The sequence below is a fragment of the Bacillus sp. FSL W8-0848 genome, from assembly GCF_038007805.1.
Lineage (GTDB): Bacteria > Bacillota > Bacilli > Bacillales > Bacillaceae > Bacillus > Bacillus glycinifermentans.
In genome coordinates this window covers 283,756-341,426 of the sequence record NZ_JBBOYB010000001.1, presented here as the reverse complement: position 1 = coordinate 341,426, position 57,671 = coordinate 283,756, and the positions used below count along the sequence as shown (strand labels likewise).

56 protein-coding genes, 2 pseudogenes and 1 other annotated feature (2 of these 59 only partly in view) are annotated in these 57,671 nt (G+C 47.2%); of the genes and pseudogenes, 15 read left to right on the top strand and 43 right to left on the bottom strand.

What is annotated here, in order from left to right; all coding sequences use genetic code 11:
* On the bottom strand, positions 1 to 718 hold the 5' portion of the coding sequence (locus tag NSQ39_RS01925; RefSeq protein WP_046130867.1) for a C40 family peptidase. Its footprint begins 635 nt before the window's first position; only the first 718 of its 1,353 coding nucleotides appear in the window; its start codon is at positions 716 to 718; its stop codon lies beyond the left edge, outside the window.
* Between the two features lie 323 nt (positions 719 to 1,041).
* Between NSQ39_RS01925 and NSQ39_RS01920 the strand changes: the two genes are divergently transcribed.
* Positions 1,042 to 2,037: an LLM class flavin-dependent oxidoreductase gene (locus NSQ39_RS01920; protein ID WP_048354449.1), complete on the top strand. Its 996-nt coding sequence runs from the start codon at positions 1,042 to 1,044 to the stop codon at positions 2,035 to 2,037.
* A gap of 48 nt (positions 2,038 to 2,085) precedes the next feature.
* Here the strand turns inward: NSQ39_RS01920 and NSQ39_RS01915 are convergent, their stop codons facing one another.
* Positions 2,086 to 2,514, bottom strand: a complete 429-nt coding sequence (locus NSQ39_RS01915; protein WP_046130865.1) for a cell wall hydrolase — start codon at positions 2,512 to 2,514, stop codon at positions 2,086 to 2,088.
* Between the two features lie 158 nt (positions 2,515 to 2,672).
* Between NSQ39_RS01915 and NSQ39_RS01910 the strand changes: the two genes are divergently transcribed.
* Together NSQ39_RS01910 and NSQ39_RS01905 are read left to right on the top strand one after the other, a co-directional pair.
* Entirely contained in the window at positions 2,673 to 3,515 is an 843-nt protein-coding gene (locus NSQ39_RS01910) for a sulfurtransferase (protein WP_175075255.1), read from the top strand.
* Positions 3,516 to 3,526: 11 nt separating this feature from the next.
* Positions 3,527 to 4,246, top strand: coding sequence for a hypothetical protein (locus NSQ39_RS01905; protein WP_231947419.1), 720 nt, complete (start codon positions 3,527 to 3,529; stop codon positions 4,244 to 4,246).
* A gap of 72 nt (positions 4,247 to 4,318) precedes the next feature.
* Here the strand turns inward: NSQ39_RS01905 and NSQ39_RS01900 are convergent, their stop codons facing one another.
* The 3 genes from NSQ39_RS01900 to NSQ39_RS01890 form a co-directional block, all read right to left on the bottom strand.
* Positions 4,319 to 5,716 (bottom strand): YcdB/YcdC domain-containing protein, encoded by a 1,398-nt coding sequence (locus tag NSQ39_RS01900; protein WP_175075256.1) that lies wholly within the window; start codon positions 5,714 to 5,716, stop codon positions 4,319 to 4,321.
* A gap of 87 nt (positions 5,717 to 5,803) precedes the next feature.
* Positions 5,804 to 6,814, bottom strand: coding sequence for a DUF1835 domain-containing protein (locus tag NSQ39_RS01895; protein WP_175075257.1), 1,011 nt, complete (start codon positions 6,812 to 6,814; stop codon positions 5,804 to 5,806).
* A 93-nt stretch (positions 6,815 to 6,907) separates the two neighbouring features.
* Entirely contained in the window at positions 6,908 to 7,681 is a 774-nt protein-coding gene (locus tag NSQ39_RS01890) for a glucose 1-dehydrogenase (protein ID WP_175075258.1), read from the bottom strand.
* Between the two features lie 169 nt (positions 7,682 to 7,850).
* On the opposite strand from NSQ39_RS01890, the gene NSQ39_RS01885 reads away from it, so the two are divergent.
* From NSQ39_RS01885 to NSQ39_RS01875, 3 genes are all read left to right on the top strand, one after another.
* Positions 7,851 to 8,795, top strand: a complete 945-nt coding sequence (locus tag NSQ39_RS01885) for a trypsin-like serine peptidase (protein WP_373687997.1) — start codon at positions 7,851 to 7,853, stop codon at positions 8,793 to 8,795.
* 117 nt (positions 8,796 to 8,912) lie between these two features.
* Entirely contained in the window at positions 8,913 to 10,325 is a 1,413-nt protein-coding gene (gene glcD / locus NSQ39_RS01880; RefSeq protein ID WP_046130861.1) for a glycolate oxidase subunit GlcD, read from the top strand.
* On the top strand, positions 10,322 to 11,650 hold the full coding sequence (locus tag NSQ39_RS01875; RefSeq protein ID WP_216898844.1) for a (Fe-S)-binding protein: 1,329 nt from the start codon (positions 10,322 to 10,324) through the stop codon (positions 11,648 to 11,650). Before glcD ends, NSQ39_RS01875 begins: the two co-directional genes overlap by 4 nt.
* 46 nt (positions 11,651 to 11,696) lie before the next feature.
* Here NSQ39_RS01875 and NSQ39_RS01870 read toward each other — a convergent pair whose 3' ends face one another.
* Positions 11,697 to 11,966, bottom strand: a complete 270-nt coding sequence (locus NSQ39_RS01870; RefSeq protein WP_236809513.1) for a hypothetical protein — start codon at positions 11,964 to 11,966, stop codon at positions 11,697 to 11,699.
* 15 nt (positions 11,967 to 11,981) lie between these two features.
* Entirely contained in the window at positions 11,982 to 13,412 is a 1,431-nt protein-coding gene (locus NSQ39_RS01865) for a serine hydrolase (RefSeq protein WP_236809516.1), read from the bottom strand.
* 197 nt (positions 13,413 to 13,609) lie between these two features.
* Between NSQ39_RS01865 and NSQ39_RS01860 the strand changes: the two genes are divergently transcribed.
* Both NSQ39_RS01860 and pepF read left to right on the top strand, forming a co-directional pair.
* Positions 13,610 to 13,879, top strand: coding sequence for a GlsB/YeaQ/YmgE family stress response membrane protein (locus tag NSQ39_RS01860; RefSeq protein WP_046130858.1), 270 nt, complete (start codon positions 13,610 to 13,612; stop codon positions 13,877 to 13,879).
* 114 nt (positions 13,880 to 13,993) lie between these two features.
* On the top strand, positions 13,994 to 15,814 hold the full coding sequence (gene pepF / locus NSQ39_RS01855) for an oligoendopeptidase F (RefSeq protein ID WP_175075261.1): 1,821 nt from the start codon (positions 13,994 to 13,996) through the stop codon (positions 15,812 to 15,814).
* Between the two features lie 36 nt (positions 15,815 to 15,850).
* Here pepF and NSQ39_RS01850 read toward each other — a convergent pair whose 3' ends face one another.
* Positions 15,851 to 17,344, bottom strand: a complete 1,494-nt coding sequence (locus NSQ39_RS01850) for an amidase (protein WP_046130856.1) — start codon at positions 17,342 to 17,344, stop codon at positions 15,851 to 15,853.
* Between the two features lie 102 nt (positions 17,345 to 17,446).
* Here NSQ39_RS01850 and NSQ39_RS01845 point away from each other — a divergent pair, with 102 nt between their 5' ends.
* Positions 17,447 to 17,899: a GNAT family N-acetyltransferase gene (locus tag NSQ39_RS01845; RefSeq protein ID WP_046130855.1), complete on the top strand. Its 453-nt coding sequence runs from the start codon at positions 17,447 to 17,449 to the stop codon at positions 17,897 to 17,899.
* 31 nt (positions 17,900 to 17,930) lie between these two features.
* On the opposite strand, the gene NSQ39_RS01840 is transcribed toward NSQ39_RS01845, so the two are convergent.
* From NSQ39_RS01840 to NSQ39_RS01830, 3 genes are all read right to left on the bottom strand, one after another.
* Positions 17,931 to 19,055, bottom strand: a complete 1,125-nt coding sequence (locus NSQ39_RS01840; protein ID WP_175075262.1) for a type II asparaginase — start codon at positions 19,053 to 19,055, stop codon at positions 17,931 to 17,933.
* A 167-nt stretch (positions 19,056 to 19,222) separates the two neighbouring features.
* Positions 19,223 to 20,392 carry a M20 family metallopeptidase gene (locus NSQ39_RS01835; protein WP_175075263.1) on the bottom strand — a complete coding sequence of 390 codons (1,170 nt, stop codon included), beginning with the start codon at positions 20,390 to 20,392 and terminating at the stop codon, positions 19,223 to 19,225.
* A gap of 383 nt (positions 20,393 to 20,775) precedes the next feature.
* A complete protein-coding gene (locus NSQ39_RS01830) occupies positions 20,776 to 20,943 on the bottom strand; it encodes a hypothetical protein (RefSeq protein ID WP_175075264.1) in 168 nt (55 codons plus the stop codon).
* 500 nt (positions 20,944 to 21,443) lie between these two features.
* Between NSQ39_RS01830 and NSQ39_RS01825 the strand changes: the two genes are divergently transcribed.
* Positions 21,444 to 22,517, top strand: coding sequence for a DUF5105 domain-containing protein (locus NSQ39_RS01825; RefSeq protein WP_046129020.1), 1,074 nt, complete (start codon positions 21,444 to 21,446; stop codon positions 22,515 to 22,517).
* Between the two features lie 35 nt (positions 22,518 to 22,552).
* On the opposite strand, the gene NSQ39_RS01820 is transcribed toward NSQ39_RS01825, so the two are convergent.
* The 3 genes from NSQ39_RS01820 to NSQ39_RS01810 all read right to left on the bottom strand — a co-directional run bounded on the left by NSQ39_RS01820 (position 22,553) and on the right by NSQ39_RS01810 (position 25,855).
* Entirely contained in the window at positions 22,553 to 24,631 is a 2,079-nt protein-coding gene (locus tag NSQ39_RS01820; RefSeq protein WP_175075265.1) for a class I SAM-dependent methyltransferase, read from the bottom strand.
* Positions 24,632 to 24,711: 80 nt separating this feature from the next.
* Positions 24,712 to 25,452, bottom strand: coding sequence for an SDR family NAD(P)-dependent oxidoreductase (locus tag NSQ39_RS01815; protein WP_175075266.1), 741 nt, complete (start codon positions 25,450 to 25,452; stop codon positions 24,712 to 24,714).
* Positions 25,436 to 25,855 (bottom strand): tautomerase family protein, encoded by a 420-nt coding sequence (locus tag NSQ39_RS01810; protein ID WP_175075267.1) that lies wholly within the window; start codon positions 25,853 to 25,855, stop codon positions 25,436 to 25,438. The genes NSQ39_RS01815 and NSQ39_RS01810 overlap by 17 nt, the downstream gene beginning before the upstream one ends.
* Positions 25,856 to 25,973: 118 nt before the next feature.
* Here NSQ39_RS01810 and NSQ39_RS01805 point away from each other — a divergent pair, with 118 nt between their 5' ends.
* Positions 25,974 to 26,876, top strand: a complete 903-nt coding sequence (locus NSQ39_RS01805) for a LysR family transcriptional regulator (protein ID WP_175075268.1) — start codon at positions 25,974 to 25,976, stop codon at positions 26,874 to 26,876.
* 27 nt (positions 26,877 to 26,903) lie between these two features.
* Here NSQ39_RS01805 and NSQ39_RS01800 read toward each other — a convergent pair whose 3' ends face one another.
* The 18 genes and pseudogenes from NSQ39_RS01800 to NSQ39_RS01715 all read right to left on the bottom strand — a co-directional run bounded on the left by NSQ39_RS01800 (position 26,904) and on the right by NSQ39_RS01715 (position 39,998).
* The gene (locus NSQ39_RS01800; protein ID WP_175075269.1) at positions 26,904 to 28,277 is read right to left on the bottom strand and encodes a sensor histidine kinase; all 1,374 of its coding nucleotides are present in this window, start codon (positions 28,275 to 28,277) and stop codon (positions 26,904 to 26,906) included.
* Complete coding sequence (locus NSQ39_RS01795; RefSeq protein WP_046129025.1) at positions 28,268 to 28,930, bottom strand: response regulator transcription factor; 663 nt, start codon at positions 28,928 to 28,930, stop codon at positions 28,268 to 28,270. The genes NSQ39_RS01800 and NSQ39_RS01795 overlap by 10 nt, the downstream gene beginning before the upstream one ends.
* A 21-nt stretch (positions 28,931 to 28,951) precedes the next feature.
* The gene (locus NSQ39_RS01790) at positions 28,952 to 29,722 is read right to left on the bottom strand and encodes a lantibiotic immunity ABC transporter MutG family permease subunit (RefSeq protein ID WP_175075270.1); all 771 of its coding nucleotides are present in this window, start codon (positions 29,720 to 29,722) and stop codon (positions 28,952 to 28,954) included.
* Positions 29,719 to 30,459, bottom strand: coding sequence for a lantibiotic immunity ABC transporter MutE/EpiE family permease subunit (locus tag NSQ39_RS01785; RefSeq protein WP_175075271.1), 741 nt, complete (start codon positions 30,457 to 30,459; stop codon positions 29,719 to 29,721). Before NSQ39_RS01785 ends, NSQ39_RS01790 begins: the two co-directional genes overlap by 4 nt.
* Positions 30,456 to 31,172 (bottom strand): lantibiotic protection ABC transporter ATP-binding protein, encoded by a 717-nt coding sequence (locus NSQ39_RS01780; protein WP_175075272.1) that lies wholly within the window; start codon positions 31,170 to 31,172, stop codon positions 30,456 to 30,458. Before NSQ39_RS01780 ends, NSQ39_RS01785 begins: the two co-directional genes overlap by 4 nt.
* Before the next feature lie 147 nt (positions 31,173 to 31,319).
* The gene (locus tag NSQ39_RS01775; RefSeq protein ID WP_175075273.1) at positions 31,320 to 32,384 is read right to left on the bottom strand and encodes an SEC-C metal-binding domain-containing protein; all 1,065 of its coding nucleotides are present in this window, start codon (positions 32,382 to 32,384) and stop codon (positions 31,320 to 31,322) included.
* Between the two features lie 150 nt (positions 32,385 to 32,534).
* Positions 32,535 to 33,473, bottom strand: a pseudogene (locus tag NSQ39_RS01770) (DMT family transporter).
* Between the two features lie 16 nt (positions 33,474 to 33,489).
* A complete protein-coding gene (locus NSQ39_RS01765) occupies positions 33,490 to 33,651 on the bottom strand; it encodes a tryptophan RNA-binding attenuation protein (protein ID WP_175075274.1) in 162 nt (53 codons plus the stop codon).
* Positions 33,652 to 33,747: 96 nt separating this feature from the next.
* Positions 33,748 to 34,006, bottom strand: a binding site (T-box leader).
* A 49-nt stretch (positions 34,007 to 34,055) separates the two neighbouring features.
* Positions 34,056 to 34,571: a DUF2812 domain-containing protein gene (locus NSQ39_RS01760; RefSeq protein ID WP_236809518.1), complete on the bottom strand. Its 516-nt coding sequence runs from the start codon at positions 34,569 to 34,571 to the stop codon at positions 34,056 to 34,058.
* Positions 34,571 to 34,915, bottom strand: a complete 345-nt coding sequence (locus NSQ39_RS01755) for a PadR family transcriptional regulator (protein ID WP_046129032.1) — start codon at positions 34,913 to 34,915, stop codon at positions 34,571 to 34,573. The genes NSQ39_RS01760 and NSQ39_RS01755 overlap by 1 nt, the downstream gene beginning before the upstream one ends.
* Positions 34,916 to 34,917: 2 nt before the next feature.
* On the bottom strand, positions 34,918 to 35,109 hold the full coding sequence (locus NSQ39_RS01750) for a hypothetical protein (protein ID WP_175075276.1): 192 nt from the start codon (positions 35,107 to 35,109) through the stop codon (positions 34,918 to 34,920).
* Positions 35,110 to 35,516: 407 nt separating this feature from the next.
* Positions 35,517 to 35,594 (bottom strand): putative holin-like toxin, encoded by a 78-nt coding sequence (locus tag NSQ39_RS01745; protein WP_128748380.1) that lies wholly within the window; start codon positions 35,592 to 35,594, stop codon positions 35,517 to 35,519.
* A gap of 232 nt (positions 35,595 to 35,826) precedes the next feature.
* Positions 35,827 to 36,585, bottom strand: a complete 759-nt coding sequence (locus NSQ39_RS01740) for a MerR family transcriptional regulator (protein WP_175075277.1) — start codon at positions 36,583 to 36,585, stop codon at positions 35,827 to 35,829.
* Between the two features lie 94 nt (positions 36,586 to 36,679).
* Positions 36,680 to 36,979 carry a hypothetical protein gene (locus NSQ39_RS01735; RefSeq protein ID WP_175075278.1) on the bottom strand — a complete coding sequence of 100 codons (300 nt, stop codon included), beginning with the start codon at positions 36,977 to 36,979 and terminating at the stop codon, positions 36,680 to 36,682.
* Positions 36,972 to 37,496, bottom strand: a complete 525-nt coding sequence (locus NSQ39_RS01730; protein WP_236809520.1) for a DUF4885 domain-containing protein — start codon at positions 37,494 to 37,496, stop codon at positions 36,972 to 36,974. The genes NSQ39_RS01735 and NSQ39_RS01730 overlap by 8 nt, the downstream gene beginning before the upstream one ends.
* Positions 37,456 to 37,791 carry a hypothetical protein gene (locus tag NSQ39_RS01725; RefSeq protein WP_236809521.1) on the bottom strand — a complete coding sequence of 112 codons (336 nt, stop codon included), beginning with the start codon at positions 37,789 to 37,791 and terminating at the stop codon, positions 37,456 to 37,458. Before NSQ39_RS01725 ends, NSQ39_RS01730 begins: the two co-directional genes overlap by 41 nt.
* 27 nt (positions 37,792 to 37,818) lie before the next feature.
* Positions 37,819 to 38,646 carry a PPC domain-containing protein gene (locus NSQ39_RS01720; RefSeq protein WP_175075279.1) on the bottom strand — a complete coding sequence of 276 codons (828 nt, stop codon included), beginning with the start codon at positions 38,644 to 38,646 and terminating at the stop codon, positions 37,819 to 37,821.
* A 137-nt stretch (positions 38,647 to 38,783) separates the two neighbouring features.
* Positions 38,784 to 39,998, bottom strand: coding sequence for an MFS transporter (locus NSQ39_RS01715; RefSeq protein ID WP_175075280.1), 1,215 nt, complete (start codon positions 39,996 to 39,998; stop codon positions 38,784 to 38,786).
* Positions 39,999 to 40,201: 203 nt separating this feature from the next.
* Between NSQ39_RS01715 and NSQ39_RS01710 the strand changes: the two genes are divergently transcribed.
* Genes NSQ39_RS01710 through NSQ39_RS01700 form a run of 3 tightly spaced genes read left to right on the top strand, consistent with a single transcriptional unit; the run spans position 40,202 to position 43,438 of the window.
* A complete protein-coding gene (locus NSQ39_RS01710; RefSeq protein WP_175075281.1) occupies positions 40,202 to 41,470 on the top strand; it encodes an aspartate aminotransferase family protein in 1,269 nt (422 codons plus the stop codon).
* Positions 41,467 to 42,420, top strand: coding sequence for an inositol monophosphatase family protein (locus NSQ39_RS01705; RefSeq protein WP_175075282.1), 954 nt, complete (start codon positions 41,467 to 41,469; stop codon positions 42,418 to 42,420). The genes NSQ39_RS01710 and NSQ39_RS01705 overlap by 4 nt, the downstream gene beginning before the upstream one ends.
* Entirely contained in the window at positions 42,392 to 43,438 is a 1,047-nt protein-coding gene (locus NSQ39_RS01700; protein WP_175075283.1) for a zinc-dependent alcohol dehydrogenase, read from the top strand. Before NSQ39_RS01705 ends, NSQ39_RS01700 begins: the two co-directional genes overlap by 29 nt.
* A gap of 53 nt (positions 43,439 to 43,491) precedes the next feature.
* Here the strand turns inward: NSQ39_RS01700 and NSQ39_RS01695 are convergent, their stop codons facing one another.
* Positions 43,492 to 45,003: a class I adenylate-forming enzyme family protein gene (locus NSQ39_RS01695; RefSeq protein WP_046129043.1), complete on the bottom strand. Its 1,512-nt coding sequence runs from the start codon at positions 45,001 to 45,003 to the stop codon at positions 43,492 to 43,494.
* Positions 45,004 to 45,269: 266 nt separating this feature from the next.
* Between NSQ39_RS01695 and NSQ39_RS01690 the strand changes: the two genes are divergently transcribed.
* Positions 45,270 to 45,689 carry a MarR family winged helix-turn-helix transcriptional regulator gene (locus NSQ39_RS01690; RefSeq protein ID WP_046129044.1) on the top strand — a complete coding sequence of 140 codons (420 nt, stop codon included), beginning with the start codon at positions 45,270 to 45,272 and terminating at the stop codon, positions 45,687 to 45,689.
* 50 nt (positions 45,690 to 45,739) lie between these two features.
* Here the strand turns inward: NSQ39_RS01690 and NSQ39_RS01685 are convergent, their stop codons facing one another.
* From NSQ39_RS01685 to NSQ39_RS01640, 10 genes and pseudogenes are all read right to left on the bottom strand, one after another.
* The gene (locus tag NSQ39_RS01685; RefSeq protein ID WP_175075381.1) at positions 45,740 to 46,627 is read right to left on the bottom strand and encodes a macrolide 2'-phosphotransferase; all 888 of its coding nucleotides are present in this window, start codon (positions 46,625 to 46,627) and stop codon (positions 45,740 to 45,742) included.
* A gap of 301 nt (positions 46,628 to 46,928) precedes the next feature.
* A pseudogene (locus tag NSQ39_RS01680) lies at positions 46,929 to 48,087 on the bottom strand (DUF4885 family protein).
* A 129-nt stretch (positions 48,088 to 48,216) separates the two neighbouring features.
* The gene (locus NSQ39_RS01675) at positions 48,217 to 49,290 is read right to left on the bottom strand and encodes a DUF3900 domain-containing protein (RefSeq protein ID WP_341014039.1); all 1,074 of its coding nucleotides are present in this window, start codon (positions 49,288 to 49,290) and stop codon (positions 48,217 to 48,219) included.
* Positions 49,291 to 49,408: 118 nt separating this feature from the next.
* Positions 49,409 to 49,759 carry a hypothetical protein gene (locus NSQ39_RS01670; RefSeq protein WP_048354509.1) on the bottom strand — a complete coding sequence of 117 codons (351 nt, stop codon included), beginning with the start codon at positions 49,757 to 49,759 and terminating at the stop codon, positions 49,409 to 49,411.
* Positions 49,760 to 49,774: 15 nt separating this feature from the next.
* Positions 49,775 to 51,667, bottom strand: a complete 1,893-nt coding sequence (locus NSQ39_RS01665; RefSeq protein WP_341014032.1) for a DUF6792 domain-containing protein — start codon at positions 51,665 to 51,667, stop codon at positions 49,775 to 49,777.
* Positions 51,657 to 52,352: a lipoprotein YvcA gene (locus NSQ39_RS01660; RefSeq protein WP_341014030.1), complete on the bottom strand. Its 696-nt coding sequence runs from the start codon at positions 52,350 to 52,352 to the stop codon at positions 51,657 to 51,659. Before NSQ39_RS01660 ends, NSQ39_RS01665 begins: the two co-directional genes overlap by 11 nt.
* A 503-nt stretch (positions 52,353 to 52,855) precedes the next feature.
* Positions 52,856 to 54,391 (bottom strand): galactarate dehydratase, encoded by a 1,536-nt coding sequence (garD, locus tag NSQ39_RS01655; protein WP_341014028.1) that lies wholly within the window; start codon positions 54,389 to 54,391, stop codon positions 52,856 to 52,858.
* Positions 54,392 to 54,467: 76 nt separating this feature from the next.
* Positions 54,468 to 55,181 (bottom strand): FadR/GntR family transcriptional regulator, encoded by a 714-nt coding sequence (locus NSQ39_RS01650; RefSeq protein WP_202049197.1) that lies wholly within the window; start codon positions 55,179 to 55,181, stop codon positions 54,468 to 54,470.
* 107 nt (positions 55,182 to 55,288) lie between these two features.
* Positions 55,289 to 56,653: a glucarate dehydratase gene (gudD, locus tag NSQ39_RS01645; protein ID WP_341014026.1), complete on the bottom strand. Its 1,365-nt coding sequence runs from the start codon at positions 56,651 to 56,653 to the stop codon at positions 55,289 to 55,291.
* A gap of 31 nt (positions 56,654 to 56,684) precedes the next feature.
* Positions 56,685 to 57,671, bottom strand: partial view of an MFS transporter gene (locus tag NSQ39_RS01640; RefSeq protein WP_175075290.1) — the 3' portion only. The gene runs 372 nt beyond the window's last position; the window shows 987 of its 1,359 coding nt (coding positions 373–1,359); the start codon falls outside the window, past its right edge; its stop codon occupies positions 56,685 to 56,687.

Below are 57,671 nucleotides of genomic sequence, written 5' to 3'. Positions count from 1 at the left end.
AGCCTGATTCTTTTTTCAGGTCGTTCAGTTCTGATTCGGCTTTATCTTTCTTGGCTTGCAGCTGTTTGGAGAGGTTGTCCTGCTCCTTCAGCTGTGCATCAAGGTCTTTTTTAAGGTTTTTCAGATCCGCAAGCGTTTTTTGGATCTCGTCCAGTTTCGTATTCAAATCAGACATTGCTTTTTCAAGCTTGTTTTTATCTTTTTCCTGTTCATCAAGAAGGTCTTTGTCCGCATCTACGATCGTTGAAACAGCAGTCGCACGGCTGATGAAATCGCCAAAGCTTTGCGCGCCGAGAAGAACGTTGATGTAGCTTTGCGATCCGCCGCTTTCCTGCAGGCTGCGCACGCGCTTTTTAATGACCTTTGAGCGCTCTTCAATTCTTTTTTCCGTTTCTTTGATTTCTTTTTTCAGTGCGGCCACTTCTTCTTTCAATTTTTTGTTTTCAGCTTCTTTGTCTTCGATTTTGTTGCTTGTAGCAAGCGCTTTTTCATCAAGCTCTTTCATCTTTTGTTCAAGCTTTTGCTGTTCCTCTTGAAGCTTTGCAATTTCCCGTCTTTTGCTGTCGATGCTTGAATCAACTTCAGAACGCTTTTTTTGTACTTCCTGTTTTTGCTCTGATGCGCTTTTCGCAGACGCATTGTCGTTCATAAAGGGGGTAAATAGACCGGCGGTGCCAAGGACCGACGCTAAACCAAAAGCATAAACTTTTTTCTTCACTTTCTACTCCTCTTTCCTTTATGTATTTTTGTTTTTTCATTATGTAAATTCGAGAAAATATTAAAATGTTAAATAATAAATCTTCCAGACTTACGTCCTATGATAAAAATCTTCCAAACTGATGTACAGACGTTATTATAACATCTATTTTCGACAATAGGTGCCAAGTTATATTACATTTATATTTCGTTTTTATTTCAAGGCTGTCATGTTTTGACTGATTCTGTTAACAGCTCGTTTGTTTGACCTTGCAGCGATAATTTTCTATGCTGGTTTTACACGATTTGGACGTTCAATTTACAGGAAAGGAAGTCCGAAGACTCATGCTACATCTCAGCATTTTAGACCAGGTTCCGGTGTCAAAAGGATCTGATCCGAATACGGCGCTGAAACAGTCAGCCGAGCTGGCCGGATTGGCTGATGAATGGGGGTACAGAAGATACTGGTTTGCCGAGCATCACAGTACAAGGGGGCTTGCAAGCACTGCCCCCGAGATCTTAATCGCCCATATTGCAGCAAAGACCTCGAACATTCGCGTCGGTTCCGGCGGCGTCCTGCTCCCGCAGTACAGCCCGTTTAAAGTAGCCGAAACCTTCCGCCAGCTCGAAGCGCTGTATCCCGGCCGGATCGACCTCGGGCTGGGCCGCTCGCCCGGGGGAACCGCAAAAACGCGTCTCGCGCTGACAGACGGAGTAAAGAAGAGCCTGCACGATTTTCCGAGGCAGCTTCGGGATTTGATCTACTATCTGACAGATGACATCCCTTCTGATCATGAGTACGCCGGGATAAAGGCCGCTCCCCTTACGGCTTCATCTCCAGGTCCATGGCTGCTCGGGCTCGGGGAAAACAGCGCGGAACTGGCGGCCGGCATGGGCGCGGGATATGTATTCGGCCATTTCATCAATCCGGAAAGAGGCGAAGGCGCCTTTAAAACTTATCACGAACGCTTTCAGCCGTCCCCTTTCTTTGACAGACCCCATTCTCTCGCCGCCGTCTTTGTCGTCTGCGCCGAAACCGATGAAAAAGCGGAAGAGCTCTGTTTAAGCCAGGATCTTTGGCTGCTTCGGGTGGAAAAAGGGCTGGACAGCCGCGTTCCAAGCATAGAAGAGGCAAAATCGGCCTCCTATACGGCCGCCGATAAGGCGAGGCTTGAGAAAAACCGAGGGCGCATGGTGATCGGCTCGCCCAAAACCGTCAAGCAGAAGCTGCTGGAGCTCTCAGAGCGCTACCAAACGGAAGAGATGATGGTGTTGACGAACGTTTACCGTTTTGAAGATAAAAAGCAGTCTTTTGAAAGACTGGCGGAGCTGTTTTTATAAAAAAGCAAAAATCCCTTTTCAAATGGCTTGAAAAGGGATTTTCAGATTTTAAAACATCCGGTAAACATTTTCGCACTCTTCTGCTCTCGGCTCATAAAAACAGTGCGATTTATAGCGTCCGACATGCGGCTGGTTATACCACTGAGCCGGGCATGCACCCGCCGGCTTGAAGTACCACAAACTATATTTTGCGGGCCAGTACCTTTCCCCGTTTATAGACCTTCTGGCCAAGCGCCTTTCTTTGTCCCTCGCCCTTTGATAAAAATATCCGTGTATTACCGCCTCAAAGGCGTGGGGCTGAAAAATCATCTGCCGAATGGTTCGCAACCCCTTAAAATCCGAACAATTCGCTCTGATGCGGTTGATTCCGACGTTTCCGACAAGAAGCATTCCCCGAACCCCCTCGCCTTCAGCTTCAGCTCTCAAAAGCCTTGCCAAAAGGGTAACGTCTTTAGATGAAGCCTGAACCACTGCCATTTTGCCACCCCCATTTTACTGTCATCTTTATCATATTCTTTTTGATTTAGGTGATGACCATTAAAATCGTTTCACGGCTTATTTTTGACATCCTGTGCGGAATCAGGATATTCTTCTGTTAATCAGAATTGTAAAAAATTGAAATCGGGGTGGTGCACGTGTCAGCAATCGTAAGCCCGGATTGGGTCATAAAGCGGCTGAAGGAAGATCCGGACCGAATGGTTATCGTCGATGTAAGCTTTCACTTATCAAAGCCTGAAGAGGGCCGAAAAGCGTATTTGAAAGGGCACCTTCCGGGAGCCGTTTACGTTGATCTGGAGCGGGATTTATCGGGAGATACCGGAACACACGGAGGAAGGCATCCCCTGCCGGCGCCTGAAACGATAGCGAAAATGCTTGGCGATATCGGCATCGATCACAAGACGGCCGTTGTCGTCTATGATGACAACGGCGGCATGTTCGCCGCGCGCTTCTGGTGGCAGCTCCGCTATCTCGGCCACACAAGCGTCTATGTATTGGACGGCGGCTTGTCGAACTGGGTAAAAGAAGGGCATGACATCACATCAGAGGTGCCGAAGCCCGTTCCGCGCAAATTTGTTCCAAAACCTCAGGAAGATGAACTCCTTGATGCAAAACAGGTGAGAGAACGGATCGGCCGCCCGGGTTCGACCTTGATCGACGCACGAGAAAAAGCGAGATATGCGGGGGAAACCGAGCCGCTTGATCATAAGGCCGGCCACATTCCCGGAGCCAAAAACTACTTTTGGAAAGGCAATTTGCGCGAAGACGGCAAATGGAAGAGCCATGAAAAGCTTAAAGAGCACTATGCATCATTAAATCCGAAAAGCGAAATCGTCGTCTATTGCGGATCAGGCGTCTCAGCCTGTCCGAATGTGCTCGGATTAAAGGAAGCGGGCTTTAAGAATGTAAAGCTGTATGCCGGGAGCTGGAGCGACTGGATCAGTTACGCTGATAACCCGGTGGCGACCGGGGAGGAGTAACCGGAGGCTTTTTGCAGATTAGAAGAATTTTACCGGGGAGAATGATGGAAGTGAACGAAGACATCGTAACTTTTAAATGTCCAGCATGCAACCAGTTGCCTGAGAAACCGAAAATGGAAAGCAGCCAATTTGAAATGGTTGCTTTTGAGGAAGGGATTGAATGGTCCGATTTCACCGGCAATGTGCCTTCTTTGGAGGAGGGGATATGGGCTAGATCCGATCAAGCCCCGGTTGCCGGGGAGGAAAGGATTATACAAGCATCCCATCCGTTTCACTTGGCTATTGGCGAAACGTCCTGGACGTTGTTCATGCCCGCACGCTCCAGTCTAAACGGATGGGACAGCTATCCCTCCGAAATTGATCGGTCCGCATTTGTCCAATTCAGTCTGGAGCATGTCATTGACTGCAATGAAGAAAAGGCATGGGTGAAAATCAACATACACCATGCCGTTTATCTGAAAAACATCAGCTCCATCCTCCCCGCCCGCGATGGTTCGGGGGCTTTGAATTTTTTTCATTCGTTCGATCCTCCTCATGTTTATACCTACGGCGACTGGATCCTGCTGGATGCAAACGCACAAAGCAATTTGGGAGTATGGGCGCTGATACATAAAACAGCCGAACGCAGCCATCTGGCGGCATATGGCGAGTGGGGATTTCATTCCTATTTGGTCTATGGCGGAAATCTGATCATACCTGAGAAGGAATTGGCGGCTTTTCTAAATGCATGAATCTAGCGTTTGCATTCGCCCTGGCTTTTGCGCCGGGCGCAGTTGTCGATGCAATCAATTATCATCCGTTTCTTAAATCATTTTCCCTATAAAAACTTCTCCGTTATGAGCATCGATGAATACGGGCGATATCGGGCGGTAGACGAGCCTGTAATGATCATTTTTTTCCCGTTTGTATTCTCTCTCCCATTGCAGCTTCACATCAAAAGCCTCTGCAAAAATAGCTTTTGCTTCTCCAGCTGAAACAGCGGGTGACGGGTTCATCTCTTTCAGTGTTTCCGGTTCGATTTCGGGCCCGAAAAACCCGATGACGCGACCGTTCGCGCGGTTGATGATAATGGTTGCAAATTCCGCTCTTAATGGCATTCCTTCATATTGAACATCAAATTGAAAATGGGCGTTCTGTCCGTTGTCTTCATTCCCCAAAGGGCGCATGCGGAAAAACTCCCCGGCACACGGATAAAGCCGATAGAGAAATTGCAACGCCCTTTGAAGGCATGCTTCTTCGGTCAAAACAGGAGGTCCTTCCGCTTTAATAAAAGAGAACATTCCCTTCAGTTTTCCCGATTGTTTATCTTTCTTGATTTTCAGCGTATTTTGATTGCGCTCTTTGAAAAAGCCTGCCATGGTAAAGTCTGTTGGTTCAGGATCGCCTCCTTCACGCCATACGGTTACAATCGAATCTCCAAAATCGATTTCGCGAATTTTCCGAAGAGAAGAGCTGAAGCCGATCATTTCATTGATATCTCCGTCACGCTCAGCTTCAGGCAATAAAGGGAGCGGTATTGTTTCCGTCTCTTCTCCATCCATTGAGGCTTGCAACATTTCAATTTCCTCTGCCGAATCGGCAGGATGGCTCAAAAACGGCAAATCCGCCTCATAAACAAGATGCGGCCGATCGTCTCCCCCCTTGTACAAATTCTGATGAATCTTTTCGATGGCAAGATTCAATTCAACGCTCTCAAGATAACGGGAGATCACCGTTTCCTTATCAACGATCTGCTTTGGAACAGCAAACGAATCTGTCCCGCCGTCATAGCGGAATCTCTTTACTTCTCCGTTTCTTCCGACCGTCACGGAAAAGCCCGTTTGCGGCAGCGGAAGATCGAGAACGGTCTGGGCGTATGAATATTGAACAGTGTCTTCTGTCACTTTCTTCTCCTGAAAAACAAACGCTTCCGCTGCATGTGGATAATGGCGTTCGACAAATTGCAGGGCCTTTTGCCGCAGGCGTTCGTCCGGAAGCGTGTCCGTGTATGTTTTAAATGAAGCGTCTTCTTTCGTCAGACTGATCAGCCTTCCTTCTTGATCCAATTCTACTGTAATGCCTTTATCTTGATTGTCCGCATCCTCCCAAACATAAAAAGCCCGGCCTTGTTCTTCTTCACAGCACTCTTCGACCATGAGCCGATAGTTTTCAGGGACAGCACCGATATGATGAGCTTTTTGCTTTAACTGTTGACCGTTCAAATCCAATCTCCCTTTCCTTTTATTAGTCGCAATTATTTATACGAAAGGGTCTTTTAATAGTTTCAAAAAATTGGATTTGATTGATATTCAGATGAATGATGCCAGTCTGACACTGTAATATCTCATCGCTTTAGGTACCCCTTTTATCTCAAATACCCCTTTATAAATCAGCTCCCGGATTCGATATTCGATAAATTCATCGCCGATGTATTCATCCAGATGGCCGAGAACCTCCCCAACGACCCTCGTACAAACGATAAAATCCTTTTTTGAATGGCGATTCTGGAACTTTGTTGCTCTATCAATAATCAACGCATCAAAAAAGTTCTCTTCTTCACTTTTGATTTTTTTATTTTTCCACGTTCTTAATACGTTTTTACTTCTTGAAAGTTCTTCCCATTCCATAAGATAACGAAGCTTCCCGCCTTGAGACATCCGGGATTTGAAGGCTCTTTTTTCATACAAAACTCCGAGTTTGTCAGGGAGGATTTCGCCTGAATGCCTATAAACGATAGCACCCTTTGAAGATGTATTGAGGTGAAATATATCGTTTGTTTTGTGATGCAATAATTTGAGCGCAAACCTGAGCCCGGTTTGCTCATGGGCATTATCTCCCGCCCAGATAATGACGGGAACATGCTCCTGAATGCCGTCCAGTCGATATATTTCCTCTTCAAAGCGGTTATATTGTTCTTTCAATTCATCATCATAATCGTTGAAGTGCTCTTTCATCCATTCATAGCGCTTCATTCGGCCTTCTTTTGTTTCAAGCCGGGAAAGCGGACCGATTGACAATATGCCGTGGAAGGCGATGATGTCTTCTTGATCGGCTTTCCCGGCTTGTTTGAGCGCCATTTTTAAGCTGCCGGCAACAGAAAGGCCAAACACGATGTGAATGGCTTGAACGTCATGCTTTCTTGGCGGCTGATCCCCTCTTTTCTTGAATTCATCAAAAAAATCGATCATCCGTTCACAAAACTCGTCTTTTGGAACGCCCCCATCCTGCTGCATTTCAATCGTTATCAGCATGTTCAGCAAAATGCTTTTCGCTTCCTGTTCGGTTAGTCTGCTAATGTTTTTCTTCAGTTCCTCCACCATGAAAATCTCTCCCTTCGAAAACGCTGTACCGGGTTTATTCTCTCATGTTCCAATAGAATATCAAAACCCGGTTTCCGGTTTTCGAAAAAAGTCCTACTCCAATTGCGAAGGATACAGCGTCATGCCGCCGTCAACAAACAATGTCGCGCCGGTGACGTAAGACGCCTCATCCGAAACGATCCATGCCGCCGCTTGGGCGACTTGTTCAGGTGTTCCAAATGCATTCATCGGAATCTTCCTTAACTGTGCCGCTTTATGGCTTCCCTCCAGATCGTCATTGCTTTCGGTTGCGATTGTTCCCGGAGCGATGGCGTTGATGCGGATGCCCTTTTCGGCATAGTTGATGGCCAGCGTTTCAGTCAGCAGCTTCATTCCGCCTTTGGAAGCCGAATATTGAACGTTTGTCGGTCTCGGAATTTGCTGATGAACGCTGGATATATTGAGTATGCTTCCCTTTTTGCCGTGCTCCAGCATGTATCGAATCGCTTCTTTAGCGCCGAGAAATGCACCTGTTAAATTGACGTCGATCACCTTTTTCCAATCGTCAAGACTTAGTTCGTGCGGGAGTGCGCTTTTGCCGTTGAATCCCGAATTATTCACCATGACATCAATCGTGCCGAAATGTTGAACGGCAGCTTCAAGAAGCGCCTTCACGCCCTCCTCCTTTGAGACATCAGCGCCAACCGCATGAGCGTTTCCACCGCTTTGTTTAATATGATCAACGGTTTCCATAGCGCCGGCGGGATCGCTGTGATAATTAATAATCACATTCATCTTTTCTTTCCCAAACCGTTCTGCAATCGCTTTTCCGATTCCTTTTGAGGAGCCTGTGACGATTGCCGTTTTCCCTTTCAAATCATTGTACACGCTAAAGCCCTCCTTGCATGTCTTCTCGTTTTCTACCATTCTATTACCCTGCATGACCGTTATAAAAACGAAAATGGATCTTTAGCATGATCTTTCTTTAAAATATGGAAGATTCAGAATTATTTTGCTAATATCTTACTTGAAAATAAAATAAGGAAGTGATGTTTTGATGGCAAAAAATGGTGTTTCACGCGTTTTCATTGCCGGACTCATCGGAATTTCTATTTTTTCTTCGGGCATTTACTCTGCACAAGCTGCATCATCGCCGCATAGCCCAGTCTCCAGCGACCCTTCGTACAAGCCCGGCTCCACCTATGATCCCAACATAAAAATTGACAATAACGGCGCCTATTCGAAAGCCTTCAAAGGAACCGGAACACCAGGCGGCTCCGTCCAGGCCAAACCGATAAAAGAATCGCCCGCCGGCCCGCCTTACAGCCCTAAATCGGTAATCGGCTCAGATGAACGGACAAGCGTGACTGATACAACGGCCTTCCCATACAGAGCAATCGTCCATATTTCAAGCAGCATCGGCTCATGCACAGGCTGGCTGATCGGACCGAAAACGGTAGCAACGGCCGGGCACTGCGTCTATGACACGGCAAGCCGATCATTCGCGGGAACCGCCACCGTTTCTCCGGGACGCAACGGTTCAGCTTACCCTTACGGATCTGTTACATCGACCCGCTATTTCATCCCGTCGGGTTGGCAGAGCGGAAATTCCAATTATGACTACGCAGCGATCGAGCTCAGCCAGCCGATCGGCAATACCGTCGGCTATTTCGGATATTCATACACCGCTTCATCGCTTGCAGGGGCAAACGTGACCATAAGCGGATATCCTGGAGACAAAACAACAGGCACCCAATGGCAAATGTCCGGAACGATCGCTCTTTCAGAAACGTATAAACTGCAATATGCGATCGACACATACGGAGGTCAAAGCGGTTCCCCGGTATATGAGAAAAGCAGTTCAAGGACAAACTGCAGCGGCCCATGCTCGCTGGCGGTTCATACGAACGGCGTATACGGAGGGTCCTCTTACAACAGAGGCACCCGCATTACGAAAGAAGTATTTGATAATTTCACAAGCTGGAAAAACAGCGCACAGTAACACCATTACACAACCCGTTTCCTCATGGAACGGGTTTTTTCAGTTTGGAAGTATAAAAGAGCGATGTTTTGAAAGCGTTTCATTTTGTATAATGGTTGGTAAAGGATGTGATGACTGATGATATCTGCACAAATCAAATCGCAATTGATGAACATCGTCGGCCCGGAAAACTATGATGATTCGAATGCAGGACGCCTTGTCTATTCCTATGATGCGACGCCGCAATACCAATCAATGCCTGATGCCGTCGTCGCACCGCGCTGCACCGATGAAGTGTCGCGCATTTTGAAGCTTTGCAACACCCACCGCATTCCGGTTGTGCCGCGCGGCTCCGGTACCAATCTCTGCGCAGGCACATGCCCGACCGAAGGCGGGATTGTCCTCTTGTTCAAGCATATGAATCAGATCCTGGAAATCGATGAAGAAAATCTGACCATGACCGTCCAGCCCGGTGTGATTACTCTTGACTTGATACAAGCAGCAGAAGAAAAAGGCTTGTTTTATCCGCCTGACCCGAGCTCGATGAAGATTTCGACGATCGGCGGAAATATCAACGAAAACTCAGGGGGGCTGCGCGGCCTGAAATATGGAGTGACCCGCGATTATGTCATGGCTTTAGAAATAGTGCTGGCAAACGGCGATATCATCCGCACCGGCGGAAAGCTCGCAAAAGACGTTGCCGGCTATGACCTGACGCGCCTGTTTGTCGGCTCTGAAGGGACATTGGGCATCATCACCGAAGCGACACTGAAATTAATCCCGGCTCCTGAAACAAAGAAAACCGTCCTCGCCCTCTATGAAGATATCGATTCCGCAGCCAAGACCGTATCCAACATCGTCGCCTGCAAAATCATTCCGACAACACTAGAATTTCTTGATCAGCCTACTCTTCAGGTCATCGAAGACTTCGCCAAAATCGGCCTTCCGGTTCACGCCAAAGCCGTCCTTCTGATCGAACAGGACGGCGCAGAAGAAACCGTCAGCCGTGACATCAGCATTATTGAAGAAATTTGCAAAAAGGGGAACGCCGTATCCGTGCAAACGGCGAAAACAGAAGCGGAAGCTGAAGACCTCCGCAACGCCCGGCGCGCTGCGCTTTCCGCCTTGGCCCGCTTAAAGCCGACCACCATCCTGGAAGATGCCACGGTTCCCCGGTCAGCCATTGCCGCCATGGTGAAAGCGATCAACCGCATTGCCGAACAATATGATCTTACCATTTGCACGTTCGGCCATGCGGGAGACGGAAACCTTCATCCGACATGCACGACAGATGTGCGGAACACAGAGGAAATGGAACGGGTCGAACGGGCCTTTGCCGACATTTTCAAAAAAGCCGTTGAGCTTGGCGGCACGATTACCGGCGAGCACGGCGTCGGCGAAATGAAAGCCCCTTATCTCGAACTTAAACTCGGCGAAGCGGGAGTGAATGCAATGAGAGCAGTGAAGCAAGCTTTTGATCCGAACAACATTATGAATCCGGGCAAGGTTTTCGCAAAAGATTCCCGCAAACGGGTGGTGGTGTCAAAATGACGACAGCAAAAGAAAAAAAGGCCATTCAGCAGCAGTTTCACGAGCGGATGGATGAAGAAGAGCTGCTGAACTGCATGCGCTGCGGATTTTGTCTGCCTTCCTGCCCGACCTACATAGAATCAGGCTTTCAGGAAAGCCATTCTCCCCGCGGGCGCATCGCCTTAATGAAAGCCGTCGCAGATGGAGTCATTGAACCTGACGAAGATGTCGAACGTTCCCTTGAGCTTTGCCTCGGCTGCCGGGCATGTGAACCCGTATGTCCCTCAGGCGTCAACTACGGCCGCCTATTAGAAGAGGCGAGGGACATCATTCAGCAAAATAAAAAACACCGTCTTCCGGCAAGGATGCTTCGCAATGCAGTTTTTAAAGGGCTTTTCCCGCACCAAAACCGCGTTCGGGCGCTGACCGGGATGCTCGGCATCTATCAGCGTTCAGGGCTGCAGAGTGCGGTTCGGAAATCAGGCATGCTGCGGATGCTGCCCGATCACCTCGCAAAAATGGAAAGCGTTCTGCCTAAAGTGCCGGATCTGAAGCGGCTGAAGAGCCGCCCGAACCTCCTTCCGCCGATCGGCAAGCGCAGGAAACGGGCCGCTTTTTTCTCAGGCTGTCTGATGGATACGTTGTTTTTAGATACAAATATGGCGACCATTAAGCTCCTCCGGCTGTCGGGATGCGAGATCGTCATTCCCGAGCAGCAGGCATGCTGCGGCGCCCTTCACGGGCACAGCGGTGAGAGGGAGCAGGCCGTCGGGTTGTCCAAACGGAACATCCGGGCGTTCGAGAATATAAACGCAGATTATATCGTAACAAATGCGGGAGGCTGCGGGGCGTTTTTAAAAGAGTATGAGCATCTCCTAAGGGATGAGCCGGAGTGGCGGGAACGGGCAAAGGCTTTTTCACAAAAGCTGAGGGATTTTTCCTCCGTCCTTCTGGAACTGGATTTCGGGCAAAACCCCCTCGAGCTTCCGAGCCAAATCGTGACATATCAAGACTCATGCCATTTGCGGAATGTGATGAAAACTTCCGCTGAACCAAGAAAGCTTCTCCGCGGCATCAAAGGCGCTGAATATAGGGAAATGAAACATGCGGAAAGCTGCTGCGGCTCAGCCGGAATTTACAATATTGTCGAATCAGTTATGTCGATGAAAATTCTTGACGCCAAAATGGAGGCGGCAAAAGCGACCAAAGCGGCAACGATCGTCACCGCAAATCCCGGCTGCCTGCTGCAAATGAAGCTAGGCATTGAACGGGAAGGCCTTGGAAACGAGGTGAGAGCCGTCCATCTCGCAGACTTATTATTAGAAGCCGCAGGAGAGCCAAGTTAGCGTCTCGTGTATATTTCTCGGGAAATAAATCGAAACGTGTCTGCCGCTATTTCCGGACAGCAGGGAACTCGCCGTTCGGCTGTATAAACCGAAGGCCCTTCACCTGTCCGGAATCGTCGGCTTCAAAGCGCACGCTGAATCCCTGGAGATTTTTGATTTGAAATGTCATCTCGCGGTATGGAACAAGCTCGTAATCAGGCTGTCCGGGCAGCGAAACCCAGAGCGTCTTCGCGCCTCTAAGGGAAACGGCCAGTTCTGTCCCGTCTTCCAGCGTATATTTCCCGGTGAGCGATTCGAGAAATTCGGGATCGTACAATTGCTGATCAGGCTTTCAGATAAATTCAATTTCCTTCGCACCTTCCGCCATTTCAAACGGTACAGAAAAACTGCTGATATATCCGTGCAAATCAGCGTCAAACGAAGACAGCATCGTTGCCCCGGTAAGTTCCAGTTTCATTTCGAATGTATCGTAATGGTAATGCTGCAAAGGCATGACAAACGAATTGTACAGTGCCTGCAATGCTCCGTCCTTAAGCTCTATTTTCAATTCTCCGTAGCCCGGATGCTCATAAATTCCGGGATAGTCCTCAAGAGCATGCGAAGGCTCCGTTCCTTCGATTCTGCTGATATCGGCGGACCGGTCCACTCCCAAGGCCGCTTTCTTGATCTTTTCCGTCTCGCCTTTCAGTCTGCCGCTCCAGTCGATTTCATCAAGGCCGAGCAATCGGTCAAAGATATTGTAGGCAAGCAAATTCGGAAGCACGCTGCCGTTTAAATTCGTCAGGATGACGGCGCCGATGTTTTCGTAAGGCATGAAGCATACAAGCGATGAAAAGCCATCGATATTTCCTCCGTGGTGAATCATATGATGTCCCCGGTAAGGCTCGACAAACCAGCCGAGGCTATAGCCCGCCATCGGAAACTCTTTCCCTTTGAACGATTGGTCGCATGATATACACGGTGTATGCAGCTCATTGAGGCTTCCCTCCGATATAATCCCGCTGAATCTGCTGTTGCCGAGATGGAGCCGCACCCAATTGGCCATATCCAGTACATTCGAATTGATCGAACCGGCGGGGCCGATGGCATTAATATTGCGAAAAGGCATTTTTTCAATTTCCCCGTTTTTTTCCTGATGCGGAAGCGCATAGTCTTGAAGCTTCTGCATGTCTTCCACCGAAAAATTGCTTGACTTCATATTCAACGGCTTGAACAGACGCTCGTGAATAAAATCCTCCCACGTCGTTCCGGCGATTCTCCCTGTCAAATAGCCCGCCGTCATGAACATCAGATTCTGGTATTGCCATTTCGCCCGGAAATCGCGATTCGGCTCCAAATAACGAAGCCGCTGAAATATCTCTTCCCTGGAAAAGGGGGAATTGTACCACATCATATCATGCCTCGGCAGGCCTGAACGGTGGCATGCCAAATCCCGCGGAGTCAGCCGTTCAGTCGCAACCGGGTCATGCATCTTGAATTCGTGAAGGTATTCCCTGACCGGCAGATCCCAATCCATTTTTCCCTCATCGGCCAGAATCGCCATACCGGCGGTTGTGAAACCTTTCGTCGCCGATCCGATCGCAAACACCGTCTCGGGGTTCACTTTTAATTTCTGTTCCTTGTCCTTAAAACCGAAGCCTTCCGCCATGATGACCTCATCGTCCTTTACCACCGCGATCGCCGCTCCGGGCACGTTCCATTCCTTCATTTTTTGCAAAACAAAACTGCGAAAGCCCTTCCATTCTGTTCGTGAATGTTTCATATGACAGCTCCTCTCTTTGCCTGGATCCCGTGTCTTTTCCTGATGTGTAAAAATCCGTCCTGTAGGTCATACGTTTGATTTCCTGAATGGTTTCAATACCCGGTCATTCGGAAAAATTTTGTATATTTTTTAAAAGATTTCAGAAGCTAACGTTGAAAGCAAAAAACGCGCTGAAACCTAAGGAGGTATTTATAAACGTGTTTAGTTTTATATGGTCTTTAATTATCGGAGGTATTTTAGGCTGGCTTGCGGGCCTGATCATCAGAAGGGATGTGCCGGGAGGAATCATCGGCAATATTATCGCCGGGTTTATCGGTTCATGGCTTGGATCCGCGATTTTGGGGCGGTGGGGCCCGACAGTCGGAGGCTTTCATATCATCCCTGCCCTGATTGGCGCGATCATCCTGATCTTTATCGTCAGCCTGATTATGAGAAGCACCGGCGGCAGAAAAAGCGGCGCCCAATAAACCAATATTAAGGCGGCTTGGTCAAAAGCCGTCGTTTTTTATTGATTTCATTCACCCTCCATCTCTTATATAATTAATTAGGAATACGAAATGATTTGAAATGGAGGACGTATATTGGAAAAAACGGCGGAAACAAGATGGAAACGTTCAGAAGTGCCGAAAGAGCTGACATGGAAGCTGACGGATTTATTCCCCTCAGATGAAGCCTGGGAAGCGGAACTGCTTCAGATTGAACGCGGCCTTCCGGCAATTGCCGCTTATAAAGGCAGGCTTCACGAAGGAGCAGGAACCCTTTTAGAATGTTTAACATTGCAGGAAAAGCTCATGGAGCGCATGACCCGGGCCATGACCTATACCCACCTCAAAAAATCCGAAGATCTCACGAATCCAGTCAACCAAGCAAACGCCTCAAGAACAGCCGCGCTGCAGGCGCGAATCAATGCAGCCTTGTCATTTATCGAGTCAGAAATCCTCAGCCTTCCCGAGCATGCAATTGAAGCTTACATAAAGAGCGAAAAAGGACTCGGGCCTTTCCGGAAAATGCTGACAGAGATGCTTGAACGAAAAACCTACAAGCTCTCGCCGGAAACGGAAGAAGCACTGGCCGCATTGGGCGAAGTACATGAGGCGCCCTATAAAATTTTTGGAATGGCGAAGCTCGCCGACATGCGCTTCGCTCCGATTGAAGATCAAAACGGACATGAGCTGGCCAACTCCTTTGCTTTATACGAGGGAAAATATATGTTTTCTCCCGACACGGACATTCGCAGAAAAGCCTTCGACTCCTTTGCCGATACATTGAAACTGTATCAAAACACGATTGCCGCAGTCTATGAAACAGAAGTCAAAAAACAGGTCAACCTGTCGCGGCTTCGCGGCTATGAATCGGTTACCCATATGCTTCTGAAACCGCAAAACGTGACACTCGATATGTATCATAATCAGCTTGATGTCATTAAAAATGAGCTTCGGCCGCATATGCGCCGGTATGTCCGCCTGAAAAAACGGGTGCTGGGCCTTGATCAAATGCGTTTTTGCGATTTGCAGGCCCCGCTGGATCATGAATTTCAACCGAAAACCTCCTTTGCGGAAGCGCGCAGCATGATCATTGAGGCATTGCGCGTGATGGGGCCTGAATATGTACAAGTCATGGAAACGGCCTTGACCGGAAGATGGGTCGACCTGGCCGACAATATCGGCAAATCAACTGGAGCGTTTTGTTCAAGTCCGTACGGCGTTCACCCTTACATCCTGATGACCTGGACGGATACGATGCGGGATGTCTTTACCCTTGCGCATGAACTCGGCCATGCCGGCCATTTTTATTTCGCAAACAAACACCAGAGAATCATGAACGTCCGCCCGTCTCGCTATTTCATTGAAGCGCCTTCGACCATGAACGAAATGCTTCTCGCCCAGCACCTTCTCTCGAAAACAAACGATCTGAAAATGAAGCGCTGGGTGATCAATCAGCTGATGGGAACCTATTATCATAATTTCGTCACCCATCTGCTTGAAGGGGAATACCAGCGCAGAGTCTATCAAATGGCTGAGCAGGGAGCCGCTCTTACCGCGTCCGTTTTATCCGGACAAACAATGGAAGTGCTTTCCGAATTCTGGGGCGACGACGCAGAGCTTGACGAAGGAGCAAGCTTGACATGGATGCGCCAGCCTCACTACTATATGGGACTTTACCCTTACACATATTCGGCAGGGCTGACAGCCTCAACGCTCGTCTCGCAAATGATCAGAAAAGAAGGCCAGCCTGCGGTGGACAGATGGCTGAACGTCCTGAAAGCCGGCGGAACGATGAAACCGCTCGACCTCTTAAAGGAGGCAGGCATCGATATGTCGACGGACGAGCCGATCCGCCGGGCTGTCGCATATGTCGGCTCCCTGGTCGATGAGCTTGAAGCGCTTTATGAGAAAAACTAAGAACGGCCGATTTCCGGCCGTTCTTTTTAGTCTCCTTTAAGCAAACATCGGATTTCCTTTCATGCCGATCCATAAATCCGTCTGCTCCAATGCATGGGCCATCCGAAGCAGCCAATGTTCTTTTCCCTTTGGCGCCATAAACTGAACACCGAGCGGAAGCCCGTCTTTTGTAAGATGCACCGGAACGCTCATCGCCGGCTGCCCGGTCAGGTTTGCAAGCTGTGTGAACGGTGTGTATGTGAGGCTCTTCAAAAACATCTCATACACCAGCGCCTGCTGGTCGCTTTTTTCCATGCCGCTTACCTTCATCAGCGCTTCGGCTTCCTTTTGCGTATGGGTCAGCTCGCCGACCTTCGGAGCCTGGTAAGCCGTTGCCGGTGTAACGTACAGGTCAAATTTCTGATGAAATGCCGCCATTTGTGCGGCCGCTTTGTCCCATGAAGCGAGGCTTGCCGTAAATTCCGCTGCCGTCACTTTTTTGCCGGCTTCATTCAGCACCCATGTGACGATTTCAACATCCTCCGCGGTAATCGGCCTTCCGAGCGTTTTTTCCATCCCTGCAATCATCGCTGAAATTTCTCCGCAGTTCATCAAATAATAGTTTTCCATCAAGCGGAGGCCATCGACGTCATGCGCCTGTTCCTCAACATGATGCCCCTGGGCTTCCAGCCATGCGACGGTTTTGCGGACAGCGCGTTTTGCCTCCTCGCTAACAGGCGTCCCCACGGGAGACTCTGTAGAAAACGCGATTTTCAAAGGGCTCTCAGCCCCTTTTTTCATATCTTCCAAATAGCTTCCGGGAAATAACGGAGCTTGAAAAGCAGCTTCAGGCTGGATAACCTGGAGAATGTCGAGCAAAGCGGCACTGTCTCTGACGGTCCGCGAAAGGGCGAAATCGATGGACGCACCTTGCCACTGCCTTCCTGCTCCGGGCCCTACAGGCGTCCTGCCCCGGGTCGGCTTCAATCCGAAAAGCCCGGTAAAAGAAGCCGGAATCCTGATGGACCCTCCGCCGTCGCTCGCACCCGCCACAGGCACGATTCCCGATGCGACCGCAGCTGCCGATCCCCCGCTTGAGCCTCCCGGCGAATGCGCAACGTTCCAAGGGTTTCTTGACGGCCCGTACAATTCAGGCTCAGAAATGTTTTTCAGTCCATATTCGGGCGTATTCGTATGCCCGATAAACAAGAAGCCGGCTTCCCTCAGCCTGGCGACCCAATTTGAATCCCGCTTCGGAATATAGTCTTTCAGCAGCTTTGCACCGGCCGTCAAAGGCTCGTCCTTCACCGCCTGCGAAATATCCTTTAAAAGGATGGGTACGCCGGCAAACGGCTGCCGGGAAATATCAATCCGGCTGATGTCATTGACTGCTTTTTCTTTTCTCGTCCGAATCACCGCATGGAGGTGCGGATTTACTTCTTCCAAACGCGCAAAAGCAGCCTCAACCAATTCTTTCGCCGATACTTCCTTTTTTTTGATAAGCTTAGATAAACGAACGGCGTCATGCGCCATATATTCAGATACGTTCATGCCAGTTCCCTCTCTTCTCGGTTCGCTTGTGTTTACTATTTTGCCCGAGCCGTCCCGGGAATTCAATGGTTTGACTATGATTAAGGAAAAGGAGAATGCTGTATGAAAATCAGAAAACTTCCTTCAGAAAGCCCGCTGCCGCTGGATTTGCTGCTGTCTGCGGACCCTTCGGAGAAATTGGTGAAAGACTACGCCAAAAGAGGACAGTGCTATATAGCCGAAGCCGGCCGGCAGATCATCGGCGTCTACGTTTTGATTCCGACAAGGCCGGAAACGGCTGAACTGGTCAACATTGCCGTGACCGAAGAATGGCAAGGCAGGGGCATCGGAAAAGCGTTAATTAAGCATGCCCTGCAAACCGCAAAATCCCAGGGCTTTAAAACGATCGAAATCGGCACAGGCAATTCAAGCATTTCACAGCTGGCGCTCTATCAAAAATGCGGATTTAGAATTACAGGCGTTGACCGCGATTTCTTTATCAGGCATTATCAAGAGCCCATTTACGAAAACGGCATCGCCTGCATCGATATGATCCGTTTATCGATGGACATATAAAAAGCTGCCGGCTCCGGCAGCTTTTTGCTGATCAATATTCGTTAAAGTATGTCTGGATTTTTGCAGGATCATTCGTTTTCGTCAGCGCAAGCATCAGCAATATTCGCGACTTTTCGGGATTGAGCGAATTTGAGGCGAGAAGCTTTTTCTTTTCAAGCTCCGGGCTTGGTGTGACAACGCCGTTTTTCGTCCGGCTCGACCGAACGACGGCCACTCCTTTTTTTGCGGCGGCAACTGCGCCGTTTTTCGCCGCATCCGAGATTGAACCGTTTCCGCTGCCCGCGAAGATGATTCCTTTTGCGCCAGCTTTTTGCGCCGCATCAAACAAATATCGTCCATCGCTTTGATACCCGTAAATAATATCGACCTGCGGCAGCTTATCGATTTTCGAAATGTCAAAATCGGTTTCCCTTGTGTGTTTTTTCGTGATGTCATTGAAGATATAAATGTCGCCTGCGATAACGCCGATATTGCCCATTTCCTCCGACTTAAATGTATCAGGCGTCGTCGTGTTCGTTTTCGTCACATATCTAGCCGAAGCGATGCGGTCGTTCAAGACGACTAAAGTTCCTTTCCCTTTCGCTTCCTTGCTTGCGGCCACTTTGACGGCATTGTACAAATTGGACGGACCATCCGCTCCGATTGCGGTCGAAGGCCTCATCGATCCGACGACGACGATCGGTTTATCGCTTTTTATGACGAGATTCAAAAAGTAAGCCGTTTCTTCCAGTGTATCGGTGCCGTGGGTGACCACGATTCCGTCGACATCATCTGAAGCGAGCAGCTCATTGGCGCGTTTGCTCAGCTTCAGCAATGTTTCATTCGTCATATTTTGGCTGCCTATATTTGCGATCTGTTCACCGCTGATATTGGCGATATCCTGCATTTCAGGCACAGCTTCAATCAGCGCATCAACGCCTACTGCACCTGCTCTGTAATTGGTTGTTGACGTTTTCGACTTGTCTGCTCCCGCAATCGTTCCGCCGGTTGCCAAAATTTTTATATTGGGAAGACCTTTCTGTTTTTGTTCCGTTTTGGTTGCTGCAGTTTCCGTCTTCGCTTCAGCCTTTGATTCATTTGCAGGCTCATTCGAACTCGAACACCCGGTGATCAACAACAGCCCTAATACAATCATCAGCATTCGTTTTTTTATCATGGTTTTGATCTCCCCTTGCTGTATGTAAGCGTATTTTTTGTATTTTCTCCTTCTGCCCCCCTTTAATACCAGTGTAAATTTTATAAATTTTCCGTCTAATCTTATGGCAGATTTTCTTCTATCCTTTCGAAAAAAAAGGAGAAAACTCCCCTTGTTTTCCCCTTTTGCTATTGCTTTAAAAGCCTAAATTCTTCTTTTACTTTTTTCAAAAACTCCTCATTCGTCATCAAATCATAAGCGGTAAACGCCATCGATTTCGCACCGAGCATCAAGCCTTCAAACCCTTTGCTGCTCATGGCCGCTTCCCGAAACTCCGGCGTGTGGCATGCATACGGTTCATCACAGATTTGCACATACGGATGGATCGACGGGGCGATCTGACTGACGTTTCCCATGTCAACCGAGCCTCCTCCATCCGCTTTTTCGTGGATCGAATCCGGTTCGACGCCTAATTCGATCATGTTTTTTGTAAAGATGTCGGATAGGGCTTGATTCGTTTTCAAATCGTCATAGGAAAGCTCGTAAAAAGATGTTTGAAGACGGGCGCCCGTTGCCAGAGCAGCCGCCTTGGCGCAGTTTTTCACTTTTTCGAGCAGTTCGTTGACATAGCTGCGTTCCGCCCCCCTGACATAGAACTGGGCCACCGCATAGTCGGGAACGACATTGGCCGCTTTCCCGCCTTCGGGAATGATGCCGTGAATCCTTGCATCAGGAAGAATATGCTGTCTGAGCGCATTAATTCCGTTGAACGTCTGAATCACCGCATCAAGCGCATTGATTCCTTCATGCGGCGCTCCCGCTGCGTGTGAGGCTTTCCCGAAAAATTCAAATTGAATTGCATCCATCGCCAGCGATGTTCCGCTTTTTTCGTGTCTGTAATATGGATGAACCATCATGGCCGCATCGAGATGGTCAAAGACCCCCTGTTCGGCCATGGTCACTTTGCCGCCTTTTGTTTCCTCTGCGGGCGTTCCGTATACGTACACTTTGCCGCTGCATGACGCCATCACTTTGCTGATGCCGATGGCAGCCCCGACGGCCATCGTCCCGATCAGGTTGTGGCCGCAGGCATGGCCGATGTCGGGAAGCGCATCATATTCCGCCATCAACCCGATCGCCGGTCCGGGGCGGCCGCTGTCATATACGGCTGTAAATGCCGTCGCAAGGCCGCATGTGCCAAGCTCTACTTCAAACCCGTGTTTTTTTAATTCTTCTGACAGGATCTTTGACGCTTTGAATTCTTCATGCCCCAGCTCAGGATGGTTGCCGATGTATTGGCTGATGTGAAATAAATCTTGCCGGATGTTTTCAATTTCTTTTTCAATTTGGCTTTTCATGGCGGTGCCCCCTTCTTGTTTTTGATTCCTAATCTTACGAAGGAATTGACAAGCGACTGTGATCTATTCGAAAATGATTAAATATATATTTAAATGAATAATAATACATTATAAAGGAGAGCAGCCACGTGGGCAATAATCCTTCCGAAAAAACGGGTTTCCAATTTCCGCACTCGTATGTATTGGATTTTTTCTTTCATCATCCTTGCCGCTTTTGCGTCTTTCTTGATCCCTTCAGGCAAGTTTGAACGGACGGAACAAGACGGCCGCACCGTGATCGCCCAGGGAATTTACAGCCCGTACTGACGCCGCACCCGCCGGGGTATTTTCGCGTATTCAAAGCCGTATCGGAAGGAATCCATGCAATCGGCCGACATCATTTTCTATATGATCATCCCGATTTCAGGCGTACTGATGGCGATGCTCGCGATTGCAGCATTCCGTACGACCGCTGGATCAAGTTCGTCTGGAAGCTGACCGCCGGCTGGTTGCTCGCGACGAGCCATCGCGTTGATGACCGGGATGAAGTGAAAGCCCCTCCGGCTTTTCACTCGTACCTTAACGTAACCTTAAATTTTCCCCAAGCCGTCCTTTTCACCCAAAACGGCCTTCCGTCTGAACTCAGGACTATTGAATCACCAACTGTCTTTTCGACATAACATTGCCTTTTTTTCAATGTTTCCTCTGATTTCTCAAGATTTTCAGACAATTTTCGCGTATCAGAACTACTTTTCGGATTCCATTTATTTCATCTAAAGGTAATCCTTTTGTTATAGTCTTTTTCACCCAGTCAAACTTTTCAGGAATGCCTAAACGTGAAACAAAGCGTCTAAAATTAGGATTTATAACCTATTTCACAATGATTCTCCAAACCTTAAAATGAGTACTGTTGTTTCTATTTTGCAGAAGAAACTCAGAAAAAAGGAAATTATATAATCATAATTTCACTGTTTGACAAACAAAAAGACCGGGACTTGAGTAAGTTATACATCATAACGACGTCGGCCTTTTGTTGCATGACAATGAAAAAAAATAGAAAAAGGAGATAGACATGCGTAATAAAAAGTTTTATTTAATGTTGCTCTTGATGATCGTAGCCGTATTTTCTGCCGCATGCAGCGGGGGGAACAAAAGTGCAAGCGCTGACAAAGACGAAGCAAAAAAAGCGGATAACGCAGAGATCAAAATACTCAGCACAGAATATACGCTCCCTGATGATTCAACAACAAAATTAGCCGATGGTGAACTGATTTTAAAAGTGAAAGTGTCCGTAAAAAACACGGGAAAAGAGCCATTATCCGTCACCCGCAGATCGTTCAACCTTTATCATGGCGATTCTAAAGTGACTGATGTAAACATTTATGATGCTCAGAATGAAAGATTAACGACTGCAACGCTAAACTCCGATAAATCAGTCGACGGATATCTGTATTACCAAGTTGAAAAAGGGGAAAAGTATCAGCTCGAATATGCGCCTGAAACGTATGGCGACGAAAAAATCGAACCGATTGAATTTGAAATAGACGGCGGCAGCAGCGCCATGCTGGAGTCTGCTAAAAAGCTTGACGACCCGGCAAAAGCTTTGCTTGCTTATACAGACATCACGCTCTTCGGCAAGGATAATGAAGATTTCGAAAAATTGACCGGCGAAAACAAACGGGAAATCGTCACCGATTATATTGAGGGCGGCCAAAAATCCCTTATCAAGTCCATGGGCATCTATAATGAAGAAGATGTCGATAAAAAGAAACTGAACAAACTGATCAGCGCCATCCAAAACGCCTACAAAGATAAAGCGAAAGTCAAAGCGGTTACAAAAACGATGACCAGCGAAGAAGCAAAAGTCGAAGCAACCATTACACCAATCGACAGCTCAGATACGCAAAAAAGAGTCCAAAAGAGAATGGAAGAATACGTGAAAGACAGCGGGAAAAATTATATGTCCCGGGAAGAACTGATCAACCCTACCATCGATGCCATGGCGGAAGAGCTCAAAAAAGTGGAAACCGCCTCAAACGATAAAACCGTTGAAATCACGATGAAGAAGACGAAAGACGGCAAATGGCAGCTTGATCTTACTGATTATGATACCGAGGATTATTTCTCAAGCTTCTTTAAAAACTAACAGCAAAAAAGCACCTTTTTTCGGTGCTTTTTTTGCTATCGTTTTTCAATGACAATAAAACAAGTGCTGTCAGGCAAAGAAGCTTCCTCCCCATTCACTTCTGTTAATTCAATTTTGGGAATAAGATGCTCCTCATACCCTGCTTGCAAATAATGCTCAAAAGCAAGGATATTCGCACGTCCGCCCAGTTCTTTCTCAATACAGGCCCGATATTCAGAAGGCGTGAAATAGCCAAACTGCTCTTGGACTTCATGCGGATACGCCTCTTCCCCCCAAGTATATGTATAGAGAAATTCCATCGCATCATTGACATAAAGTACAGCCGCATCCTTCTCGATCTCAAGAATCTCTATCTGCCGTCCTTTAAAGTCACGGACATATCTTCTTAAGAAAGCCATTCCATCTGGATCTTTAAAGCGAATCCGGACCACCGCCATCTTGTCCTCTGTCATAATGCCGTCTCTGATGATGATCCTGCCTTTTGGCCTCAGCACTTCAAACGCGCTTTTTAAAGCTTGGGAAATGATCCGGTGATTGAATTTTCTGCCCTCATAAGGAACGTATGAAAACAATTCGTGGAGAATCGATGAAAATACGATCGTATCGACGCTCTCCTTTTCGATATACTCCGGCAAATCCAGCGCATCGGCCTGCTTGACCTTCCACGGTTTATGCTCGCGGACCTTCCGTTTTTGCAGTTCTTCAATGACGTTGACCGATAGATCAATTCCGATCACTTCAGCCTCGGGGTGATACTCCGTCAGCAAATCGAGCATAACGCCTCCGCCTGCGCCGATATCGAGCATCTTTTCCCCGACGGCATAATCGGCGATCTTCTTTTTATAATCTTCAGCGCCATTCATATCTGACAAGTAAGCCTGCTCGTTTTGCAGGCGGTCAAATGAATCTTTCCGAAACTCAAAAAAGTCGTAAAGCAGTACGATCGCCCTTTCGTATAACGGCGATTTCTCAGCTTCTTGACAAAACTCAATCAGCTTCAGCCCGGCCTTTGAGAACGAAAAGGTGACACCGATGATTTCCGAAGCGGCGTCAAACGGCTGAACCGCTAAAGAAACGTGTTCATTAACAGGCGCCTTGCCGTGAAGCAGGTCTGTGACAGACATTTCTTTCAAATAAGCTTCAATAATCCGCTTTTTATAAATATTCGTATGCCGAACGCCTTGATAGTCGCGGTAAATATCCTTCATCAGCGGTTCAAAACTGATATGCCTGACAGACAGGGGATTGACGGAACGGCGGATGAGCAGGAAGATTTTGACGAACTCTTCAAAGCTGAAAGAGGAAAGCGCTGACTCCACATACCATAAGTCGACCTGTCCAAAAAGCCGCCGCAGGGCGTTTTCTGCCGAGTGCTTTGTCAAATACGGCTCATAGCGGCTTCCGTCTTCTCCCATATCAATCGCTTGCTGGCGCAGCTTTTTCAGCCTTTCTGCAAACGGCAGCTCTCTTTTGCGCTCACCTTCCGAAAGATGCGCCACGACCTCGCTCACATCGTGTTTGACCGAATCCCAAAGCGCAGCCGACACGCCGGCGATAATGCATTTGTTCAAAACATACAGCACCCTCTTCATATCGATGTCCGCCTGTCCTGATGCTTCCATCCAATCGATCAGAGGATCAAGCTGCCGGTATCTCGATTCCCCGCGAATGTACTGCCCCACAAGCCCGTGCGTCAAAATCAACAGGTAGACAAGCTCCTCCGTATCTTGCCGGTCAGCCAAAAACGGCCGGCTTCGGTTTGCATAGATTTGCGCTGAGCCGATGTTATGAATCGCGAGCTGAAACCCTTTGTCCCGCCATTCCTTTCTTTTATGAGGCTGTCCGCATTTCGCCGTCTCACTCCAGATAAGGACCTCTTCAATAATCGCCTTTTCCCTCTCCGGGATATCGGCTTGCTCTAATATGCAGAGCGTCTTTTCAACATAGAGAAGAACAGGATTGGAAGGCATCTTTTCCAATGAAGGAACGCGCTCCAGATTAACGTTTTTCTCCTCCGTCAAAAAAAGATATTTCAACCATTCGGCATCCCGCAAAACATGCCGGTCCCCGTTTTTCAGTTTTTCGATTGCTTCCAAAGATTCCAGACGTCTCATGTAGCTTCCCTCTTTCTATTCTATAAGAACCATCATAAGGTAAATAGTTTCATATAGAAATAGGGCGAAATACACATAGTTTACAGCGTCTGTCCGCTGTCTGCGGTTATGATCTGCCCCGTCATGGCCTCCTGCTCAAGTACATCACAGATGAGCTTGGCGATGTCCTCAGGGGAAGCGAGCCGTTCCAAAGGCATCTGGCGGGTAAGCTGCATCATTTTTTCTTCCCTGCCTTCCCACCATCTCGTGGCCACTGCTCCCGGCGCTACGCTGGAAACCGTAATCTCCGGGGCAAGCGCATGAGCCAATGATTTCGTAAGACCGTGAACTGCCGCTTTTGATACGGCATACGGTAGCGAAGACCCTGATCCGGTCAATCCGGCAATGCTTCCGACGTTAACGATGGCACCACGGCCGTTTTTTTTCATCAGCGGGGCCGCCGCCCTTGCACAGTGGAACATCCCTTTGACATTGACAGCATAAAGCACATCCCAGACGTCATCCGAAGCGGCCTCCAAATCGTCAAGCTGAATATGCCGGGTGATGCTTGCATTATTGACGAGGAGATCGACAGTTCCGAACTCCCGTACGATCGTTTCAATCATATTCCGGACTTCATCGTCCCGGGAAACGTCAGCTTGAACGGCGATCGCCCGTCCTCCTCTTTCAGCGATCATCCGGACCGTTTCTTCCGCCTCCGCTTCTGAACGTGAATAGTTCACCGCAACCGCAGCCCCGCGCTCTGCCAGTTTAAGAGATACAGCCCGTCCGATTCCGGTGCCGCCTCCCGTCACGAGTGCCGTTTTATCTTGAATATCCATTTTGATCCGCCCCTTCCCCGGTTGTTGATGCAAGCTGTGCAATCCCATTTCCAAACGACCAGTTCTCTTTCACATTCTCGGTCACGATAATCATGACATCCTCCATCCGAATGCCTGCCCCGCTGTGCAGGTGTTCTGCGATGCGTCGATACAATGCCGGCTTTTTTTGGATCGGTCTTTGCTTCATTGTGATTTGAATATAAATCAGATCTTTCGTTCGATTGATGTTCATATAGCCCGGATCGAAGAAAAATTCTTCTTCATCGTGCTGTGTAATCACTTGAAAGTAGTCGTCTTCCGGCACATCGATCGTCTCTGTCATCGCCTGATGAACAGAGCGGCTGATCGTTCGAAGCTCTTCCTTTGTTCTGCCCTTTAATAGATCAATTCGGACAAACGGCATGTGATCATCCCTCCTCTTGTTTGATTTATAGTATATATTCCTTTTATGGTTTAGTATAATTGAATCATTTGAACGATATATTCAATTTTATTGAACCCCATATCGGAGGAATTTGAACATGGATATGAAAGCAGTAAAGACGTTTCATAAAATCGTAACTTGCAAAAGCTTCAATCGGGCGGCGGAAGAGCTGAATTACGCCCAGTCCACCGTGACGATGCAAATTCAAAAACTCGAAACAGACCTCGGAGTCCGCCTGCTGGAAAGGGGAAAAACATTCAGGCTGACGGAAGCCGGCAGGCTTTTTTTTGATCAAAGCCGGCATATCGTCAAAGAGATCGAGCAGCTGCAAAACAACATGTCTGACTTATTGCTCGGTGAAGCCGGCAGCATTCGCCTAGGGGCGGTGGAACCGATCGCAAGCCGCCTTTTGCCCGGGATTTTGGGAGAATTTTTAGCAGAGCATCCAAAGATCCGGATATCCGTCGAAATCGGAAACTCGGCGCCGCTCGCGGAACGGCTTTTGCAAGGGAACCTCGACCTCGCCGTCTGCTCGACGCCGGCGATCGGAACAGACCTTTATTTTGAACCGCTTTTCGCGGAAGAGCTGACAGTGCTCATGCCCGAAGGACACCCTGCGGCAGAACATGAGCGCGTCAGCTTAAATGATCTCAGAGAGCATCGCCTGCTCATCACGGCCCACAACTGTACGTATCGGAAAAAAGTCGAAATCGCCTTTCAGGAATTGCCCGGGAGCCAAATGAACACAATGGAAGTCGGCAGCATGACCGCATTGAAAAACTATGTAGCCGCAGGACTCGGGATCGCCCTCGTTCCAAAAAGCATCGCGTCCTCCCCGCCTGCCGGAACTACGGTCCGCGACCTCAGTGACAATCCGATTGCCATCAGGTTCGGCATCCTCTGCAAAACGTCGGCATTTCCTCTGAAGCACGCGGCAGCCAAGCTTTATCAATGTTTAAAAGAAAATCTTCAAAGACAAAAAAAGGACCTTCCGAATTGATCCGGAAGGCCCTTCCCAACCTTACGCCTAATTTAGCGGAATCGTTATTTGCACTTGTCCGCCCCCCGTCTCCGCATTCCTGATCACCAGATCGCCTTGATGCAGTTTTGCGACATTAAGAGCAAACGTAAGGCCGATTCCGTAATGTCCGTTGGATGTTCTGCTTTTATCCTCCATGTAAAAAAGCTGTGCCGCTTTTTTCAGCCCTTCAGGAGTAAAGCCATTCCCGCTGTCCGTGATCGTAAAAGTGAGGGAGTCTCGCCGGCAGGCTGCTTCAAAATAAACCTTCCCTTCGTCAGGCGAATGGTCGGCTGCGTTTGACAGAATATTCATCAGCGCCCGCTGAAGAAGCTGGCGATCAATTGTTGCCTCTTGCGAATCAAGGTTGTGTTCTGTCCGCACGATTTCAACGCTTTTGCTTCCTATGTATGCCGTCATTTCCTGAATCACGCTGTTTACAAGCTCCTTCACTTGAACGCGTTTCAGATCGGCGCGGAACGCTTCCTCTGTTTTTGATATATGGATTAATTGATCGATATATTGCTCGATTTTATTTGCGGCATTCAGGATATAGCCGATATAATCGGACTGCTCCCCGCTTTGTGATGATAAACCCAGCAGTTCCGCATTTCCTTTAATAATCGTCATAGGGATTTTCACATCGTGGGCAAGCGCGCCGATTTGTTCGTTTTTCGATTTTTCCATGTGCCATTGCGCCTCAAGAGATTCCTGAAGGGCATTTTTCATCTCGATAAGAGATTCAATGACATCATCAAATTCCTTGAAATTCGAGTATTCCGGTGAAAGATTCAGATTCTGTTCCTTGATTTGTTCCGTTATCGTGTTTAATTTGTCGAAATGCCTTTTTAATTGATTGGCAAAATGCGTTGTCACAATAAAAATGACCGTGATGATCAACATAACCAGGATGCAAATGCTCGTCAGCTCATAGTTTGGAAGATACTTTCTCAATAATGGAGAATGGAATTCAGCCCGCAAGGAATATTCCAAAACGCAATATTCGTCTTTTCGGTCGATGATCAGATAGCCTTTTTGCTTGAAGTTTACATACGGCTTGTTCTCTATTTTTTTCCTCACAATATATAAATCTTTCTCTTTTATCGTCCCCGCGGTTTTCCGCTTCGATTTCTTATCCAAAATGGCGTATGACATCGTATCCGGGATCATGCTGCCTGTTACCTGTTTTGCTTCCTGAAGCCGCGGTTTCAGCTTTTCCGCTTTATGTTCATTATCATTCGCCGGATCAATCAGACCCGCATTCATTCCCATTGTGTTGACAAACAGATACAGGGAGGTAACGGCGGCTAAACTTAAACATAGCGTGATCATGTATACAATCAGTTCTCTGCGGAGCGTCTTTTTTCTTTTCGTTATTCCCATTTGTATCCTACGCCCCACACCGTTTTAATGGGATCCTCATGATGTTCTTTGCATTTTTTTCGAATCGTCCTGATGAATTCGGTGATCGTAGAGTATAAAGCGTCGCCGTCCAACCCGTATACTTCTTCATAAATCTGTTCTCTCGAAAAGGTCCGGCCTTTATGTTGGGCCAGGAACTCGCATATTTTATATTCGTTTTTCGTCAGGTTTAATTTTTGACCGTGAATAAATACTTCCTTGCTGTCAAAATGAAACAAAAACCCGGAAATGAGCCGCCTTCTCTCGTGCTTCTCCCGATTCTCCCTTCTTAAATGCGCATTGACCCTTGCGCTAAGCTCGAGAACGCCGAACGGCTTCGAAATATAGTCGTCCCCTCCCGTCATGAGACCTTTTACGACTGCTTCTTCATCCGTCTTCGCCGTAAGGAATATAATCGGACAGTCTACGATCGGACGGATGAGCTTGCATAATTCAAATCCGTCAATGTCGGGCATCATGACATCGAGCAAAATCAAATCGTATCCTCCGAAAACGTCGAGAGACTCTCTGTTTATTCTATCCAGCGTATGAACCAGATGCTGATCCCGCCGCAAAATGTTTTGAATGAGGACCAGAATATCCTTATCATCGTCTACCGCCAAAATGTTCGCCACTTGCTTATCCACCCTTTATCACTATTCATTAGCCTTTCTTCCTTCCCAGCGGATAAACCATAGGATGCTGGTGATGAATACAGCCATTATAACAAACGTCATCATATATATTCCCGTATTCATTTCCCGGTCGAATAACGGCATATATTCGGCGTCGATTTTCCCAAAATAACGTATTCCGGCAAGGCCTGATAATCTGATGCCCCATGCCCACGGGTTGTATTTCCATATCACGTCGCCAAGCCCCGTATTCATCAGAGCCGTCATAAGAAAGCCGGCGCCTCCCAATAGAACGGACGCTCCTATTCCAAACACACAGCTGACCAAAAAATAGAGCATATACAATGTCACACATCCGGCGAACAGCCATGCCCCGCCTTCCCAAAAAAGAGCATACGGAAGATCGGGCACCTTTAAGACAAACGTCAGCCCGGCCAGGTAGACTGCAATCGCCAAAAAGACGGATGCCGCATTCATCATAAGGAGGAGGGCGATTTTACTGACATACGCAGTCAGCTTTACAGACGTTGCGCCCAGGAGCACTTGAAATTTTCCGGCATGCTCTTCGAGTTGGGCAGCCGTCCCGCACATGATGCTGATGAGAAACGGCAATGCAACCGCCATCAACGTCATATACGATTGATATAAATCAAACGGGCCCGGGTCTTTCGAATAGAAATAAAGCAGAAAAATCCCTGCGTAAATGAACGGAATCAAAAGGTGCAGCCACATAAAAGAGGTGCGCTTCGTTTTTTGGATATCTGCCCGCAGGCACCTCAAAAACAGCCTCACTTTATACCACCCCCCGTTGGTGAAAACGAACGTTTTGTCACGATCATCAAGACTGCAAACAACAGAGCCGCAAGCAGCACCGCCGGAGGAACGACCGCCCAGCTATGCAGGGGATCGCCATTCTCAAGCGGCAAGCCGTTCGGATGTATGCCGATCGCCGGACACATCATGCGGATCGACCAGCTCCACGGGTTTAACCACCATAAAGATTTCGAAGCCGACATAATGCCGAGAATCAAGCTGCCTAATAAATTGACCGTAACGGCAGCGGCAAATCCAAACCTTCTCGCGAGAAACAGACAGAGCGGAATTTCCCAGAGCGTGGCGGCCCAAAGCAGCAGACTGGCTGTGATAATGGCCAAATTGACAGTCGCAAGTTGCGGAATAACAAACCCCATCATATACATGAAACCTAAAAATATGACTTGCGAAGCCAATGAATAAATTGCGATCACCGCCACTTTTGCATACCACATCGTTTTCAAGTCGACCGGTGCCGAAAAGACGCCGTTGTAGTTGGACGCTTTTTTCTCCTTTTGGTGTGATGATGCACACATCAATGCGATCTTCATCGGCATAAATATGATCGACCACCAGTTGAATGTACCCGTGACGAAAAAGCCGGCGTTCATCAAAAAGGAGAAACATATATTGATCAAAGGAACGGTGACAATGGCTTTCCTCGCAAACGCCCGTTTAAACTTCAGATTCTCTGCTTTTATGTATTGTCCGATCATTGATCTCCACCGTCTTTCTCACGGTTTGACTTTACGACTTCCATAAAGAGCCGCTCAAGATCGTCCTTCTTATCGATTTCCCCCTGGTACCCAAGGCGTCCTCCGCTGATGATGCCGATATGATCTGCGATTTGCTCCACCTCTGAAAGAATATGGCTTGATAAGATAACCGTGATCCCTTCCCGCGGAAATGACCTGATGAGCTCCCTCAGTTCCTGTATGCCGATCGGGTCCAGTCCGTTAGTAGGCTCATCCAGAATAAGCAGCTTCGGATGATTCAAAAGGGCAATTGCGATCCCGAGTCTCTGCTTCATTCCCATCGAGAACTGTCCCGCTCTTTTTTTTCCGGCATGGTGCATATCAACGGTTTTCAGCACCTTCTCGATTCTGTCATGTGCAAGGCCCCTTAGTGTTGCGTGGACTTTTACGTTTTCATATGCGGTCAAATTGTCATAAAGAGGCGGATATTCAATTAAAGACCCTATATCTTGTAAAAAAGACCTTTTCCATGGATGGCCGTCAAAAAAGATCTCCCCTGACGTTGGTTTTAAAATTCCGGTCAGCATTTTCAGAGTTGTTGACTTCCCGGCGCCATTGGGACCGAGCAGTCCGTAAATGCTGTTTTTTTGAACTGTAAGCGAGACATCTGTCACCACTGTGCTTCTGCCAAATTGTTTTTTTAGATGTTTCGTTTCCAACAGGATGTTTCCCATGCCTTTTCCTCTCCCCGTATTTCTTTGATTTCGGAGCGGCTGCGCTCCACATGGTGTCATTTGATATTGTAAGATGCTTTTATCAAGATTTAATCAAGACTGGGAAAACGCAAAAAACCTTCCAATCATGTCGGAAGGTTTTTTGTATCATGAAGGCATCAGTTCAAGATGTTGATCAAGGTCATCTTTTAATGCGGCTTCGATATCTTTAAAACGGTTCGAGACGGTCGAAGCGCTGACGCCGTACTTTTTCGCAAGCTTCGCCTGGGATACCGCTTTTTCCGATTTGGATATCGTATTGATGAAGTACTCCAATGCAGCCGCGAATGCTTCGGTTTTTTTAATGCTCGGGGATTTTTTGGCGCAATACGATTTCCATACGCCGATCGCCCAAGAAACGAACGTTTCGGGATGTCCCGCTTCAAGCATGCCTTTTTCAAGGACGAGCGCGGTTTCTTTTTCCATATCGTTCGCCCATTCGATCTCACGGGGAGCAGGTTTTGATGCAGGCTCTTCTTCTTGGCAGAGCCTCATCAGCAGGCGATGAAACTCTTCCCTCATAAACCGTTCTGCTGCGCCGCCTTCACCCGTAAAGCGTTCCAGCTCTTCTGAAACCTTGCTTTTAATCGCTTCCGCCATTTTCCGCGGATAGATCGTAAATTGCAGGAAGAATTCCGTATGCCCGCCGAGCTGAATCGGAAAGCCGAGCACATACTCGCCGATGAAAGGCCCCTCTCTTTTCACGCTCATTTTGATCGTGACTTCTTTATTTGAGACCGCATCTTCAAAACGAACCGCACCATCGGCGATTTGCTTGACCTGCAGCAAAGCCGGATCCAGATGCTTCCAGGATTGAACAGCTTCTTTCGTTTGCGATCTGAGGATGGCAGAGCCCTTTTGCCGCAAATAATCCTCAAAGATCGTCAGGGCGCCCTCTGCAAGCGGCTGGGAAAATACTCCCCACACTCCTAAATTAAAGACGCATATTTTTTGCGCCGATTCATCCAAATCTGCCAGAAAAGAATATTGATTGAGAAATTGATCAATCGTTCGTTTATGTTCTGTAAACGCGAATTCCATAACATCTTTTTGAATCTGTTTCAGCTCTTGCACAACAACGGCCGGAAATTCCGCCTTCGTATTGCCGCAGCACTTTTTATATTTCAGCCCGCTGCCGCAAGGGCAAGGCATGTTTCTCTTCACTTTTCCCACGATTAAACCTCCGTATCATATACTACAACTTATATATTTTATCAAAACTTTGGAGAGTGGGAAATCGTTAATGAAAAAGAGAAGGATTTAGCGTAATCGTAAATTTTTTGAAATACGGCAAAAAATACCGTCCGATTTGAACGATGCTTTTTATCTCTTTATCTTTCGATATTCCAGAAAACCAATCACCAGCAGCACAAGACAGCATCCGGCCCACTGAATGGCAGTCAGGTGTTCGTTCAAAAACAAGACACCGAAGAAAATCGTAATTACCGGCCCAGCCATCGAAATGACGGCACCCCGTTCCGCTCCAATCCGCTTGATGCCTTCAAGCATGAGCATAAAAGGAATGACCGTCGTTACGACCGCCATGATGACGAACAAACCGTACAGTGAAGGATCGTAGGAAACAAGGTTGACCGGCTCGTCTCCGGCCGCTTGGACCCCCGTGTATTCGACCATCAAAACGCTCGCCGCTCACATTCCGTAAGCATTCATCCGAATGCCGCCGATCCGGTGGACAAGGCTGCCCGATACAACGAGATAGGCGGCATAAACGACCGCTGATAAAATAATCAAACACGCACCAAACAGATTCGCCTTGACCAGCTGTGAATCCCAGCCGCCGACAGCCAAAAACAGGCCGACGTTGACAAGAAGAATGGCGATGAGATCGCGCATGGGCATTATTTTCTTTTTCGCCAGTGCAGACAGGATCAATGCGAAAATCGGATAGCTCATCAAAAGCATCCGCTCGACAATCGCCGATACATAATGAAGCCCGATAAAATCAAGCAGCGGTGACAGAAAAAAACAAAGCAGACCTGCTGTGCAAGCTTGTATAATCTCCCTTTTTTGTGGTTTCGGCGGCAGCTTTGAACGATAAAGAAAACATATCATCCAAAACAGCGGCGCTGCAATCAATTGCCTGTATAATAAAACCGCAGTAGGTGATGCGCCTTGTTCATAAACCCATTTCACAAAAATGGATTTTGATGCAAAACACATCGTCCCAAATACCATAAAACATATCCCCGCAGCGGCCTGAACGCCGCTCTGCTCAACTACGCTCCCCTCAGCTCGTTTCATTTCTCATACTCATCCTTTATTCATCGATATGCTTTTTAATAAAATGCAGCAGCGTATTCCCCTGTGCCGTCTGGATGACGCCTTTTCCCGAGCATTTCGGACATGGAAGCCGGTCTTCCTCGCCGCTGCCCCCGCAATGCGGGCAGGTGATTTCCAAGTCGTCTGTTGCGATCACCACAATGTTCACCCCCATTTAATCTGACATGAAACGGCCACGTCGGCCGGTCTCCTTCCATGGCCATCACCTCCTTAAAAACACAAAAAACCCTCGCCACAAAAGGACGAGGGTCTCGCGGTACCACCTTTTTTAATCGCATCAACGATTCGCTTAGCAAACATACAGAAAAGGAATACCCCTTTTCGATATGTTTCTCTTAATAACGGAGAGAACATTCCGGCCCCGCCTACTTTTTCGTTTCAGCAGGGCGATTCAGAAGCCCATTCCGCGTCAGGGAGGTATCGGTTCACACCGGCCACCGACTCTCTTAAACCTTCGCCATTGACGCGTACTTACTCTTCCTCCACATCGTTTAGCCGTACATGATTTGTAAAAATTATCATACGCTACACATTGAAGGCGTGTCAATCTATTTTCGTTTTGGAACGGACTTTCAGGATGCAGGCGATGAATAAAGCGATGGCGATTAAGCCGAAGCCGTACAATCCATATAAATAGCCATGAACCCCGACATAAAGCAAGGGAAGGAAGAGGCTAAGACAAACGCCGATGAACACGGTATATAATACACGCAGTAAACCTTTATATTTCAGAGCCTCTGATTCCCGATCGGTATAAATCGCCGTTGTCTGAACCTGACTCGCATCAGCCGCAAAATAGTGCCAATTAAACAAACGGGTGACATGCCTCCAGCCGGCATCCTGAAAGATCCGTACATATTCTTCTTCATCCCGGTTTGATGTAGCTTTATAGTCAAGTCGATATACCGTTTCATTTGGCTCCGTTTTTTCAAATAAATAAACAAATAGAAATAACTTTTTCAGCATCCAGCCGTTCATTGCCATTTCACTTAGCCACTTTTCTTCGGCACGATCTTGCCAGGCTAAAAAGAAACGACATACATACTTTCTTTTTTTCATCATTCATTGCCGCCTCTCTTGTTCCTCAAAATGGATTTACTGACTGCCACCAATTTGGACAGACGCTTAAATTCAAGCTCTGCAACCGTCCAGCCTTCATTCGTTAAAATATATTGCTTTCTGCGGTCATCTCCCGTGCCTTCGGTCTTTTGAATCAGGCCCTGCTTTTCAAGCTTGTTAAGCGCCCCATAAAGAGTGCCTGGACCGAGCTTCACTTCCCCTCCGCTCATGCCGTCTACCTTCTGCATGATTCCATAGCCATGGAGCGGCTCGGTTAATGACAATAATATGTAGAACGTCGCCTGGGTAAGGGGCAAATAACGTTCCGGATTTGTTTTCTTCACTTTCACACCTCTCCATCAGCACGACGTTTATCACTTACAAACTTCATGAGCAATGCAGCCCCAGTCATATTACATAAAATACTGCCCCCACACGCCATAGCCCAAAATGCTCCGCTTGCCCCCGATAACATCATCAACATGAGCAGCGCCATCCCGGTTAGAACAAATGCAATTCCTGTGCGGTATAATCTCATTTTTTCACCTCCGGACTTTTATATCGTAACCCGATATATCGCATGGCGATATAATATCGTGGCGTTTAGCCTTCTGCCTGTAAGACGGAACGGGCAGAGTTGTTCAGGAAGCTTATTTAAAAGGTATGGACCACTCATGATTAGTTGCTTTTTTAGACTCAAATGAGTAAGATAAATGTATCGAATAACCAAGTAAAATTCTGCATTACACCCAAGTCAAAATGCAGTACGGCAGGAAAACATGACACACGTAAATTGCATTCCTTTTTTAGAAATGCATAAAATAAAAAAGACCCGACTGCGCCAACAGTCGAGTCATCATACACAAAGCGGCCCGTCAAGGGGCTTGCTCAGATAGCTCTTCCGTAGACACTATCCCTTTCACTTGCCAAGGCTTAAGGGAGTGTCTATTTTTCTTTCTTAGACAACACGGCAATCAGCATGCCGAAAGCAATCATTATAGAGATTGTTTCGTATGTTGTCATGATGCATCACCCCCTTTCAAATGGGGATGAGCAAGAAACTCCCTCAAGCGAGCATATAGCTTTTGTGTACAATGAATATTTTACCATAGCACTTCAAAAACTGAGATACCTTTCCATCTCGAAAAACAAAATATTGAGGCTGATGCAGAAACTAAAAAAGCCTTATCGCAGCGCAAAAAAATCGCTCCAAAGGAGAGCGATTTTTTTGGTCATGCTTGTAAAAAAGCAGCAACTATTCTGATTTCTTATTCCGCTCAGCAAACACCGCCATCGCGTCGCGCATAAATTCAGCTAAGCCTTCGCCGTATTGATCGATATTTTTTGTAAAGCGTTCATCATCGACATACATTTGCCCGATGCATTTGAATGTCTCAAGCGAAAAGTGATGGCCTGAATTTTGGTTTAAAAAATCATACCATTCTTGAATGGCTTCCTGTGCCTCCTCTGCATCAGGCGCACCGTTTCGAAGGCATGCGATTTTTCTGTAAATAGCGTCAAATTGCCGTTCCACCGCTTTCCGTTCGTCTTCAGACATGGCGGCCATATGGGCTTTCGTTTTGTCAATGGCTTCGTCTCCCCAGCGTTCGCGCGCTTCCGCTTCGTACGGGTTTTGGCTGAAATCGAAGCCCGCAAATTTTTCTTCATTTGTCATTTCTATTTCCCCTTTCGTAAATTGTATCGTTTTATCGATCGTCTCAATCATTTGGTCCAGCCGCTTTCGTTTTTCAAGCAGCATTTTCCGGTGCATGTGAAGCGCTTCATGCCGGTCAAAAGACGGATCCTCGAGAATGGTTTTGATTCTTTTCAAAGGGAAGTCGAGCTCTCTAAAAAATAAGATCTGCTGCAGCTTTTCCAGATCGTCATCTGAATAAAGCCGATAGCCCGATTCAGTCGTCTCCGACGGAATCAAAAGTCCGATTTCATCGTAATGATGGAGTGTGCGCACACTGATTCCGACCATATCGGCAACCTCTTTCACCTTTAGTTTCATAATCTGACCTCCCTTTGATATTGACTATAAAGTATCACGCAACGTGAGAGTCAATGCTTTTTTTATAAAAAAAAAAGCAAGCCTCGGCCTGCTTTCATACCTTATATTTGCAACGTGAAACTTCTTTTTTAGTTTTTGCATCATTTCCGTTCGGACGGGAAAGAGCGTGAATCTCATCCTCATCCCAATACTTTCTGGCAGTATATAGATGCGTCCCTTTTTCATCAAAACAAGAGATCATGATAAAATCGTAATCATACTCGAACAGCTCTTCATCTTCATCGCTGTATTCACAGTCAATCTGCCGGTATTTTTTTAGCAAATACGCGTCATCATGAATCTTCCAAATCCATTCTTCGCATTCAAACGGCTCGTTATAGACGATGTTAGACATATTGGATGGCATTCCTTAAAAACGGATCATCCAGCCATTCGTCTATCTGGGCTGCGGAAAATCCTTTAGAGACATTCAGATCAATCAGCGTCCCGCCTGAATAGCCGAATGAAGCGGATCTGTCGGGGATTGTGTCCGGACCTTTTGCCAATACATTCTTCAGCTTTTTCAGCATGTTTCCGCAGCTTCTGTCCAAATCGCTTTTCGGGTTTGCGGCGGCTTGAATGACTTTTTCAAGCTTCTCATTTCCGCCGATGATGTCACCCGCTTTATTCAAACTGACGTCCGGCAGAGTGAGCCCTGCCATCTTTTTTAGAAACTCATTGACATGCCATTTTTCGTAAGCGGCTTTGTCTACCGGCTTTCCATTCTGTTCACCGACATAATCCGAATGGCTTAACAGCTCGGCCCCGAGCTCTTCTACCCCATTCAGCGCCATTTCTATTTGCGCTCTTTTCAGATCGTCAAAAGTCCCTTCAACTGTAATGTGATTTTTGCCATCGACATGAATCTGCATGCTCATTTTCCGCAAGAGTGATGCCGTTTTCTCTGAGGGCTTTTTCGATATCACTGTTTAAGAGCTGCCTGTTTTCATAGAGAAAATATATTGAAAGCTGCACGCCATTCATTCGAGATTTTAGTGATCGTCCGTTTTTTTGCGCTTCTTCAGCCTCCTTGCTGATGGTCAGCGTATCTTTTTTTGCAGCGGCTTCGGTCTCAGGCCTTTTTGTTTTTGACTGCTGTTGGTTTGAAACAAAATCTATCAGTTTTTCTGTATAAAGTGCAAGTTTAACCCTATCTCGAATATTCATGGGAGCTCCTTTCCAGCTCATCATTTATTACCAGCCGTATGTTTGATCATATTGGTAGTTGATCTTCAACTGCGGCGATTTCCAAGTTGAACTGCTCCATGCAAGCGAGTAATATCTGGCATTCCATGTCGTTTTGACAGGCAGTCCGTTTTCCAATTTAATATCCGGGAACAATGTTCCTCCAGAAACGGTTTTATGCCAGACGCCTTCTTCTTTGTTTAGTACTTCTCTAAAGGTGTTGCCTAGACTTGGGGAAATCGTTCCTTCTGCGGATACGCTCTTTACGACCGCTCCGTCAGGGACGGCTGAGTCGTTTGCCAGGTTTACTGCAGCCGTTGGAGAGACGGTTCCTTTTCCAGGACTGGAGATTGCTGATGGTGACAATCTGGCCGTATATGTTCCGCTTTTCATTCTGTCTATAAATTCAAGCCTGTAAAATCCCCATTCATCATATGTGCCGTTTTTCGAGCTGACAACGGCGATATACTTTCCCGTTTCAGGAACATCAAAACGAATGATTTCATTTTGGATTCCCGTTCTTTCAGAAGCGTCAATGGCAGGGTAGCCGTAGGAATCTTTAAATAAGAAAAGGTCATAGTCTGTACCTGCCGGGATGTTCTTGAGGTGAATGGCAAGCTGTTCCCCTTTTGTGGCATAGAACTTATAAAAATCTTTATCTTTGGTACTATGAATCGTTGCCGAAATCGTCTTATATTTCCACAAACCGGTATCATATGCGGAGGCCAGTGAATCATTGGGTTCGTATTCGTCTTCGTATACGCTCGCTGAAGCCGAATACACCGGAACCGATAACAACAAAAGAATGAACATTAACAAACACACGCTGTTTTTCATTTGTTATTGCCTCCTATTCATGTATAAAAGAACTTCCCTTCCTTATATCGGTAATAAAATGTAAGTTTTAAGAAACATTGCGAAATAATAGTAAAACATACCCTCCCCATGTCTGTTCCTTCTGGTCTTTCAAAAGACTACATCGATTTAACTCCGCTGTTCTCTGATTTTTTGAGAATGCGTGACTTACCGGACTCCAAGACTCGCAGCACAAGTACAAGAAACAGCATAATAACCCCTAACACAATCAATATCCAAAATGCCGTTTGAACAGGAAAATCGTCCAAACTCCATCCCATAGCGACCGGCAGCATGGCACCTCCGAGCCCGTTGGAAGCAAGCAAAATGCTTGTCGTCTGCTCTGTCTTCCCCGGGAAAAACTGATTGGTAATGATCAAAGCGATTGCAAACATTCCCGCCATAAACAGACCGGCCAGGAAGCAAAGCGCAAATCCTGCCCAAACGCTGCCGCTCATTGCCAACATGATGAGCGACAATAGACTGCCAATATTAATCATCCTGAGAAAGCGGTGATAGGTCATTTTCTCAGAAACGATCCCTGTCAATGCCCGTCCGATGACCATCCCGGACCAGTAAAGGGTGACCGATATCGTCGCCAAGGAATTAGCAATCTGCCAGTTTTTGGCAAAAATGGCCGGCATGAAATTGACGATCGACATCTCACTGCCGCCGTAAAAGAAGAAATAGACAGCCCCTAAAGCAATGAACAGCAAGCTCTTATCTCGATATCTAATACGAGTCTCGTTTCCCGTCTTCTCCCGGCTTTCTTGATCAGCCATTAATTCATCCAGGCTTTCAAGATTCAGCCGCTTCCAGCCGATCATCAACAGGAAAGCGCTTAATCCGAGCACAAGAAAGGCCAATGGCCATATGCCTCTGCTGATTAAAAAGCCTGATAGCAGCGGCATAAAGAGAGCTCCCAGGCCGTATGCCACTTCCACCTTGCTCATGGCTGCCGCCTGCTTATCCTTAATGGCCGTCAGGATAATCGTTCCCACGCAAGGCTCAACTAACCCTGCTCCAAGCCCGGCTACACCGACAAATAAAAAAAGCAAAGGCCAGGGAGGCAAAAAGAAGATAAACAATTCACAGCTGATCATCGCCAAGCCCAAAAGGACGACGTTTACTCTCCCCAGTTTTTTGACGAACAGAGGCATCGTAAGCACCCCTATTAAAAACCCCATAAACTGCGAAAATACCAATATTCCGCCATTGCTGTAGCTTTGCGAGTAATGTGCCAGAAGCTCCGGCAGGACAGCTCCGAGAATGACGAGGGTAAAAGCAATCAATCCGTAAGAAAAACAACTGATCCACAGCAGACGAGTTTTCATCGTTTGATCTCCTTATCGAAGATTTTTCAAACCAATTATTGTTAACATATCATAAAATTAGAAGACGGACATCCCTGATTTATACGTTAACAAATATTTAACAAAATTAATGAAAAAAGCATTGACAATATTTTTCAAAATTCTAATATTAATGACATGTTTATCCTTTTTTGGATATTCAATAAAAATCAGGGGTGGTATATATGGGGACGAAACAGGTTGCAAATCCGGACAGCTTGTATTACAAAGTCGATGATGTTGTGATGGTCAGAGGAGAAGGAATTCATTTATACGATCAGGAGGACAACGAATATATTGATTGTGCCTCGGCAACGTTCAACTTGAATTTGGGATACAGCAACAAAGAAGTGATCGACGCAGTCAAAGACCAGGCGGACAAGCTCATTCATGTCACTTCTTCCTTCCAGACGGATGCAGTCAATCAATTAGCCGAAAAGCTTGTCGAGATTTCCCCGGATAACCTTACGAAAGTACACCCCAAGGTCAGCAGCGGTTCGGCTGCCAATGAAGGCGCTATTAAGATGGCTCAGTATTATTCAGGAAAAAGAGATGTCATTTCACTTTTTCGAAGCCACCTCGGACAAACGTATATGATGTCTGCTTTATCCGGAAATTCGTTTCGCAGAGAGCCGTTTCCCCCGCAGTTTTCTTTCGGACTGCAAGTCCCTGATCCGTATTGTCAGCGCTGCTTTTACAAACAAAAGCCGGATACGTGCGGCATGCTTTGTGTAGAAAGGATTCATGATTTTATTGAGTACGCCAGCAGCGGTAAAGTCGCTGCCATTATCGTCGAACCGATTTCCGGGAACGGAGGCAATATTGTACCGCCTAAAGGATACCTCAAAGCGTTGAAACAGCTCTGTGAAGAGCACGATATCGCCCTGATCTTCGACGAAATCCAGACCGGCTTCGGAAGGACCGGCAAAATGTTCGCCGCCGAGCACTTCGATGTGAAGCCGAATATGATGACTGTCGCCAAAGGACTGGGAGGCACGGGCTTCCAAGTCGCCGCCACCCTCACTGAAGAAAAATATACCGGACTGCCCGGCCATCACCACTCCTTCACATACGGCTCAAATGTCATGGCGTCGGCGGCAGCCTGTGCAACCATCGATATTATGCAGCGGCCGGGGTTTTTAGAAAACGTAACGACCGTCGGAAACTATATTATGGAGTCCTTAGAGGACATGAAACAGGCGTTTCCATTTATCGGAGATGTCAGAGGACTCGGCCTGATGATCGGGGTCGAGATTGTCAAGGATGATTTCGAGCCTGATGTCGAGCTGACCAATTATATTTCCAAACGGGCTATGGACTACGGTTTGATTATCCGGACTTCCCGTTACGGCTACGGAAACGTGTTTAAGATCCGGCCGCCGCTGACCATCACGCTCAGCGAAGCGGAAATGCTTTGCTACAGACTTCGCCAATTGCTGGAGGCGGTAAAATGAGAGACTATATCATCGAACTCGGGACATTTGTTTATCAGAAGCTGAAAGGCCAAAAAGGGACATTGAAAAAACGGATCGTCAACGGCTATTCTCCGGGAGGGGACGCCCAATTTAACATCGATCAGGCTGCTGAAGACGCGGTGCTGGAGTTTATCACGAACAGAGACTGTCCGATCGCTTTCTATACGGAAGACGGCGGGCTCAAGATGTTTGGCGAAAATCCGCAATACATTTTGATCGTCGACCCCATTGACGGAACCCGGCCGGCCGCCGCAGGGCTTGAAATGGCGTGCATCTCCATTGCTTTGGCGGCGTATAAACCGGATGCGAAAATCAAAGATATTGAATTCGCTTTTCTGCTGGAGCTGAAAAGCGGCGCCTATATGTACGGCGATATTTACACCGCCTCCATCTTTAGCGAAGGCTTCGACGGGAAACTGCCGAATATGAGCAGCGTTACAGAATTAAAACACATGTTTTGGAGCCTAGAGTTCAACGGCCATCCCGCGCAATTGATGACCGGTGCATACGGCCATTTGATTGACCTGTCTGCAAATAACGGCGGCGTCTTCGTGTTCAACAGCGCATCCTACTCCATCTCCAGAATTATCACCGGACAAATGGACGCATATGTCGATATCGGCAATCGCCTGCTCAAAGACGATCCCGGCCTGCTGCCCGATTTTCAGAAAGTAGGGAACGGCAAAGTCTTGCATCTGTTTCCTTACGATATTGCGGCCAGTGTATTTTTAGCGAAAAAAGCGGGTGTTGTCATTACCGATGCCTATGGACATTCTTTGGATGACACTCTTCTCACGGATCTAAGCTATCACAACCAGCAATCGTGCATTGCGGCATCGACAAAGGAACTTCATCAAAAACTGCTTGACGAAATCCGCTGGGAAAAAAGGAGGAGCAGAGATGAAAGCGTTAGTGTGGACTCCCTCTGATAAGCTTGAATATTTGGATGTAGAAGAACCGCAAATCCAAAAGCCCAATGAAGTAAAGGTGAAAATATACGGCACCGGAATTTGCGGAACGGACCTTAATGTGCTGAAAGGAAAAATGTATGCTGCACACAATATGATCATGGGCCATGAGTCAGCCGGAGTCGTCGTTGAGACCGGCGAAGACGTCAAAAACGTCAAGCCCGGGGATCGCGTCGTCATTGATCCGACCCAGTACTGCGGCAAATGCTACTATTGCAGAAAAGGATTAACCTGCTACTGCGAGACGTTTGAAGACTGGCAGCTGGGGATCGGGGCGCATGGAACGTTTGCCGAATATTACGTAGGCGAAGATCGGTTTATGTATAAAATACCGGACGCAATGGAGTGGGAGCGGGCCGTTTTAATCGAGCCTCTGTCGTGCGTTTTACATGTGATGGAAAAAGCTGCGATCAAACCGGATGACTCCGTATTGGTTTTAGGCTCAGGGCCCATCGGTCTGCTCGTTCAGATGATGGCCAAAAAAACGGCAAGGCTGACCGTCGCAACGGAGATTGGCAGCTTTAGAGCGGAAGCGGCGCGCGCTTTGTCCGATCACGTCTATCATCCTGACGAATTAAACCTTGAGGAAGTTTTTCGCATCAACCAGGGACGAAAATTTGACGTGATTTTTGATGCGATCGGAAATCAGCTGGAATGGGCTTATCCATTGGCTGAAAAAGGCGGAAGGCTAGTTCCCATGGGCTTTGACGACACATATGAAATGAAAATCAAACCGTATCAGCTGCTATCGGGCGGAGTTACGATTGTCGGGACCGGGGAAGCCAGGCAGACCATGGAATCGGCCTTATCCTGCGCCTCGGACATGCCCCGGCTTAAAGAGCTGATCACCGAAAAGACGGCGCTTGAAAATTTTGAACAGGCGATTGACAATCTGATGGGCATTGACCCGATTACAAAAGAGAGAAAAGATATCACGGCGATCAAAACGATTCTTGTTACAGATCCGGATATGATGTAGCAGGAAAAGAACCGGCTCGTTTCCGAGCCGGTTCAGCTTATTCGAAGAATGACTCACTGCCCTTTAGCAGCAAGCTCCCGCAAATCCTTTTTGACGATCTTGCCTAGCCTGTTTTTCGGAAGGCTTTCGGCAAACACGATGTCAGGAATTTTGTATTCCGCAAGGCGCCCTTTGCAGAATTCGATGATATCCCGTTCGCTTAAAGGAGAGTTCTCGTTTTTCACGACGTATGCCCTCGGAACTTCACCGTACATCTCATCTGGAACGCCGATAACGGCCGTTTCGACAACGCCCGGGACCTGCTCGATCACTTCCTCCACCTGATCCGGATAAATATTGTCTCCGCCATATACAATCACGTCTTTATAGCGGCCGGTAATATATAAAAATCCGTCTTCGTCAAGCCTGCCCGAGTCGCCCATGTAAAACCATCCATCCTTCAGTACCTTTTGCGTCGCTTGCGGGTTTTGATAATACCCTTCAAACACGTACGGGCTTTTGACGGCAACTTCCCCGACTTCACCTGCCGGAAGCTCTTCCCGTGTCTCGGGATGGACGATTTTCACGCTGACGTGAGGAATCGGTTTACCGGCGGAATTGACTTTATCCCAGCCCATGTCAGGCCTCCAGACGCTGATCGTCCAGGCTTCGGTGCTTCCGTACCCCTGCACCATTTGGATGCCGCGTTCATGGTATTCTTTAATCAGCCGCACCGGAACCTTTGTCCCGCCTGAAATCAGGCTCAAGATCGATGACAGGTTATACTCGCGCTTTTTCATTTCCTCAAGCATGTAAGTATATACAGACGGAAACGCCATCATCATATGAATGCCTTTTGCTTCGATTTCCTGCAAAATCTCTGCAGGCTCCGGATCAGATAAAAAGTAGAGCCCTACTCCTTCAAAAGCGCCCTGAAACACATGGTTCAGCGAGCTCATATGATACAGCGGATGGCTCGCCAGAAAACGGGTTCCTTTCAGCCGCTTTCCTTTTACATTCACTTCTGTCAAATACGCGGCGAGGCTGCCGTGATTAACCATGCATCCCTTCGGATTTCCCGTCGTTCCGGATGTGAACAGCATCAAAGCTAAATCGTGTTCTGTCACCTGCTCCGTCTCAACCTCGGATGGCCTGTCTTTTAAAAGGCTTTCAAATTGTCCGGTGGTGTCCATTCCCACACCTGCTTCAATCAGGATGCAACGCTCAAGCTGCCGGCGCAGCGGCAATAAAACGTCTGCAAACTCCCGGTCGTAAAAAACGGCCTTGGGCTGGGATTTGTTTAAAATCCCCTCCAATTCGTAGGATGTCAACTGCCAGCTGAGGGGAACGGCCGTCGCGCCGATCTTCAATGACGCCAGCAAAATGACGGGGAAATGGTGATTATTTTTACATAAAATCGCAACATGATCTCCTTTTTGAACACCTGCCTCCAGCAGATAATGCGACAATTGGTTCACCCGCTCGCAGTATTCCTTGAACGTAAACGTCCGGCTTCCTCCGGATAAAGCCGCCAATTCGTCTGAGCTTTCCATATGGTGATTGATTAATTGCTGAAGTGTACCCAAAATATTCATCTCCAATTGTTCATTGTATCTCACAAAACATGGTTATATTATGTGACGTACAAATTCATTCTAAAACAAAAAATATCCATTGTAAAACCATTTCAAGTTGGAATTGTTCTGTTTATTAATTGATAATTAGAGAAAACAATTTGGATTTATTTTCAATCTTAAAAATCTCTTTCTATACGCTTCACTTATGATAAAATTGACCTATGTTCGACTAGTACAAATCAATGAGGCCGCTATACGGAAATGAGGAATCCTTCATGAAGCACCATATCATGGAAGCCAACCTGTTAGACCATGCCTTGTCGAAATTTTTGCGATCTTCAAAGGAAATCGATGAAAAAACGATTCCAAAGCATATTACAAGCGTAAAAGGGTTTATTTTACGGATCATTCACAGACACGGAACTTGTACCGTGAAAAACATTTTGCAGGAAGTATCGCTGTCTCCATCGGCTACGACGAACGCGCTGAATCATTTAGAAAAAGAAGGGCTTGTCATCAGATCAAGAAACACTGATGACAGGCGCACGGTCTGGCTTGAACTGTCCCAGGAAGGAAAACGGATCGCAGCGCAGATGGTCGAAAACCGCCAGGCATTGATTGATCAGCTGTTTGAAAAGCTGTCAGAAGAAGAAAAAGAGACTTTTTTTGCTTTGATTGGGAAGATTTTTACGTAATGCCCGCTTGCATGCCAGGCCATCGATACGATCGACAGCCTGGTTTTCTTTTATTTGAGGCCCAGCGCTTCAAACGCCATGTCCATATGCTCTTTTTTCTTTGTCAAAAGCGCAAACATGGCGATCTCGATTCCGTAAGCGGCCTGCATCTCGGCAATATGCCGTTTCATCCCCGGCCAGACCCGCCCCCCGGCTTCTTCGTAGAAGCCGATGAGCCGGGCTGTTTCCGTTTCGCCTAGAATCGTCTGATACAGAAGAAAATCTTTAGCAGGATCAGCGACCTTCGCTTCAGTCCAATCCAACAGACCTGTCACACGGAGATCCCTGTCAATCAGAATATGCGGCGGATGCAGGTCGCCATGGATCAACACGGAATGCCTTGGCCAATACGAATCATCCGAAATCCACCTTTGCCACCTTTCCCACAGCATCTCGCTGACTCCAAGCTCTTCCTTGATCCGCTCCATGTCGTCCGCTTTTTTTTGTCGTACATCGTCTGGACTCATCACCTGTACACCTGCTTCCTTAGCCGCATGATGATCGATCCCGTGGAGGTCGGCAAGCGTTTGCGCGAGCGAACGGACAAACGGCTCGGCAGGCGGCTGATGCTTCATATTCCACACATAATTCCTGATCTCCATATCGATGACGGCAGCCGGAACACCGGCAAGCATCGGATACGCAATTAATTCCGGCTCATCGATTTGCCATTCCGGAACCTCGGCCTGAAGGCGGCCCCGAAGCATTTTGAGCACTCTTCCTTCGGCAGCGGCCCTTTTGATGACATCGTCCCGCCTTGGCCTTCTCAGCACCCATCTCCTCCCTGATTCATCATCTGCAAAAACGACTTGAAAATCCATGCCCGACTCATTGATCTCCGCACCTTCAGATTTCAGCTGAAGACCGTATGTCTCCGCCAGCCCCAGCATTTGTTCCATATTCAATTCAATTTCCCCCTTATCCGTTTTTCGATCAAAAAAACACAGGCCATCCGCCTGTGCTGTTTTAAAATCGGTTCAAAAACGCAAAAAAAAAGGGGCGTCCGAATCGCGCCCCTTTCCCCTCATATTAGATTCCATCAAAAGGCAGATCAATCCCGATTACCCTGCACACAGGCAGAGACCTTGCTCCACTATTTAATTAGCGGCAACCGGAATCTGATGTATGCCATAGAACCCCTCCGTTCTGTAAAGTTAGGTTTATTTTAACAGGTTTGCCAATAGTCCTCAATACCTTTGACTAAAGATTCATACCGGCTTGACGCTTTAGGTTTTCGAACCAGGCCGTATCCCCTGTTCCATAAGTCTTCTTCTGTCCTATATCTCTCAAAGATCCATTGCTGTAGTCAATCGATAAAATAAAATCCGGAATGGAATCATACCCGGCTTTCGCAAGCTGGCTAAGCTGTGATCCATAGTGAGCCAATGCATAATGGACCGTCTTCTGTTGCACGGGATCCTTTTCAAGCTCTTCTTTATACACGTCTAATAAATCGCGTCCGTCAGGCGTTACAAAACGGCCGTCGATGACTTCCAAATCCTTCACATGATAGCCCGTCACTTCATACATTTCACGGGCTGTTTGGTATTTTTGATACGCATCAGGGGAATATTGGGCAGAATCACTGCTTAAGCTTTTCATGATATGTAAAAATAATTCCTTGCTGTTTTCGCCCATTTCTAATAATCTCTCGATTTGATTAATCAGTTCTTTATCATCTGTACCGCTGACCTTAACTTTATAATCAATCGGCGTAATCGAAATCGTGAGCGTCGTATCCTTTGGAATTTCAATTTGAAACCGATCCAGCAATATTTGAAGCTGCTGGTTGACCTGGCTGCGCTGATATATCTTTTCATTCTCAGCATCGGCCTCGCCATTTAAAGATACATTGCGGAATGCAGCATCTTGCAGGTTATAGCTTTGCGCCTTGCCTTTGAACAGCCATTCCGTTTCATTGTCGTACGCAGCCTGCCTTTCCGCTGCTGTTAAATCGCTTCAAATAAGGGGAAGCCGGATTTTTATATTTATCCTTAATATAGCCGATCGGGTCTGGCTTCGTTTTATTGATCGCATTGATCCTGCTGTACTTTTCATCAAGGATTTTGGTGCAGATGTCGCTCTGTGACTCATAGGGATTATTTGCACGAATCATCGTTTCTTCCCCTGTGTCTGTCACAGTCCGGTTATTCGCTGTTTGGTACAGTCTGCTGAAACTCCCGGCGTTGTTAACAATCCTGTCTTTTGAATAGTTCAGCTGCTTCAGCCCTTCGGCAGACGATTTTTCTAATACCGCGGCAGTACGAAAAGAACGGGTTTTGCTTGTTTTAGATGCATGCTCTTTCAGCATGTTTTGGACCATCAGCTGCGTGCGGATGTATTGACGATTCAGTCGCATCGGAATCCTCCTGTTCAACTCTGTCTATTGTTTTATATCGGCTTTAATTTGTTAATGTGAACCTTATCAAACAATTTTTTACACAGAGTGTATAGAAGAACCGCCTTGCATTCGGCGGCAAAAATCCCGTTATTCCTGCTCTCCGCTTTTCTTTGTGATCCTCTCCAGCACCTCATGCAGCCCTTCAGGCTTATAAAATTCCACCGGAGAGCTCCCCTTTTCAAACGAAATCGTCTCTGCTTCAATGAGCGCGACGTAGCGGCCGTTTACTTTTGCGAGGTGGATCGAGTCCCCGAAGTCGGCAAGCAATCCTTTAATCTCGGTTTCTCCGAGCTTCATTTTCAGCTCTGCCTCAGGCATATGCTCAATGATCTGTGCGGAGGCTTCGATCACCTGATGGGTGTCGAGGCGCTCTTGAATCTCCCGCTTCTCGCTAGCTTCCCAGATTTCCATGTCGTGTTCAAATTGCTTGAGCTCTTCGCTGCTGTCTTCAAATGTCTCATATACGTGCTCCTGCACCATGTTCATGACCTGCGACTTCATAATCTCAGGCATCGATTCCCCGTACTCGACGAATTTCAGAAAATCCTCGAAATAGCGCGCGTGTGACGCTTGGTGGATTTTCACTTCGCTTTCTTCAGTCATGCCCTCTTCCGTCATGTGCGGATATTGAATCGATTTCATGTTTTTTGTCGTGATCGCCATTTCGACCTTGCGGATCAACGATGACTCGTCGGCGATCGAGGCAACCTTCGGCTCAAAATCGCATTTCATGATAAAGACGAATGCATCATCGAAATATTTGCGCGGCACGGCGGATGCCACTAAAAACACGCCGCCGCGGACGGCGCTCGTGTCAAGGTATGTGCGGACGAACTGCTCGCTCAGTTCATTGAAATCTTCTTTTGTTTCAGCCTGCTTTGTCCGATGGAACAGGTTGTAGTTTGGATTGGAATCAAGCTCATGCCCCGGCTCTGTGATGAAGCGGCCGATTTTCGTCGGCACCTGCTCAGACTTCGGATGGCGATCCGCTTTCCGCTTGACGATTTTTTTCAATTCCCCGTCTAAGAAATCCTTCAGCTCGCTGTTTTCGAATTCTTCCGTATCAAGGGTCTGGAAGTGTTTAAACTGCTTGTTGGCCTGCTCATCCTTGCCGTCGACTTGTATGACATAAAATGAAATAAAACGAATTTCAAATTCCATGATGCGTATTCACCCGGTTTCCTAGTTGTTTCAGTTCTTCAAGTATAGGAAAACGCCGGTTTTCCGTCAATGAAGCTAAAACGAAAAGATGACCTCCTTATCGCGGGGGCCATCTTTTTTAATCCAGAGGCTTATTCTTTTTATAGTAAAGCGTCACGCTTTGCTTCCGCAGATTTTCAATAATGTCATGATAGCTGCTTGCAAATTGCTCATTATCTTGTTTCATCCGGGTAATCACCGTTTTCCGGTTTTCGCTTTTGTGATCCAATTCTTCTTTGATTTTCGTGATGATCATGCCTTTTTGCCCTTCAATCTCACTTTTTAGCTTCTTGTCAAACTCGTTCAGCTCTTTCAAAATGCTTTTCAGCGGAGCATTCAGACGGTCAGCTTTATCCTTTGCCGAAATGCTGCTTAAAAACATATATGTTGCTGAAACCGTTTCTGTTTCCTCCAATAACGGTTTTACCATTTTAATTGAATCCCCCTATGCCTTAAAATCAAATAATGCTGAGATGTGCTTGTCCTCATCGCATAACTTCTCAATGCTTGAGCGAATGTCTTTCACAAATCGTTTTTTCTCGGAAGTTTGTTTTTTTAATTCACTGATGATGCCGTCACACTCGGGAAGCGGAGCCGTGTGGTACGAGTCGTGAACGACGATGTTATTTAATTTGCCGCTTGAAGATGCAAAGCCTGAGGCAAGCGTAAACTGAAAGTCGTATTGGTAGTGCGAGGGATTGGCTTCCATATCATGAATGGCTTTCGTAAGCGCGGCTTTTTTATTTGCGAAATGATCGTGGATTTCGTGGTGAAACACGCGTTGATAACGGTCGATTTCATCTTCGATTTTTGAAATGGCGGCCATCCCCGCCTGATAGATCCTGACGGCCGATGACAGATTGACCTTAATCTCTTTTCCGTCCTTGTCTTTCTTTGAAAAGTATATATCCCCGCCTTTATAGCTGATGCCTTTCTTTTTGGACAAGGCGTTTAAAAGCGGCGCTATACTGTGGCCTTCCGCAATTAAACTGAGGAGGTCTTCCGTATCTGCACCCAGCCGCTTTACATAAGCGATCAAACGGTTAATGCTGTCTTGGGATTTATCAAAGATTCCTTTCCATTCAAAGAAATTCAATTTATTATCCATAAGCTGCTGATATAGATTTTTCAGTGTCGATATTTCTTTATCGATATTCCCGAGGTCTTTTTCGATTACTGCCTTTTGTACGTCATCTATATAGCCGTTGGCCTCCAGCTGATCGAGTATAATGTCTTTGTTTTTCATAATCGTATCGACAAACGCCAAAAATTTTGGAAGCTTCTCCTTAACTTCAGCCGCAATGTCATCCGCCATGCTAAAAAAGTCCCCGACTTTTGCAGTCATATATATCATCTTTTGTTTGGGGCTCTTGATGTTCTTAAAGTTATCAATCAAATCGAAGTCAATGCCTGTCGCTTCTTTTAAAAAACCATTAAGACCGTTCTTTTGATAGGCGCCTGAGTACTGTCGCCAGTATTTTTGAATCCTTCGGACATCCTCATCCGGAATTTGGTCGATTAAGTTTCTAATCCCTTTCACATCAGGATTCGTATCCGTCATCTTCACATCGCCGAACGTGATGAAATCGGCCTTTCCGCTGACGCCGTAGAGCGGATCGTCTTTGGAGATGCGCTGGGTGATGTTGGCGGTGACGCCTTTGTCGTTGTAGTATTTGATGATGGCTTTTTTGAGTTTGGATTTTGGGACTTTGAGTAACTCTTTAAATGTATCAACCTTAAATTTTTCAAGCACGGTATATCTTAAATGTTTATCCGCTTTTAATAAGTGATCTATACTTATTTGTGCACCATTTACACCATATACCTCGTCATATTGTCCATCAATTAACTGAACCATTACTTGATTATTATTTGCCAACGAATGCCCTAATGCAAAAGTTTTCAAATTTTCTTTATTTCCAGCCTTATTCTTTGCATTTCTGGTGAATTCTTTTGTGGCTTTGTATTGGTTATCATCAATTCCAAGAAATAATCCAAAAAAGTTGTAAGACCAATCTTTATTATCTGCGCTTCCTTCTGAGATAATATGAAGCTGATCAATATTATGTTTCTTATCTACTATATGAATAGCAGTACCGTCATAACCTGATTCTTTATTCTGTTTAACAATTTCTTTTGATGTATAAATTTCAATGTTTTGGGTAAGTTTTTGTTTAGTTTCTTCTTTATAGATTCTACGAATGTCTGATTTAAATTCTTCTTTAGCCTTTTTTACTTCAGCTGGATTTGATGAAGCAAATTTCTTTTTATAATTGTACTCTAAATCTATTAAGCGCAATTTCACATTTTCGTTTTCAAAAATATTCTTACTTCCCATCTTCCTTCCCCTTTTTACTCAAATTAAAAGTAATGGATTTTAGCATTTTTTTCACCTTTTTTTCATACTCATCTGGCTTCTGGCTGCATGAATCAACTTTTGACGAACAGCTAAATCTATATGAATATGCTATTCCTACGTAATTTTGCTCTGTTGATTTTATATAACCAAGATAAATATAGGAAGGATTACTTTTCTTATTAAAAGACTCTTTTTTAGATGCAAAATAAATGTCTTTCCCTTTTAATGTCAGTTTATCAAAATCACCTTTATATTCATTTTCTCCGCTGACAATATCCAACATCGTATCAGGATCATTTATAAATGATTCATTGCGATAAAACTCAATAGAAGCATTCATTACTATATTTGTTTTTTTATCAACACTATCAAAGAAAAGTGACTCATTTTCATTAGATATTTCAGAGTCAGAATACTCCCCATCCTCCGGAAACAACATCGTAAACCCCTTCAGCTTCGATTCAAGCAGATAGTACCCAGGCTCCACTTCCTTCGTTGACGCCATATACTCTCTTGTTTTCTTATCTTGAAACGCCGGAACTTTCGGCAGGTCTTTCGGTTTGACGGCTTCTTCTTGATTGCCGCTCTTTTGGCTGTCGCTCATACTGCATCCTCCTGTAAAAGCTAGTATTATAGCAAAACACATCATCATTATTTTTTTCATTTTTTAAAACCTCCAAGGGTCCTTATGTTAACGGACTTTCAAACATTTTTGATGCGATTGACCCACTTGAAAACAATCCTTTCTTATGTTACAACATGGAATAAATTAGATAAATAGGAAAAATGTCTTGAAAACTCTGTCAGCGAGATGATAATCAGCATAGGAAATAGGCCGAACGGTTATTGTGACGGGGAATAAGAGAGGTCTTTGGTTTGTTCCTCAAGCCAAACAAACTGTACAAAAGACTCATCTGATTTTTTTCATAAGAGGTTGTCGATAAACATTCCACCAAGCAGTTCCTTTATAGTGAATATTAATGTTTTTTCAATCCGAAGCAATTTTCATTTATTATCTATACGGAACTATTTACACGAAGTTTCATAAATATATTTTTGGCTATGATTCTATTTGAAGTATCGGGTGTTGCGCACAATAAGGGGCTTGCGTCTTCTTTTATCCCATTATTAAAACCACCCTATAGTCTGCTATAGGGTGGTTTTCGATCAAGTCACAGGCGCCGGGTTGAACAAACACAAATCATTGTGGAGCCCCCAATGTTCGGCCCACGTCCGTTTGCGGCCGCTTGCGACGTCGAGAATCATTCGGAAGATATCCCAGCCGACTTCTTCTATTGACGCTTCACCGGTGGCGATCCGTCCGGCATTGATATCGATTAAATCGTGCCAATCTTCCGATAATGATTGCCTCGTCGAGACTTTGATGACAGGCGCCGTCTCCAAGCCGTACGGCGTTCCCCGTCCGGTTGTGAATACTTGGAGGTGCATTCCTGAAGCTAGCTGCAGCGTTCCGCAGACAAAGTCGCTTGCGGGCGTCGCCGCAAAAATGAGACCTTTCTGTTCGGCTCTTTCGCCTGGCGCCAATACGCCGTTTATCGGACTGCTTCCCGATTTCGCGATCGATCCGAGCGATTTTTCCACGACATTTGCCAGCCCGCCCTTCTTATTGCCGGGCGACGGGTTGGCGCTCCGGTCCGCTTCGCCCCTTTGGAGATACCGGTCATACCAGGCCATTTCCCGGATGAGCACGCGTCCGACTTCTTCGTTTGCGGCCCGCGGGGTTAATAAATGGACGGCATCGCGCACTTCGGTTACTTCAGAAAATAAAACCGTCGCCCCTGCCCGCACGAGCAGATCTGCCGCATACCCCGCCGCAGGATTGGCTGTGACCCCTGAAAATGCATCGCTTCCCCCGCATTGCAGACCGATGACCAAATCGGAAGCAGGGCACGTTTCCCGCTGTCGCTCATTCAGCCTTTTCAAACGTTCTTCGGCCATGTCCATAATGGATTGAACCATTTGCGAAAACCCTTGCCTATCTTGCAGAGAAAGGATGTTTTCCGGGCCGCCGTCCGGAGCGATCCTCGCAGGAAGCAGCTTCTCGCAGCCGAGGCCGACGACCATCGCTTCACCGCCAAAATTGGGATGCCTCGCGATATTTTGAATCGTGCGAATCGGAATGACAGCTTCGGGGGCATTGATGGCCACCCCGCATCCGTACTGATGGTTTAATGCGGCCACTCCATCGACATTTGGGTATTTCGGAAGGAGCTCTTCTTTGATCCGCTTGACCGCGTAATCAAGAACGCCCCTGACGCATTGGACGCTCGTCATAATCCCGAGGACGTTTCTCGTTCCGACGCTGCCGTCCTCATTTCGATACCCTTCAAATGTATAGCCTTCAAGAGGCGGCATGGACTTCGGAACCTTTGTAGCGATCGGCAGTTCCTCTAAATCCGGGGCTTCCGGAAGCTCAAGCATCGATTCAGAAATCCATGTGCCTTTTTGAATGGGCTCTGCGGCGTAGCCGATAATTTCGCCGTAGCGGACAATCGCCCCGCCTTTTTCGATATCTGCTAAAGCGACTTTATGTCCTTCGGGAACGCGTTCTTTTAGTTCAAGCCCGCAGGGAAATACGGTTCCCTCCTTCAGTCCCCCGGTATTGACGATGATTGCCGTATTGTCCTTCGGATTCACCTGAATGTAAAGCGGGGTTTCTTGCCGGTTTACTTGTACAGCCATAGTTCAACATCAACTCCCCTTTGCGATTTGTTGAAAGCGCTGTCAAATGAACCGCGGCTGTCTTATATCTGAAGCATCAATTTCCCTTTTCATCTCCGCCTTTTTCTTGATCAAGACCTTTCAGAATTTTGTCGCGCACAAATTTTAAGTGTTCATACATGTGGTGATAGGCTTGATAAGGATCTCTTTGTTCGAGGGCCTTCAAAATATTCGAATGATATTCGACGGTCCGGTCCCTCTCCCTGTACGGAATCTGGCTGTCTATTTTGGCGTGCGTCATCAAGAGTGACTGAATCATTCCTTCCACTACCGGGTTATTCGCGCTTAACGCGATGATCCGGTGAAATTCCTTATCCGCTTCGCCGTAATCGTTATCCGTGCTATTTGCGATTATATCGATCGTTTCCTTCAGCCTCGCAAGCTGGCTGTCATCTATTTTTTCCGCTGCGATCGTCACCAGACCGAGTTCAAGCGCCATGCGCGCCTCAATAATGGCAGGCAAATTGTCAACTGCCAAAGCCAGCATGACATTGAACGGCTGGATGCCGATTTTGTCGTTAAAATACGTGCCGTCGCGGGTTTTTCTTTTGATGACGCCGAGCGTTTCAAGAGAAATTAACGCTTCCCTGAGGACAGGTCTGCTGACGTTTAAAATTTCCATTAATTCGATTTCCGTCGGCAGTTTATCGCCGGGTTTCATTTGACCGCTTGACAGTAAATGGACGATCCGCTCAACAACCTGTTTTGCCAATGTTTTGCGATTTACTGATTCTACCTGTAATGTCTCCATATCTTCTTCCACGGATGTGGTCCCCCTTTCAGTTGCTCATATTGTAAGACAAAATACAGCATATGACAACGTTGATATGGGGACGAATACCGCAGAATCGCTTGCTTTTACCGGACAAGGCTCGGGCGTTTATGGTCAAATGTCCAATTTTCGATCAAAAACTGCATGGCGGCGGCATCGTCTCTTGCCCCCAAATTCATTTTGTTATAAAGTGCATGAGCTTTCTCAACCCGTTCCATGTCAAGTTCAATGCCGAGCCCTGGCTTATCAGGGACTTGAACATGGCCGTCCTTAATGGCAAAAGGCTCCTTCGTCAAGTGCTGCCCGTCCTGCCATATCCAATGCGTATCGATTGCCGTTATCCGGCCCGGGGCGGCGGCTGCAACATGCGTAAACATCGCAAGAGAGATATCAAAATGATTATTCGAATGGGAGCCCCAGGTCAGCCCCCAATCGCGGCACATTTGAGCCACCCGCACGGAACCTTGCATCGTCCAGAAATGCGGATCAGCGAGCGGAATATCCACGGCTTGCAATTGAATGGCGTGCCCCATTTGCCGCCAGTCGGTGGCGATCATGTTGGTAGCGGTCGGAAGACCTGTCGCGCGGCGGAATTCCGCCATGATTTCCCGCGCCGAATAGCCATCTTCTGCGCCGCACGGATCTTCGGCATATGCCAGTATGTCATGCTTGCCTTTGCAAAGCTCAATCGCTTCGGTGAGCGACCATGCCCCGTTCGGATCAAGGGTGATTCTCGCCTCTGGGAACCGTTTTGCCAAAGCGGTGACCGCCTCGATTTCTTTTTCTCCTTCGAGGACGCCGCCCTTTAGTTTAAAATCGCGGAATCCGTAGCGGTCATGCGCCGCTTCAGCGAGACGAACGATCGCTTCCGGTGTCAGCGCTTCTTCGCGGCGGATGCGGGACCACTCGTCTGTTGCGTCTTGTTCGCTGATGTAAGGAAGCGTGGTCCGCCTCCTGTCGCCGATATAAAACAAGTACCCGAGCATCTTTACCTTGTCCCGCTGCTGTCCTTCGCCCAACAGCGCCGCAGCCGGCACGCCGAGAAACTTACCCAATAAATCGAGTAATGCCGCTTCCAGAGCCGTTACCGCATGGATCGTCGTCCGCAGGTCAAAGGTTTGCATTCCGCGGCCCTCTGCATCCAGATCGCCAAACCGGTTTTTGACTGACTGCAAAATCGACTGAAACGCACCGATCGATTGATCCATTACAAGCGGCTTCGCCTGTTCAAGCGTATGGCGGATTCTCTCACCGCCCGGCACCTCGCCGGCGCCGACCGCACCTGATGAATCCGTTAAAATGACAAGGTTTCGCGTGAAAAACGGGCCGTGTGCGCCGCTTAAATTCAACAGCATGCTGTCTCGGCCTGCAACAGGGATGACTTTCATGCCGACAATCGTCGGAGCGGCGGTGCTTTTTTCTTCTTTTATCTGCTGAATGTGTGAATTCATTTTAACCCCCCTCTTATTGAAGCGCTTACATTCAGATTGTCAAAGATGCATCAGTTTTCGGTACTTCCTCCTTCAGCACGACCCGCTTGATCGGACCGACGAGAAATACATAGCTCAGCACGGCGGCAATCGCATTTGCGCCGACAAACACAAGCGCACCGTTAAACGATCCCGTACTGTCAACAATATAGCCGATGATAATGGGAGTGGTAATCGACGCGATATTTCCAAATGTATTGAAGATGCCTCCGCTTAAGCCCGCGCATTCCTTTGGGGAAGTATCCGAGACGACAGCCCATCCCAATGCGCCGAAGCCCTTTCCAAAGAACGCGAGCGACATGATGAAGACGACAAGCCATGCTGAATCGGCGTAATTGCAGACGATCATGCTGCATGACATCAACATGCCGAGGATGATCGGCGTTTTTCTCGCAGCCGTTAAAGAGAAACCTTTTTTCAAAAGGAAGTCGGAGAAAAGCCCGCCAAGCACGCCGCCTAAAAATCCGCATATTGCGGGCAGGGATGCGACGATTCCGGCTTCAAGGATCGACATGCCGCGCGCCTGAACGAGATAAACCGGAAACCATGTCAGAAAGAAGTAGGTCAAGGTGGTGATGCAATATTGGGCGATATAGACCCCGATCAGCATGCGGCTGCTTAGGAGCTGTTTGATGTAGGGCCATTGCGGTTTTCTGTCCTTCTTCTCTTTTTTTCCTACATCCATCGAGACGAGTCCGCCGCCGTCTGCGATATAGGCGAGTTCCGCTTCGTTGATTCTTGGATGTTTCTTAGGTTCATAGACCGTTTTCAGCCAGACAAAAGACATCACGATTCCTAAAACGCCCATGATCACGAAGACGGTATGCCAGTTGAAAGAATGGGCGAGCCATCCCATGACCGGAGAAAAAATGACCAGGGCAAAATACTGGGCCGAATTAAAGATCGCCGACGCCGTTCCCCGCTCAGAGCTTGGAAACCATGCGGCAACCATCCTGCCGTTTCCCGGAAAGGACGGCGC

Bases quoted from the DNA above. Each gene is read 5' to 3' on its own strand.
- NSQ39_RS01730 (WP_236809520.1), bottom strand. From the start codon at position 37,496: ATGCAGATTCATGTCGATGGCAAAAATCACATTACAGTTGAAGGGACT.
- NSQ39_RS01820 (WP_175075265.1), bottom strand. From the start codon at position 24,631: ATGAGACGTCTGGAATCTTTGGAAGCAATCGAAAAACTGAAAAACGGG.
- NSQ39_RS01815 (WP_175075266.1), bottom strand. From the start codon at position 25,452: ATGGATATTCAAGATAAAACGGCACTCGTGACGGGAGGCGGCACCGGA.
- NSQ39_RS01810 (WP_175075267.1), bottom strand. From the start codon at position 25,855: ATGCCGTTTGTCCGAATTGATCTATTAAAGGGCAGAACAAAGGAAGAG.
- NSQ39_RS01705 (WP_175075282.1), top strand. From the start codon at position 41,467: ATGAGAGACTATATCATCGAACTCGGGACATTTGTTTATCAGAAGCTG.
- NSQ39_RS01700 (WP_175075283.1), top strand. From the start codon at position 42,392: ATGAAAGCGTTAGTGTGGACTCCCTCTGATAAGCTTGAATATTTGGAT.
- NSQ39_RS01865 (WP_236809516.1), bottom strand. From the start codon at position 13,412: ATGAAACATTCACGAACAGAATGGAAGGGCTTTCGCAGTTTTGTTTTG.
- NSQ39_RS01850 (WP_046130856.1), bottom strand. From the start codon at position 17,344: ATGAACGTATCTGAATATATGGCGCATGACGCCGTTCGTTTATCTAAG.
- NSQ39_RS01800 (WP_175075269.1), bottom strand. From the start codon at position 28,277: ATGGGAATAACGAAAAGAAAAAAGACGCTCCGCAGAGAACTGATTGTA.
- glcD (WP_046130861.1), top strand. From the start codon at position 8,913: ATGATATCTGCACAAATCAAATCGCAATTGATGAACATCGTCGGCCCG.
- NSQ39_RS01670 (WP_048354509.1), bottom strand. From the start codon at position 49,759: ATGGTAAAACCGTTATTGGAGGAAACAGAAACGGTTTCAGCAACATAT.
- NSQ39_RS01685 (WP_175075381.1), bottom strand. From the start codon at position 46,627: ATGGAACAAATGCTGGGGCTGGCGGAGACATACGGTCTTCAGCTGAAA.
- NSQ39_RS01835 (WP_175075263.1), bottom strand. From the start codon at position 20,392: ATGAAAAGCCAAATTGAAAAAGAAATTGAAAACATCCGGCAAGATTTA.
- gudD (WP_341014026.1), bottom strand. From the start codon at position 56,653: ATGAATTCACACATTCAGCAGATAAAAGAAGAAAAAAGCACCGCCGCT.
- NSQ39_RS01750 (WP_175075276.1), bottom strand. From the start codon at position 35,109: ATGAGATTATACCGCACAGGAATTGCATTTGTTCTAACCGGGATGGCG.
- NSQ39_RS01725 (WP_236809521.1), bottom strand. From the start codon at position 37,791: ATGAATATTCGAGATAGGGTTAAACTTGCACTTTATACAGAAAAACTG.
- NSQ39_RS01805 (WP_175075268.1), top strand. From the start codon at position 25,974: ATGGATATGAAAGCAGTAAAGACGTTTCATAAAATCGTAACTTGCAAA.
- NSQ39_RS01650 (WP_202049197.1), bottom strand. From the start codon at position 55,181: ATGGAGACATTACAGGTAGAATCAGTAAATCGCAAAACATTGGCAAAA.
- NSQ39_RS01720 (WP_175075279.1), bottom strand. From the start codon at position 38,646: ATGAAAAACAGCGTGTGTTTGTTAATGTTCATTCTTTTGTTGTTATCG.
- NSQ39_RS01740 (WP_175075277.1), bottom strand. From the start codon at position 36,585: ATGAAACTAAAGGTGAAAGAGGTTGCCGATATGGTCGGAATCAGTGTG.
- NSQ39_RS01690 (WP_046129044.1), top strand. From the start codon at position 45,270: ATGAAGCACCATATCATGGAAGCCAACCTGTTAGACCATGCCTTGTCG.
- NSQ39_RS01660 (WP_341014030.1), bottom strand. From the start codon at position 52,352: ATGAAAAAAATAATGATGATGTGTTTTGCTATAATACTAGCTTTTACA.
- NSQ39_RS01745 (WP_128748380.1), bottom strand. From the start codon at position 35,594: ATGACAACATACGAAACAATCTCTATAATGATTGCTTTCGGCATGCTG.
- NSQ39_RS01710 (WP_175075281.1), top strand. From the start codon at position 40,202: ATGGGGACGAAACAGGTTGCAAATCCGGACAGCTTGTATTACAAAGTC.
- NSQ39_RS01920 (WP_048354449.1), top strand. From the start codon at position 1,042: ATGCTACATCTCAGCATTTTAGACCAGGTTCCGGTGTCAAAAGGATCT.
- NSQ39_RS01760 (WP_236809518.1), bottom strand. From the start codon at position 34,571: ATGAAAAAAAGAAAGTATGTATGTCGTTTCTTTTTAGCCTGGCAAGAT.
- NSQ39_RS01785 (WP_175075271.1), bottom strand. From the start codon at position 30,459: ATGATCGGACAATACATAAAAGCAGAGAATCTGAAGTTTAAACGGGCG.
- NSQ39_RS01675 (WP_341014039.1), bottom strand. From the start codon at position 49,290: ATGGAATTTGAAATTCGTTTTATTTCATTTTATGTCATACAAGTCGAC.
- NSQ39_RS01840 (WP_175075262.1), bottom strand. From the start codon at position 19,055: ATGATAAAAAAACGAATGCTGATGATTGTATTAGGGCTGTTGTTGATC.
- NSQ39_RS01780 (WP_175075272.1), bottom strand. From the start codon at position 31,172: ATGGGAAACATCCTGTTGGAAACGAAACATCTAAAAAAACAATTTGGC.
- NSQ39_RS01885 (WP_373687997.1), top strand. From the start codon at position 7,851: ATGGCAAAAAATGGTGTTTCACGCGTTTTCATTGCCGGACTCATCGGA.
- NSQ39_RS01915 (WP_046130865.1), bottom strand. From the start codon at position 2,514: ATGGCAGTGGTTCAGGCTTCATCTAAAGACGTTACCCTTTTGGCAAGG.
- NSQ39_RS01895 (WP_175075257.1), bottom strand. From the start codon at position 6,814: ATGGTGGAGGAACTGAAGAAAAACATTAGCAGACTAACCGAACAGGAA.
- NSQ39_RS01715 (WP_175075280.1), bottom strand. From the start codon at position 39,998: ATGAAAACTCGTCTGCTGTGGATCAGTTGTTTTTCTTACGGATTGATT.
- NSQ39_RS01875 (WP_216898844.1), top strand. From the start codon at position 10,322: ATGACGACAGCAAAAGAAAAAAAGGCCATTCAGCAGCAGTTTCACGAG.
- NSQ39_RS01845 (WP_046130855.1), top strand. From the start codon at position 17,447: ATGAAAATCAGAAAACTTCCTTCAGAAAGCCCGCTGCCGCTGGATTTG.
- NSQ39_RS01825 (WP_046129020.1), top strand. From the start codon at position 21,444: ATGCGTAATAAAAAGTTTTATTTAATGTTGCTCTTGATGATCGTAGCC.
- NSQ39_RS01735 (WP_175075278.1), bottom strand. From the start codon at position 36,979: ATGTCTAACATCGTCTATAACGAGCCGTTTGAATGCGAAGAATGGATT.
- NSQ39_RS01665 (WP_341014032.1), bottom strand. From the start codon at position 51,667: ATGGGAAGTAAGAATATTTTTGAAAACGAAAATGTGAAATTGCGCTTA.
- garD (WP_341014028.1), bottom strand. From the start codon at position 54,391: ATGGCTGTACAAGTAAACCGGCAAGAAACCCCGCTTTACATTCAGGTG.